59 protein-coding genes and 1 tRNA gene (2 of these 60 only partly in view) are annotated in these 54,167 nt (G+C 67.8%); 29 read left to right on the top strand and 31 right to left on the bottom strand.

The genetic code is table 11. The features are described 5' to 3' along the window. Positions 1-2,496, bottom strand: the 5' portion of a protein-coding gene (locus tag DEQ92_RS05360; protein ID WP_004972896.1) for a DNA topoisomerase I. 27 nt of this gene lie to the left of the window's left edge; only the first 2,496 of its 2,523 coding nucleotides appear in the window; its start codon is at positions 2,494-2,496; the stop codon falls past the left edge of the window. 187 nt (positions 2,497-2,683) lie between these two features. Between DEQ92_RS05360 and DEQ92_RS05355 the strand changes: the two genes are divergently transcribed. Beyond that, the gene (locus DEQ92_RS05355; protein ID WP_004972894.1) at positions 2,684-4,111 is read left to right on the top strand and encodes an MATE family efflux transporter; all 1,428 of its coding nucleotides are present in this window, start codon (positions 2,684-2,686) and stop codon (positions 4,109-4,111) included. A gap of 75 nt (positions 4,112-4,186) precedes the next feature. Next, positions 4,187-4,879 carry a hypothetical protein gene (locus DEQ92_RS05350; protein WP_115804588.1) on the top strand — a complete coding sequence of 231 codons (693 nt, stop codon included), beginning with the start codon at positions 4,187-4,189 and terminating at the stop codon, positions 4,877-4,879. Positions 4,880-4,944: 65 nt separating this feature from the next. Here DEQ92_RS05350 and gatB read toward each other — a convergent pair whose 3' ends face one another. Beyond that, positions 4,945-6,435 (bottom strand): Asp-tRNA(Asn)/Glu-tRNA(Gln) amidotransferase subunit GatB, encoded by a 1,491-nt coding sequence (gene gatB / locus DEQ92_RS05345; protein WP_004972890.1) that lies wholly within the window; start codon positions 6,433-6,435, stop codon positions 4,945-4,947. A 108-nt stretch (positions 6,436-6,543) separates the two neighbouring features. On the opposite strand from gatB, the gene DEQ92_RS05340 reads away from it, so the two are divergent. The 5 genes from DEQ92_RS05340 to DEQ92_RS05320 all read left to right on the top strand — a co-directional run bounded on the left by DEQ92_RS05340 (position 6,544) and on the right by DEQ92_RS05320 (position 13,727). After that, positions 6,544-7,866: an amidohydrolase gene (locus DEQ92_RS05340; protein WP_115804589.1), complete on the top strand. Its 1,323-nt coding sequence runs from the start codon at positions 6,544-6,546 to the stop codon at positions 7,864-7,866. 104 nt (positions 7,867-7,970) lie between these two features. Then, positions 7,971-8,279 carry a chromosome segregation protein SMC gene (locus DEQ92_RS05335; protein WP_115804590.1) on the top strand — a complete coding sequence of 103 codons (309 nt, stop codon included), beginning with the start codon at positions 7,971-7,973 and terminating at the stop codon, positions 8,277-8,279. Positions 8,280-8,363: 84 nt separating this feature from the next. Continuing rightward, positions 8,364-12,074, top strand: a complete 3,711-nt coding sequence (smc, locus tag DEQ92_RS05330; protein ID WP_004972885.1) for a chromosome segregation protein SMC — start codon at positions 8,364-8,366, stop codon at positions 12,072-12,074. After that, positions 12,067-13,218, top strand: coding sequence for a ScpA family protein (locus DEQ92_RS05325; RefSeq protein WP_049905013.1), 1,152 nt, complete (start codon positions 12,067-12,069; stop codon positions 13,216-13,218). Before smc ends, DEQ92_RS05325 begins: the two co-directional genes overlap by 8 nt. A 32-nt stretch (positions 13,219-13,250) precedes the next feature. Next, complete coding sequence (locus tag DEQ92_RS05320; protein WP_049904951.1) at positions 13,251-13,727, top strand: hypothetical protein; 477 nt, start codon at positions 13,251-13,253, stop codon at positions 13,725-13,727. A 9-nt stretch (positions 13,728-13,736) separates the two neighbouring features. Here DEQ92_RS05320 and mtnP read toward each other — a convergent pair whose 3' ends face one another. After that, the gene (gene mtnP, locus DEQ92_RS05315) at positions 13,737-14,597 is read right to left on the bottom strand and encodes an S-methyl-5'-thioadenosine phosphorylase (protein WP_115804592.1); all 861 of its coding nucleotides are present in this window, start codon (positions 14,595-14,597) and stop codon (positions 13,737-13,739) included. Between the two features lie 45 nt (positions 14,598-14,642). After that, complete coding sequence (locus DEQ92_RS05310; protein ID WP_115820502.1) at positions 14,643-15,638, bottom strand: AEC family transporter; 996 nt, start codon at positions 15,636-15,638, stop codon at positions 14,643-14,645. 335 nt (positions 15,639-15,973) lie between these two features. On the opposite strand from DEQ92_RS05310, the gene DEQ92_RS05305 reads away from it, so the two are divergent. After that, the gene (locus tag DEQ92_RS05305; RefSeq protein ID WP_231608298.1) at positions 15,974-16,414 is read left to right on the top strand and encodes a nuclear transport factor 2 family protein; all 441 of its coding nucleotides are present in this window, start codon (positions 15,974-15,976) and stop codon (positions 16,412-16,414) included. Positions 16,415-16,544: 130 nt separating this feature from the next. Here the strand turns inward: DEQ92_RS05305 and DEQ92_RS05300 are convergent, their stop codons facing one another. Further along, entirely contained in the window at positions 16,545-17,258 is a 714-nt protein-coding gene (locus DEQ92_RS05300; RefSeq protein WP_004972873.1) for a phosphoribosyltransferase, read from the bottom strand. A 210-nt stretch (positions 17,259-17,468) separates the two neighbouring features. Here DEQ92_RS05300 and DEQ92_RS23770 point away from each other — a divergent pair, with 210 nt between their 5' ends. Further along, positions 17,469-17,639: a hypothetical protein gene (locus tag DEQ92_RS23770; RefSeq protein ID WP_004044240.1), complete on the top strand. Its 171-nt coding sequence runs from the start codon at positions 17,469-17,471 to the stop codon at positions 17,637-17,639. Between the two features lie 108 nt (positions 17,640-17,747). Then, positions 17,748-18,647, top strand: a complete 900-nt coding sequence (locus tag DEQ92_RS05295; RefSeq protein WP_004972869.1) for a PhzF family phenazine biosynthesis protein — start codon at positions 17,748-17,750, stop codon at positions 18,645-18,647. 43 nt (positions 18,648-18,690) lie between these two features. Here the strand turns inward: DEQ92_RS05295 and DEQ92_RS05290 are convergent, their stop codons facing one another. Genes DEQ92_RS05290 through DEQ92_RS05270 form a run of 5 tightly spaced genes read right to left on the bottom strand, consistent with a single transcriptional unit; the run spans position 18,691 to position 20,998 of the window. Then, entirely contained in the window at positions 18,691-19,458 is a 768-nt protein-coding gene (locus DEQ92_RS05290) for a proteasome assembly chaperone family protein (protein WP_004972867.1), read from the bottom strand. A 51-nt stretch (positions 19,459-19,509) separates the two neighbouring features. Continuing rightward, entirely contained in the window at positions 19,510-19,695 is a 186-nt protein-coding gene (locus DEQ92_RS05285; RefSeq protein ID WP_004972865.1) for an RNA-protein complex protein Nop10, read from the bottom strand. Between the two features lie 4 nt (positions 19,696-19,699). After that, positions 19,700-20,500 (bottom strand): translation initiation factor IF-2 subunit alpha, encoded by an 801-nt coding sequence (locus DEQ92_RS05280; protein WP_004972863.1) that lies wholly within the window; start codon positions 20,498-20,500, stop codon positions 19,700-19,702. Between the two features lie 18 nt (positions 20,501-20,518). Next, on the bottom strand, positions 20,519-20,713 hold the full coding sequence (locus DEQ92_RS05275) for a 30S ribosomal protein S27e (RefSeq protein ID WP_004044235.1): 195 nt from the start codon (positions 20,711-20,713) through the stop codon (positions 20,519-20,521). Between the two features lie 3 nt (positions 20,714-20,716). Beyond that, the gene (locus DEQ92_RS05270) at positions 20,717-20,998 is read right to left on the bottom strand and encodes a 50S ribosomal protein L44e (protein WP_004972860.1); all 282 of its coding nucleotides are present in this window, start codon (positions 20,996-20,998) and stop codon (positions 20,717-20,719) included. Positions 20,999-21,199: 201 nt separating this feature from the next. On the opposite strand from DEQ92_RS05270, the gene DEQ92_RS05265 reads away from it, so the two are divergent. Continuing rightward, positions 21,200-21,460, top strand: a complete 261-nt coding sequence (locus DEQ92_RS05265; protein ID WP_004972858.1) for an HAH_0734 family protein — start codon at positions 21,200-21,202, stop codon at positions 21,458-21,460. Here the strand turns inward: DEQ92_RS05265 and DEQ92_RS05260 are convergent. After that, positions 21,457-23,820, bottom strand: a complete 2,364-nt coding sequence (locus DEQ92_RS05260; protein ID WP_049904950.1) for a DUF2298 domain-containing protein — start codon at positions 23,818-23,820, stop codon at positions 21,457-21,459. The two genes, DEQ92_RS05265 and DEQ92_RS05260, sit on opposite strands and share 4 nt — an antisense overlap. Before the next feature lie 96 nt (positions 23,821-23,916). Here DEQ92_RS05260 and DEQ92_RS05255 point away from each other — a divergent pair, with 96 nt between their 5' ends. From DEQ92_RS05255 to DEQ92_RS05235, 5 genes are all read left to right on the top strand, one after another. Continuing rightward, positions 23,917-24,702, top strand: a complete 786-nt coding sequence (locus DEQ92_RS05255) for a glycosyltransferase (protein ID WP_049904949.1) — start codon at positions 23,917-23,919, stop codon at positions 24,700-24,702. Further along, entirely contained in the window at positions 24,695-25,162 is a 468-nt protein-coding gene (locus tag DEQ92_RS05250; protein ID WP_004972853.1) for a GtrA family protein, read from the top strand. The genes DEQ92_RS05255 and DEQ92_RS05250 overlap by 8 nt, the downstream gene beginning before the upstream one ends. A 60-nt stretch (positions 25,163-25,222) precedes the next feature. Then, positions 25,223-25,297: transfer RNA gene (locus DEQ92_RS05245), tRNA-Met, on the top strand. Positions 25,298-25,656: 359 nt separating this feature from the next. Next, the gene (locus tag DEQ92_RS05240) at positions 25,657-25,866 is read left to right on the top strand and encodes a hypothetical protein (protein ID WP_004972851.1); all 210 of its coding nucleotides are present in this window, start codon (positions 25,657-25,659) and stop codon (positions 25,864-25,866) included. Between the two features lie 80 nt (positions 25,867-25,946). After that, positions 25,947-26,372 (top strand): Rieske 2Fe-2S domain-containing protein, encoded by a 426-nt coding sequence (locus tag DEQ92_RS05235; protein ID WP_004972848.1) that lies wholly within the window; start codon positions 25,947-25,949, stop codon positions 26,370-26,372. Positions 26,373-26,393: 21 nt separating this feature from the next. Here the strand turns inward: DEQ92_RS05235 and DEQ92_RS05230 are convergent, their stop codons facing one another. The 5 genes from DEQ92_RS05230 to DEQ92_RS05210 form a co-directional block, all read right to left on the bottom strand. Beyond that, positions 26,394-27,323: an aminotransferase class IV gene (locus tag DEQ92_RS05230; RefSeq protein WP_115820501.1), complete on the bottom strand. Its 930-nt coding sequence runs from the start codon at positions 27,321-27,323 to the stop codon at positions 26,394-26,396. Further along, a complete protein-coding gene (locus DEQ92_RS05225) occupies positions 27,320-28,021 on the bottom strand; it encodes an aminodeoxychorismate/anthranilate synthase component II (RefSeq protein WP_115820500.1) in 702 nt (233 codons plus the stop codon). The genes DEQ92_RS05230 and DEQ92_RS05225 overlap by 4 nt, the downstream gene beginning before the upstream one ends. Continuing rightward, positions 28,018-29,532, bottom strand: coding sequence for an aminodeoxychorismate synthase, component I (pabB, locus tag DEQ92_RS05220; protein WP_115820499.1), 1,515 nt, complete (start codon positions 29,530-29,532; stop codon positions 28,018-28,020). Before pabB ends, DEQ92_RS05225 begins: the two co-directional genes overlap by 4 nt. Positions 29,533-29,642: 110 nt before the next feature. Then, entirely contained in the window at positions 29,643-30,392 is a 750-nt protein-coding gene (locus DEQ92_RS05215) for a helix-hairpin-helix domain-containing protein (protein ID WP_115820498.1), read from the bottom strand. A 44-nt stretch (positions 30,393-30,436) separates the two neighbouring features. Next, a complete protein-coding gene (locus tag DEQ92_RS05210; RefSeq protein WP_115820497.1) occupies positions 30,437-31,246 on the bottom strand; it encodes a shikimate dehydrogenase in 810 nt (269 codons plus the stop codon). 171 nt (positions 31,247-31,417) lie between these two features. Between DEQ92_RS05210 and DEQ92_RS05205 the strand changes: the two genes are divergently transcribed. From DEQ92_RS05205 to DEQ92_RS05180, 6 genes are all read left to right on the top strand, one after another. Then, positions 31,418-32,389 (top strand): calcium/sodium antiporter, encoded by a 972-nt coding sequence (locus DEQ92_RS05205; protein ID WP_004972832.1) that lies wholly within the window; start codon positions 31,418-31,420, stop codon positions 32,387-32,389. 130 nt (positions 32,390-32,519) lie between these two features. After that, the gene (locus tag DEQ92_RS05200; RefSeq protein ID WP_115820679.1) at positions 32,520-33,836 is read left to right on the top strand and encodes a sodium:calcium antiporter; all 1,317 of its coding nucleotides are present in this window, start codon (positions 32,520-32,522) and stop codon (positions 33,834-33,836) included. Between the two features lie 57 nt (positions 33,837-33,893). Further along, complete coding sequence (locus DEQ92_RS05195) at positions 33,894-35,213, top strand: D-aminoacyl-tRNA deacylase (protein ID WP_115820496.1); 1,320 nt, start codon at positions 33,894-33,896, stop codon at positions 35,211-35,213. A 157-nt stretch (positions 35,214-35,370) separates the two neighbouring features. Beyond that, entirely contained in the window at positions 35,371-36,510 is a 1,140-nt protein-coding gene (gene ftsZ, locus DEQ92_RS05190) for a cell division protein FtsZ (RefSeq protein WP_004972824.1), read from the top strand. A 196-nt stretch (positions 36,511-36,706) separates the two neighbouring features. Beyond that, positions 36,707-36,880 carry a protein translocase SEC61 complex subunit gamma gene (locus tag DEQ92_RS05185; RefSeq protein ID WP_004044219.1) on the top strand — a complete coding sequence of 58 codons (174 nt, stop codon included), beginning with the start codon at positions 36,707-36,709 and terminating at the stop codon, positions 36,878-36,880. 1 nt (position 36,881) lies between these two features. Next, positions 36,882-37,334: a transcription elongation factor Spt5 gene (locus tag DEQ92_RS05180; RefSeq protein ID WP_004972823.1), complete on the top strand. Its 453-nt coding sequence runs from the start codon at positions 36,882-36,884 to the stop codon at positions 37,332-37,334. Between the two features lie 179 nt (positions 37,335-37,513). Here the strand turns inward: DEQ92_RS05180 and DEQ92_RS05175 are convergent, their stop codons facing one another. Continuing rightward, positions 37,514-37,816, bottom strand: coding sequence for a hypothetical protein (locus DEQ92_RS05175; RefSeq protein ID WP_049905009.1), 303 nt, complete (start codon positions 37,814-37,816; stop codon positions 37,514-37,516). Between the two features lie 98 nt (positions 37,817-37,914). Between DEQ92_RS05175 and DEQ92_RS05170 the strand changes: the two genes are divergently transcribed. Then, positions 37,915-38,679: a PHP-associated domain-containing protein gene (locus DEQ92_RS05170; protein WP_193493019.1), complete on the top strand. Its 765-nt coding sequence runs from the start codon at positions 37,915-37,917 to the stop codon at positions 38,677-38,679. A gap of 77 nt (positions 38,680-38,756) precedes the next feature. Here DEQ92_RS05170 and DEQ92_RS05165 read toward each other — a convergent pair whose 3' ends face one another. Together DEQ92_RS05165 and DEQ92_RS05160 are read right to left on the bottom strand one after the other, a co-directional pair. Next, positions 38,757-39,281 (bottom strand): metal-dependent hydrolase, encoded by a 525-nt coding sequence (locus tag DEQ92_RS05165; RefSeq protein WP_050458722.1) that lies wholly within the window; start codon positions 39,279-39,281, stop codon positions 38,757-38,759. Between the two features lie 70 nt (positions 39,282-39,351). Further along, positions 39,352-39,876, bottom strand: a complete 525-nt coding sequence (locus tag DEQ92_RS05160) for a CinA family protein (RefSeq protein WP_115804604.1) — start codon at positions 39,874-39,876, stop codon at positions 39,352-39,354. Between the two features lie 150 nt (positions 39,877-40,026). Here DEQ92_RS05160 and DEQ92_RS05155 point away from each other — a divergent pair, with 150 nt between their 5' ends. After that, a complete protein-coding gene (locus DEQ92_RS05155; RefSeq protein ID WP_004972813.1) occupies positions 40,027-41,247 on the top strand; it encodes an ArsA family ATPase in 1,221 nt (406 codons plus the stop codon). A gap of 37 nt (positions 41,248-41,284) precedes the next feature. Here the strand turns inward: DEQ92_RS05155 and DEQ92_RS05150 are convergent, their stop codons facing one another. The 4 genes from DEQ92_RS05150 to DEQ92_RS05135 form a co-directional block, all read right to left on the bottom strand. After that, positions 41,285-42,130: an SDR family oxidoreductase gene (locus DEQ92_RS05150; protein WP_004972811.1), complete on the bottom strand. Its 846-nt coding sequence runs from the start codon at positions 42,128-42,130 to the stop codon at positions 41,285-41,287. 66 nt (positions 42,131-42,196) lie between these two features. Further along, on the bottom strand, positions 42,197-43,024 hold the full coding sequence (locus DEQ92_RS05145) for an endonuclease V (protein ID WP_115804605.1): 828 nt from the start codon (positions 43,022-43,024) through the stop codon (positions 42,197-42,199). Position 43,025: 1 nt separating this feature from the next. Continuing rightward, on the bottom strand, positions 43,026-43,925 hold the full coding sequence (locus DEQ92_RS05140; protein WP_115804606.1) for a rhomboid family intramembrane serine protease: 900 nt from the start codon (positions 43,923-43,925) through the stop codon (positions 43,026-43,028). 518 nt (positions 43,926-44,443) lie between these two features. After that, a complete protein-coding gene (locus DEQ92_RS05135; RefSeq protein WP_004972805.1) occupies positions 44,444-44,977 on the bottom strand; it encodes an inorganic diphosphatase in 534 nt (177 codons plus the stop codon). Positions 44,978-45,312: 335 nt separating this feature from the next. Between DEQ92_RS05135 and DEQ92_RS05130 the strand changes: the two genes are divergently transcribed. Next, entirely contained in the window at positions 45,313-45,672 is a 360-nt protein-coding gene (locus DEQ92_RS05130; protein ID WP_004972802.1) for a PadR family transcriptional regulator, read from the top strand. A gap of 35 nt (positions 45,673-45,707) precedes the next feature. Here DEQ92_RS05130 and DEQ92_RS05125 read toward each other — a convergent pair whose 3' ends face one another. Further along, positions 45,708-46,268 (bottom strand): hypothetical protein, encoded by a 561-nt coding sequence (locus DEQ92_RS05125; protein ID WP_004972801.1) that lies wholly within the window; start codon positions 46,266-46,268, stop codon positions 45,708-45,710. After that, a complete protein-coding gene (gene rnhA, locus DEQ92_RS05120) occupies positions 46,261-46,854 on the bottom strand; it encodes a ribonuclease HI (RefSeq protein WP_004972799.1) in 594 nt (197 codons plus the stop codon). The genes DEQ92_RS05125 and rnhA overlap by 8 nt, the downstream gene beginning before the upstream one ends. A gap of 118 nt (positions 46,855-46,972) precedes the next feature. Between rnhA and DEQ92_RS05115 the strand changes: the two genes are divergently transcribed. The 3 genes from DEQ92_RS05115 (at position 46,973) to DEQ92_RS23765 (ending at position 49,510) form a co-directional block, all read left to right on the top strand. Beyond that, on the top strand, positions 46,973-47,953 hold the full coding sequence (locus tag DEQ92_RS05115; RefSeq protein WP_042663705.1) for a transcription initiation factor IIB family protein: 981 nt from the start codon (positions 46,973-46,975) through the stop codon (positions 47,951-47,953). An 84-nt stretch (positions 47,954-48,037) separates the two neighbouring features. After that, the gene (nreA, locus tag DEQ92_RS05110; RefSeq protein WP_004972796.1) at positions 48,038-49,300 is read left to right on the top strand and encodes a DNA repair protein NreA; all 1,263 of its coding nucleotides are present in this window, start codon (positions 48,038-48,040) and stop codon (positions 49,298-49,300) included. Between the two features lie 36 nt (positions 49,301-49,336). Further along, positions 49,337-49,510: a hypothetical protein gene (locus DEQ92_RS23765; protein ID WP_004972794.1), complete on the top strand. Its 174-nt coding sequence runs from the start codon at positions 49,337-49,339 to the stop codon at positions 49,508-49,510. Between the two features lie 33 nt (positions 49,511-49,543). Here the strand turns inward: DEQ92_RS23765 and DEQ92_RS05105 are convergent, their stop codons facing one another. The 4 genes from DEQ92_RS05105 to DEQ92_RS05090 are packed head-to-tail and all read right to left on the bottom strand — an operon-like array spanning position 49,544 to position 51,613. After that, on the bottom strand, positions 49,544-49,999 hold the full coding sequence (locus DEQ92_RS05105) for a DUF302 domain-containing protein (protein WP_004972792.1): 456 nt from the start codon (positions 49,997-49,999) through the stop codon (positions 49,544-49,546). Positions 50,000-50,049: 50 nt separating this feature from the next. Continuing rightward, the gene (locus tag DEQ92_RS05100; RefSeq protein WP_115820495.1) at positions 50,050-50,661 is read right to left on the bottom strand and encodes a GrpB family protein; all 612 of its coding nucleotides are present in this window, start codon (positions 50,659-50,661) and stop codon (positions 50,050-50,052) included. Then, the gene (locus DEQ92_RS05095; protein WP_049904948.1) at positions 50,658-51,329 is read right to left on the bottom strand and encodes a type II CAAX prenyl endopeptidase Rce1 family protein; all 672 of its coding nucleotides are present in this window, start codon (positions 51,327-51,329) and stop codon (positions 50,658-50,660) included. Before DEQ92_RS05095 ends, DEQ92_RS05100 begins: the two co-directional genes overlap by 4 nt. Before the next feature lie 2 nt (positions 51,330-51,331). Further along, positions 51,332-51,613 (bottom strand): DUF5789 family protein, encoded by a 282-nt coding sequence (locus DEQ92_RS05090; RefSeq protein ID WP_004972783.1) that lies wholly within the window; start codon positions 51,611-51,613, stop codon positions 51,332-51,334. A 172-nt stretch (positions 51,614-51,785) separates the two neighbouring features. On the opposite strand from DEQ92_RS05090, the gene DEQ92_RS05085 reads away from it, so the two are divergent. After that, complete coding sequence (locus DEQ92_RS05085; protein ID WP_115820494.1) at positions 51,786-52,784, top strand: ribonuclease BN; 999 nt, start codon at positions 51,786-51,788, stop codon at positions 52,782-52,784. A 39-nt stretch (positions 52,785-52,823) separates the two neighbouring features. Here the strand turns inward: DEQ92_RS05085 and DEQ92_RS05080 are convergent, their stop codons facing one another. After that, entirely contained in the window at positions 52,824-53,387 is a 564-nt protein-coding gene (locus DEQ92_RS05080) for a Mut7-C RNAse domain-containing protein (RefSeq protein WP_115820493.1), read from the bottom strand. Continuing rightward, positions 53,384-54,167, bottom strand: the final stretch of a protein-coding gene (gene polX, locus DEQ92_RS05075; protein ID WP_115820492.1) for a DNA polymerase/3'-5' exonuclease PolX. Its footprint extends 965 nt past the window's final position; the window shows 784 of its 1,749 coding nt (coding positions 966-1,749); its start codon lies beyond the right edge, outside the window; its stop codon occupies positions 53,384-53,386. The genes DEQ92_RS05080 and polX overlap by 4 nt, the downstream gene beginning before the upstream one ends.

Here is a 54,167-nt window from a genome sequence, read left to right as displayed (position 1 = left end):
AACCGTATCCGCGCCCACGCCCTCGACTTTCGCCGCGATGTCGTCGGGTTCGGACGCCTTCAGCGTCTTCACGTCCTCGATGCCGGCGTCTTTCAGTTTCTCGGCGGTCTTCGCGCCGATACCGCTGATGCTCTCTAGGTCGGAGCCGCCCTCGCCGTTCTGCTGGGCCTGATACTCTCGGTAGTTGCAGATGGGACAGCCGAGCTCCCACGGTTCGCGGTCGCCTTCGTACGTAATCCGGAGCTCTGGCAGGTCGTGTTCCTCGCAGGACTCGTCCGTCACCTCGATGTCGCCGCGACGGGGCAGCGGCAGCGAGTAGTCGCAGTCGGGATAGCGGGTACAGCCGACGAGCCGGGAGCCAGACCGGAGGCGCTTGATGGCGAGGTCGCCGTCGTGTTCGTCTCCACATTCGGGACACGTCCCGATGACGAGGTCGTCTTCCTCGTCGGCCTCCTCGGCCTTACAGAGCGGGCAGCCGTGGACGAACGTCTTGCGCCCGGCGAGCATCTTGATGTGGTGGAGGTCGTGTTCCTCGCAGGACTCCTCCATGATGAGCGGCTTGCCCGTGGAGGGAAGCGGGAGCGTGTAGGTGCAGTCGGGATAGGAGTCACAGCCGATGAAGTACGAGCCGCGGCGGCTCTTTCTGACGACGAGGTCGCCGCCGCACTCGGGACAGGTGCCGACCGTCTTGTCGGCTTTCAGCGAGTCTTGGAGCTGTTTTCCGAGCTCCTCGCGGGACTCCATCAGCCCCTCGAACACGTCCTGGAGCATCTCTTTGGACTCTTCGGTCACGTCTTCGAGGGTGGCCTCGCCGCGGGCGATGGCCAGCATGTCGGATTCGAGCTGCGAGGTCATCTCCTCGCTGACGATGAGTTTCGCGAAGTCCTCGGAGGCCTCCACGACCGCCCGCGCGAGCCGGGTCGGTCGCGGCGGGTCGCTCTCGATGTAGCCGCGGTCGTAGAGCTTCTGAATCACGTCGTGGCGGGTCGCCTTCGTCCCGATGCCCATCTGTTCCATCGTCTCGATGAGCCGCGACTGGCCGTAGCGCCGCGGGGGCTGGGTCTGCTTGGCGTCGAGGTGCGTGTCGGACAGCACGAGCGACTCGCCTTCCTCGACGTCCGGCACGAACGACTCGGTAGAGTTGAAGTACGGGTAGACGTCGTGGTAGCCCGCTTCGAGCAGGCGCTTGCCGTTGGCCTTCAGCGAGAGCCCCTCGACCTCGGCGACGACGCGGAGGTGCTCCCAGACGGCGTCCTCGGCGACGGTGGCGAAGAAGCGTCGGACGACGAGTTCGTAGACGTCCCACTCGTCTTCGGTGAGGTCGGACGCCGAGGGGAGTTCGCCGGTCGGGTGAATCGGCGGGTGGTCTGTCGTCTCGTTGTCGCCCTCGGTGGGCTCGATTTCCTCCTGTTCGAGGAGGGATTCGGCGTCCTCCTTGAACCGGCGGTCGCCCTCGAACGCGCCGAGCAGTTCGCGCGGGTCGAGGTCGTCGGGGTACACCGTGTTGTCGGTCCGCGGGTAGGTGATGTAACCGGCCGTGTAGAGGTCCTCGGCGATGCTCATCGCCCGCTGGGCGGAGTAGCCGATGGAGCCGGCGGCGCGGATGAACTGCGTGGTGTTGAACGGCGCGGGCGGCGTGTCGGTCCGCGTGCGGCGGTTGACCGACGCGACTTCCGCGGACTCGACGCCGAGAAGCGTCTGGTAGGCCGACTCCGCGGACTCCTCGTCCCAGATGCGCTCGGCTTCGGTGCCGTCGTCGTCGAGGTAGAAGTACTGCGCCTCGAAGGACTCGGCGTCGCCGTCGGCGTCCTTCGTCAGCTTGGAGAACAGCTCCCAGTAGTCCTCGGGGTCGAACGCCTCGATTTCGCGCTCGCGGTCGACGATGAGCTTCAGCGTCGGTCCCTGCACGCGACCGACCGAGATGAAGTCGTTGCCGAGCTGGCGGGCCGAAAGCGAGAGGAAGCGCGTGAGCGCGGCCCCCCAGACGAGGTCGATAATCTGTCGGGCCTCGCCCGCCGCGGCGAGGTTGAAGTCGAGGTCGTCGGGGTTCTCGAACGCCTCCGTCACCTCGCGCTTCGTGATGGAGGAAAACCGCACGCGGTCGACGGGCACGTCCTCGTTCACGTCGCGGACGAGTTCGTACGCCTCTTTCCCGATGAGTTCACCCTCGCGGTCGTAGTCGGTCGCGATGGTGACCGTCCCCGCGCGGCGGGCGAGCCGGCGGAGCGCGGCGACGATGTTCTCCTGCGTGGGGTGTTTCTCGACGGGCGCGCCGATGAGTTCGACCGGCTCCACGTCGCGCCAGTCGTTGTACTCCGGCGGGAAGTCCACGCCGACGACGTGGCCCGACAGCCCGATGCAGCGCTTGCCGCCCCACTTGTAGACGTTCACGCCGTTCATTCGCTCCGCGGAGGCGGTCTCGCCGCTCAGGATGTCGGCGATGCGCCTCGCGGCGTTGTCCTTCTCGGTGATGATGAGTTCCGGACCCCTACTCATTGAGCGGCGATATGTCGGGGGTTGTCCTAAACCTTTCGTGCCGAATTCGGGGTGTAGACGCCTCAACGCGCGCGGATACGGGCGTGCGGGTGAGCGCGCTTCGCGCGCGAAGGTGTGTGTTCGCCGATGCGGCCGCGACGCCGCGTGACACCAGAAGCGATAACCTCCGCCCGCCGAACCTGAGACCGTGTCGGGTGACTCGCGAGTCGACATGACCGAGGGGGCGATAGCGCCCAAACTGCTCTCGCTCTCGTGGCCGCTCGTCGCGGGAAACCTCCTCCAGACGCTGTACAACCTCGCGGACGTGTTCTGGGTCGGCCGCGTCGGTGCGGACGCCGTCGCCGCCGTCTCGCTCATGTTCCCGACGAGTTGGATGTTCGTCTCGACCGCGATGGGAATCACCGCGGCGACCATCGCCCTCGTCTCGCAGCACGTCGGCGCGGGCGAGGACCGCGAGGCCGACCGCGTCGTCGGCCAGACGGTGCTTCTCACCCTCGCCGTGTCGGTCGTCCTCGCCGTCGCCGGCTTCGCGTTCAGACATCCGCTTTTAGAACTCATCGGCGCGGAGGGAGCCGTCTTCACCGAGGCGCTCGCCTACATCGAGGTCATCTTCCTCTCGCTCCCGCTCACGTTCCTGTTTTTCGCGTTCCGGGCGGCGCTACAGGGCGCGGGCGACACGAAGACCGCAATGTGGCTCATGGTCGCCTCCGCCGGCCTCAACGTCGTCCTCGACCCGATTCTCATCATCGGCTGGGGCCCAATCGCGGGGATGGGGACCCGCGGCGCGGCGATTGCGACGCTCGTCGCCCGACTGTTCGCGACGGCCGCCGGCGTCTACATCCTCCTGCGCGGCGACTGGGGAGTCAGACTCCGCCCCACCGACCTCCGACCCGACCCCGAGCGCCTCAGAAAGCTGGTCGATATCGGCTATCCCGCGACGCTCGACGGCTGGGCGCGGAGCTTCTCCGCGGTCGTGATGGCGGCGTTCGTCGCTCGGTTCGGACCGACGCCGACCGCGGCCTACGGCATCGGCGTCCGCCTCATGTCCGTCTCGTGGACTGTCTCCGGCGCGGTCGGACAGGCGACGGCGACCGGCGTCGGCCAGAACCTCGGCGCGCGGACGCCCGACCGGGCCGCCTCGGTCGCGTGGACCGCGATGGCGGGGACGATGGGGCTGCTCTTCGCCGCCGCGGGTCTCGTGGTGGCCTTCCCGGCCGAGGCGATGCGTCTCTTTATCGACGAACAGCCGGTCATCGACGCGGGCGTGACGTTCCTCCGCATCGTCGCCCCGTCGTGGGCGTTCTTCGGCGGCGTGATGGTGATTCAGGGGGCGTTCCGCGGCGCGGGCGTCACGAAGGCCGCGATGGCGCTGTCGTTCCTCTCGCGGTGGATTTTCCGCGTTCCGGTCGCCCTCGCGGTCGCGTTCACGTGGACCGTCTCCCTCCCGGTCGTCGGCACCGTCTCGGGGCTCGCGCGGGGCGTCGAAGGCCTCTGGTGGGCGTACGTCGTCGGTGCCGTCACCTCCTTCGCCGTCGCCGTCGCGTGGTTCCGGCTCGGCACGTGGCGCGAGGGCGTCCTCGACCGCGGGGCGACGCCGGCGGCGGGTGACGACTAGTCTCGGCCACCATCGCCCTCCACCGGCTGACCTGACAGCAGAACGACTTTCCTCGACGGGTCGGAAGGGAGCGCCATGCGACAGCCCTCCACCGAACACCTCCGTCTCGGCCTCGCGGTCCTCCTGATTCTCACGCCGCTTTGGGGCCCGACGCTCGGGCTCACCGGACCGACGTACACCTACGAGTCAGCCGAAATCGGGGTCGAGGACGACCGACTCGTCGTGCCCGACCGTGATGCGCGCTCCGACCTGTGGCACGGCATCGACGGCTTCGCCTGCTCGGTCGGGTCGTCGGTGACTCGCTACTGCGCGCTGGAGGCCGCGACCCTGAACGGGTCGCTCGCGGTGGACCACCCCGACGTGAAATCCGGCTCCGGGCACCTCGACGCCGACGAACTGTATCTCGTCTACTACGACGGCCGGGTCTTCGAGCGCGAATCGACGTGGGAGGACGGCCGGTACGTCCTCTCGACGGCCCGCGTCTCGGCCGCGGCGGCGCTGGACCATCTCGCTCGCCCCCCGGACCGATACCCGACCGCGTGGGCGGCTATCGAAGACGGGTCGGCGACGGCGGACCACGAACTCTGGTCGGCGAGCGCGGGCGCACGAGTGTTCGAACTCGACGGCGACTACTTCCTCGTCTACCGGACCGGCGTGGACCGCCCGCTTCCGGCGTCGCCGGCGGCCGAGGAGGCCCTGACGTGGTTCGCGGTCGTCCTCGGGTCGGCGATGCTGTTCGGGCGCGACGATGACGACGACTGGTCGTAGTCACGCTCGCCGGCCTGACAGGAAACGGCCGCTCGTCGCGGAGAAGAGAAACCGAAGACGGTCGGTTATTCGTCCAGTCGCTCGCGGAGCAACTGGTTCACCGTGCCGGGGTCGGCGCTCCCCTTGGACTTCTGCATGACCTGCCCGACGAGGAAGTTCAGCGCGCCGCCCTCGCCGTCGTGGTAGTCCTCGACGGCGTCGGGGTTCTCGTCGATGGCTTCCTGCACGAAGCCGCCGATTTCGTCGTCGTCGGCCTTGCCGAGCCCTTCTTCGTCGACGATGGTGTCGGGGTCCTTGCCCTCGTCGAGCATCTCGCGGAGGACGATTTCCTCGGCGTTCTTCGTCGTCACCTCGTCGGCGTCGACGAGTTCGACCAGCCGCGTGAACTCGTCGAGGCGGTCCGACACGTCCGTGATATGCATGTCGCGGTAGTTGAGTTCGCCGAGCAGGTTGTCGGCGACCCACGTCGCGGCGAGGTCGGCGTCGAACTCGGCGGCCACGTCCTCGAAGAAGTCGGCGACCTCCTTGGTCGAGGTGAGCTTCGAGGCGGACTCCTCGTCGATGCCGTACTCGGTGTGGAAGCGCTCGCGGCGGGCGTCGGGGAGTTCCGGAATCGGAATCTCCTCCTTCCAGTGGGCGACCTGCAGCGGCGGGAGGTCGGCCTCGCGGAAGTAGCGGTAGTCCTTTTCTTCTTCCTTCGAGCGCATCGAGACGGTGATGCCGCGGGACTCGTCCCAGTGGCGCGTCTCCTGTTCGACGGCGCGGCCGCGCTTGATGGCGTTCTTCTGGCGGGTGACCTCGTAGGCCAGCGCCTTCTCTGCGCCCTTGTGGCTGGAGATGTTCTTGACCTCGGTTCGGTTGGCCGCTTCGAGCGCCTCGTCGGAAATCGAGCCGTCGTCGTCGACCTCGTCGGCGGGGACGAGCGAGATGTTGGCGTCGATGCGGAGCGAGCCGTCGCGGGTGGCGTCGAACACGCCGAGGTATTCGAGCACCTCTTCGAGCTTCGCGAGGAACGCGCGGGTCTCCTGGGGGCTCCGGAAGTCGGGCTCGGTGACGATTTCGACCAGCGGCGTGCCGGCGCGGTTGTAGTTGACGAGCGTGTAGTCCGCCGTGTCGATGCTGCCGCCTTTGTGCTGGAGGCTGCCGGGGTCCTCTTCGAGGTGGGCGCGCGTGATGCCGATGTCCCGGCGGGTGCCCTCGACGGACACCTCCAGCGTCCCGTCGGCGCAGATGGGCGCGTCGTACTGGGTGATTTGGAAGTTCTTGGGCAGGTCGGGGTAGTAGTAGTTCTTCCGGTGGAAGCGGGTGTCCTCGGCGATATCGGCGTTCAGCGCCTTGCCGATTTTGACCGCCGACTCCACCGCCGCCTCGTTGAGCACCGGGAGCGCGCCCGGCAGCCCGAGACAGACGGGGCACACGCGGGTGTTCGGCTCCTCGTCCTCGGCAGGCTCGGTCGAACAGCTACAGAAAATCTTCGTGGCCGTCTCGAGTTGAACGTGGACCTCCAACCCGATGACGACCGCGAGTTCGCGCTGTTCGAGCGCTTGCGCAGTCATTGGGCGCGCTTCGACGGCGGTGGGCTAAAGACTAACGGGACCGGCCGCGGCTACGCCCCTTGGCGGCGTCACTTATCACCTCCCGCCCCGTCTCGACACGCGACTCAGATGACTGCAGACCTCAAAACCCGCGTCTGCGACGCTATCGACGACCGCGCCGACGAAATCACCGCCTTCGCGAAGGACGTGCAAGCCGAACCGGAACTCGGCTACAAGGAGGTCAAGACGACCGAGAAGGTCGTCTCTCTCTTCGAGGACCTCGACCTCGACGTGGAGACGGAACTGGCGATTACCGGCGCGCGCGCCAGAGCCGGCGAGGGCGACTTCGTCGCGGCCGTCCTCGGTGAACTCGACGCGCTCGTCAACCCGGACCACCCGATGGCGGACCCCGAGACCGGCGCGGTCCACGCCTGCGGCCACAACGCCCAGCTCGCGCACCTCGTCGGGACCGCCTTCGGCCTCGTCGAAAGCGGCGTCGTCGACGACCTCGACGGTGCGGTCGAGTTCGTCGCCGTCCCGGCCGAGGAGTATCTCGACCTCGACTACCGCCGCGACCTGCTCGAAGCGGGCGACATCGAGTTCTTCGGCGGCAAACAGGAGCTCATCCGCCGCGGCTACGTCGACGACTGGGACGCCGCCGCGATGATGCACGCCGGCAGCGACACGCCCGAGCGGACGATTACGAGCGACTTCTCGACGAACGGGTTCGTCGGCAAGTTCGTCACCTACCGCGGGGCCGAGGCGCACGCCGGCGCGGCCCCCGAAGAGGGCGTCAACGCGCTCAACGCCGCGATGCTCGGGATGAACGCGGTCCACGCCCAGCGCGAGCGCTTCCGCGACGAGGACCACGTCCGCGTCCACCCCATCATCACCCGCGGCGGCGACGGCGTCAACGTCGTCCCCGCAGAGGTGACGATGGAGTCGTACGTCCGCGCGGCCTCCGTCGAGGCCGTCTCCGAGGCGAACGAGTCGGTCAACCGGGCGCTCGCCTCCGGCGCGATGGGCGTCGGCGGCGACGTGGAAATCGAGGACTACCCCGGTTACATGCCGCTTCGGACCGACGAGACGATGGTCGCGTTCTACGACGAAAACGCCCGCGACGTCGTCGGCCCCGACGCCGTCGACGAGGGCCACGCCCACCTCTCGGGCTCGACGGACATGGGCGACATCACGCAGCTCGTCCCCGGAATCCACCCGTGGACCGGCGGCTTCGAGGGCGCGATTCACGCCCGGGACTTCCGGGTCGTCGACGAGGAGATGGCGTACGTCATCCCGGCGAAACTCACCGCCTGCACGCTGGTCGACCTGCTCACGAGCCCCGAGGCGATGGCCGAGGTCCGCGCGGCGAAAGCAGAAAAGCGCAGTCGGGAAGCGTACCTCGAGGCGGTCCGCTCGCTCCGGCAGACAACGACCGAGTCGTACCGGGACTGAGGCGGCGGCGGCGAGCGTGCGAAGGCGGGTCGCCCGCACACGTATCACATTTTCGGTGATTGTCTGACGCACATTTATGTCTCACGCGAGGGGCTATGTTACCCATGAGTAACCGGGTGGAGGAACTCGAATCCAAAGTCGCAGAACTGCAGGCCGCCGTGAACGGGCTCACCGAGGAACTCGTCGAGACCAAAGAACGGCTTCGCCAGCTCGAAGACGCCAACGACGTGGACGTCCCCTCGCGGGCCGCGACCCGCCGCGGCGACTGGGAGACCGAAGCCGAGTCCGCCGCGGAGCCCGCCGAGGCCGACGAGGCGGAGCCGGCCGACGGCGATGAGACTAAACCGGACGAGACCGACGAGACTGACGAAGGCGACGGCGAGACCCCCGACGACGACATCATCGTCGCGTAATCGGGCGCGCCGTCCGACGCGAGCGCGCCCCGTGTTCATGCGGCGCGCTCCACCTGCGGGCGTCGCCCGCGTGAACACCAACCCATGCACATCAAAGAGCTCGTCCTTGACGGTTTCAAGAGCTTCGGGCGGCCGACTCGCATCCCGTTCTACGAGGATTTCACGGTCGTTACGGGCCCGAACGGTTCCGGCAAATCGAACATCATCGACGGCGTCCTCTTCGCGCTCGGTCTCGCCCGCACCCGCGGGATTCGCGCCGAGAAGCTGACGGACCTCATCTACAATCCCGGTCACGCCGACGGGAGCGACGAGGCCGCGAAACAGCCCAAGGAGGCCAGCGTCACGGTCGTCCTCGACAACTCCGAGGGGACGCTCGACCGGTCGCAGGTCGTCAACGCCGCCGGCACCGACAAGGTCGGCGACGTCGAGGAGATAACCATCAAGCGCCGCGTCAAGGAGACGCCGGACAACTACTACTCGTACTACTACCTCAACGAGCGCTCCGTCAACCTCTCGGACATCAAGGACCTGCTCGCCCAGGCGGGCATCACCCCCGAGGGCTACAACGTCGTCATGCAGGGCGACGTGACCGAGATAATCAACATGACGCCCTACCAGCGGCGGGGCATCATCGACGAAATCGCGGGCGTCGCCGAGTTCGACGAGAAGAAAGACGCCGCCTTCGAGGAGTTGGAGGCGGTCGAAGAGCGCGTCGACGAGGCGGACCTCCGCATCGAGGAAAAGGAGACGCGCCTCGACCAACTCGCCGACGAGCGCGAGACCGCGCTCACCTACAAGGGACTCCGCGAGGAGAAAGAAGAGTACGAGGGCTACCTGAAGGCCGCGGAGCTCGAAGACAAGCGCGACGACCTCTCGCGGACCGAATCGCGCATCGAGTCCACGGAGGCCGACCTCGAAGACCTACAGGCCGAACTCGACGAGCGACAGGGCAAGGTCACCCGTCTCGAAGAGGACCTCGAAGACCTCACCCGCGAAATCGAGCGCAAGGGCGAGGACGAACAGCTCCGCATCAAGTCGGAGATGGAGGAGATAAAAGGCGACATCTCCCGGCTCGAAAACGCCATCGAGGCCGCCGAGGAAAAGCGCGACGACGCCGAGGCCGAGCGCCGGAAGGCGTTCGTCGACATCGACCGCAAGCAAGAACAGATCGACGACCTCGAAGACGACATCCGCGAGGTCAAAGTCGAGAAGGCGTCGGTCAAAAGCGACATCCAGTCCAAGCGGGTCGAACTCTCCGAGGTGCAGGCCGAAATCGACTCGGTCGACACCGAGTTCGACGAACTGAAGTCCGAACTCGCGGCGAGAAAGGAGACGCTCGACGAGCTCAAAGACGAGAAGAACGACCGCCAGCGCGCCAAGGACCGCCTGCTCGACGACGCGCGCCGCCGCTCGAACCAGATCTCGGAGACGCGGGACGAACTCGAACGCGCCCGCGAGCGCATCCCCGAACTGAAGGCGACGGTCTCCGACCTGCACAGCGAACTCGACACCGCCGAGAAGAACAAGGCGAAGATAGACGGCGTCATCGAGGACCTGCAGGCCGAGAAGGCCGAACTGAACGACGAACTCTCGGAGGTCACGGACGAACTCCAGACCAAGCAGTCCGAGTACGCCCGCCTCGAAGCCCGCGCCGGGAAGGACGGCGACAACTCCTGGCCCCGAGCCGTCACGACCATCCTCAACGCCGGCATCTCCGGCGTTCACGGCGCGGTCGGCCAACTCGGCTCCGTCGACGGCGAGTACGCCAAGGCGTGTGAGACGGCCGCCGGCGGCCGCCTCGCCAACGTCGTCGTCGACGACGACGGCGTGGGGTCGTCCTGTATCGACCACCTGAAGTCCCGCAACGCGGGCCGCGCGACGTTCCTGCCCATCACGAAGATGGACAACCGGAGCCTGCCGCGCAAGCCCAACAACCCCGGCGTCGTCGACTTCGCGCGCAACCTCGTCGACTACGACAGCCAGTACGAGTCCGTCTTCTCGTACGTCCTCGGCTCGACGCTCGTCGTCGAGGACATGGAGACCGCCCGCGACCTGATGGGCGACTACCGCATGGTCACCCTCGACGGCGACCTCGTCGAGCGCTCCGGCGCGATGACCGGCGGCTCCGGCGGCGGCTCTCGCTACTCCTTTTCGAAGTCCGGCGAGGGCAAACTCGAACGCCTCGCGAAGGAAATCACGAAGCTCGAAGACCGCCGTCGCTCGCTCAACGGCGAGATTCGGGACATCGACGACGACCTCGACGACGCCCGCGGCCGGGCCTCCGACGCCGCCGACCGCGTCCGGACCATCGAGCGCGAAATCGAGGACGCCGAGGAGGACATCGAGGACGCCGAAGCCGAAATCGACCGCCTCGACGACCGCCTCGACGAACTCCAGTCCGAACGCGAGTCGGTGGACGAACAGATGTCCGACCTCGACGACGAAATCGCCGACCTCGACGACGAAATCGAGACGGTCGAGGCCGCAATCGAGGACATCGAGACCGAACTCGCGGACTCCGAGATTCCGGAACTCACCGCCCGCGCCGACGACATTCGCGCGGACATCGACGACCTCGAAGACCGGATGTCCACGCTCGACGGCCGGCTCAACGAGATTCAGCTCGAAAAGCAGTACGCGGAAGACGCGGTCGACGACCTCCACGACACGGTCGAGGCCGCCCAGAACCGCAAAGCTGAGGCCCGGAAGTCCATCTCCGAGGCGGAGTCGAAAATCGAGGAGCGCGAGGGCGACCTCGAAGCAAAGCGCGAGGCGGTCGCCGAACTCGAGGAGGAACTGGTCGACCTCAAGGAGGACCGCACGGAGCTCCAGGGCGACCTCCGGGAGGCTCGGAGCGCCCGCGACGAGAAGAAAGACCGGGTGAACGCGGTCGAATCGAAGCTCGAAAGCATGCGCTCGGCCGCGGAGCGCCTCGAGTGGGAAATCGACGAACTCGAGTCGCAGGTCGGCGACTACGACCCCGACGAGATTCCCGACCACGATACGGTCGAGTCCGAAATCGAGCGGCTCACCGAGGAGATGGAGGAACTCGAACCGGTCAACATGCTCGCCATCGACGAGTACGACGACGTGAAGGCCGACCTCGAATCCCTCCAGGAGCGCCGCGACGTGCTGGTCGAAGAGCGAGACGCCATCGCCGACCGCATCGACCAGTACGAGTCCCAGAAGAAGGCGACGTTCATGGAGTCGTTCGACGCCATCGCCGAGAACTTCACCGACATCTTCGAGCGCCTGTCGAACGGGACGGGCCACCTCCAGTTGGAGAACCCGGAAGACCCATTCGAGGAGGGGCTGACGATGAAGGCCCAGCCGGGCGACAAGCCCATCCAGCGCCTCGACGCCATGTCCGGCGGCGAGAAGTCGCTGACGGCGCTCGCGTTCATCTTCGCAATCCAGCGGCACAACCCCGCGCCGTTCTACGCGCTCGACGAGGTGGACGCCTTCCTCGACGCCGCGAACGCCGAGCGCGTCGGCCAGATGGTCGACGACCTCGCGGGCGACGCCCAGTTCGTCGTCGTCTCGCACCGCTCCGCGCTGCTCGAACGCGCCGAGCGCGCCATCGGCGTGACGATGCAGGGCGACAACGTCAGCGCCGTCACGGGTATCCAGTTCGGCGGCGACGACGGCCCCGGAAGCGATGGAGGCGACGGAGGCGACGCGGACGGATTCGACGGCGACGACAGCGGAAGCGACGACGACGGCGACGACGCCGACGGTGGTGACGGCGGCGGAGCCGACGCGGACGTGGAAGCGGAGGTTCCGGCGGATGACTGACGACATCCCCGAACTGAACCTCTCTCGCGGGCGTGGCGAGCGCGATGCGAGCGACGAGGATGACGATGACGACGCGGTCTTCTCGTTCGGCGGCGACGACGCCGAGTCGGGTTCCGCGGCCGACACCACTCCGGACGCCGCCGACTCCGCCGGCCCCACCGAACCCGACGCGATGGACGAGGTTCTCCCGGAAGACGTCTCGGAGACCGACGACGACGAGGTCGAACCGGTCGAACTCCTCGTCCAACTCGCGAAGGAGGGCACCATCGACCCGTGGGATATCGACATCGTGGAGGTCACAGACGCCTTCCTGAACCGCCTCGACGCGATGGACCTCCGGACGACCGGGCGGGCGCTGTTCTACGCGAGCGTCCTCCTGCGCATGAAGTCCGACGAACTCCTCGCGCCGGACGAACCCGACGAGGAGGAACTCGAACCGTGGGAACTCGCCTTACAGGGCGGCGGCGACGAAGGTCACCCCGGCGACGACGACGGCGGTCCGCCCGGTTTCGACCCCATCGACGCGCTGGAAGACGAGATGGACCGCCGACTCGAACGCAAGCAGGCCCGCGGGTCGCCCGAAACGCTGGACGAACTCGTCCGCGAACTCCGGGAGGTCGAACGCGGGTCGTGGTGGAAGCGCCGCCGCGAGTACGACACCTCGGAATCGCCGCGCGGCTTCTCCCGGGGGACGCAGACGCTCGACTACCACACGCCCGGCGAGATGCGCGGCGCGGGCGAACCCACGGAGGACGACGTGACCGGGACCGCCCACAACGAGGATATCGAGGCGGTCGTCGAAGCCGTCGGCGACGTGCTCGCGACGCACTACCAGAAGGGCCGCGACGAGGTGCTGTTCGCCGAGGTCCGCGACGTGGCCGACACGGTGATGACGACCTATCTCGCGCTCCTGTTTCTGTCCCACCGGAGCACGGTCTACCTCAAGCAGGACGACCTGTTCGGCGACCTCTGGATTCGGAACCCCGAGGTGTTCGACGCCGACCCCGGCGCGGGGTCGGAGGTCGACCCGGACGCCGACGGAACTGACGCGTCGGAAGCCGAGACGGCCGTCGACGGCTCCGACGATACCGATGACGACGCCGACGACCCCGAACTCGAAGCCGAGGCCATCGCGGACGACTAGCTATTTTATCGGACCCGCCGTCACTCTCGGACGTGTCCCATCCGACCCTGCTCTCCAGCACGCTCCGGCGGTTGACGGTCGCGGTTTCGCTCGTCACGTCGACGCTGTTCGCGGCGCTCGCGGCGGCGATTCTGTTTCCCCAGTCTGCCATCTGGACGTGGGCGCTCCTGTTTTTCTTGCCCATCTTCTGGTTGCACTGCTACTTCCCCGGCTACGTCTCGTACAGTCCGACCTCGTTCGGCCGCGTCCGCGAGGTGGTCACGTCGCCGCGGGCGGTCCGCGAGTGCGTCGTCTGCGGCGAGTCGGACGACAGCGGCGTCGCTCGGGAGTTCAGCACGCAACTCGTCGCGGCCGGCATCCCGCTCGCGACGACTGACCGCGGGGAAAACGAGTACTGCGAACGCTGTCACGCGGTCGAGTTCTCGCCGGACGACGAGGTGGCGCGCGGTGAACGCGAGGTCCCGGTGCCGGAGGACGGTTCGGAAGAATCCGCAGAACTGAACGACTGAAGCGCCGGCTCAGTCGACGTACTTGTCGATGAGCGGCGCGAGCTTTTCTTTCGTCTCGGCGGGGATGGCCTCGTCGGGCGTGTTGATGGTCCCTTCGAGCGCGGCGTGGCTGTCGGTCTCGTGGCCGTCGGGTATCTTGCGGATGGCGGCCTCGACGGTCTCCTTGATTGCCTCCTCGTTGGCGGCGGCGTTCTTCAGCACCTCGTCGAGGGTGACTTCGCTGTCTTCCTTCCAGACGTCGTAGTCGGTGACGCCGGTGATGGTCGCGTAGGCCATCTCGGCCTCCCGGGCGAGTTTGGCCTCGGGGATGGTCGTCATGCCGATGACGTCCCAGCCCTGCGCGCGGTAGTGCTCGCTTTCGGCCTTCGTGGAGTACGAGGGACCCTCGATGCAGACGTAGGTGCCGCCCGCTTGGACCCGCGCGTCGGTCGCCTCCTCGGCGGCCTCGGCGAGGATGGAGACGAGTTCCTCGTCGTACGGCATCGCGAAGGGCTGGTGGACGACGATGCCCTCGTCGAAGAACGTAAGCGGGCGGTGTTTCGTGCGGTCGTAAATCTGGTCGGGGACGACGAGCGTCTGCGGCGGCAGGTCCTCTTTGAGACTGCCGACGGCGTTGCTGGCGAGGACGTGGGTGACGCCGAGTTGCTTCAGCGCGAAGATGTTCGCGCGGTAGGGGAGCGTCGTCGGCGAGTGCTGGTGGTCGGGGCCGTGTCGCGGGAGGAAGACGACCTCGCGGCCGGTGTCGCCGAACTCGCCGACGACGGGCGTCGTCGAGGGCTCGCCGAAGGGCGTCTCGACGGGTTCCTCGCGGGTGTTCTCCAGCGGGAGCGCCTCGTAGATACCGCTGCCACCGATGAATCCGATCTTCATACTCGGAGGTGGGAGAGAGCGCACAAAATCGTGGCGAAACGGGGCCTACACCACGAAGCCGTGGTTCAAGAGGTAGATGAGCACCGAGAGCGCGGGCACGCTGAGGAGGGTCGTCGCGAAGACGGCCGCGGAGACGAACTCGGCGAGCGAGGTGGCCGAGCCGGTTCCGGTGGCGTCGCCGAACTCCGCGACGAGGATGAGCGGCGTGACCGCGGCGGGCATCGCGGATTCGAGGACGAACGTCCGCGCGACCGTCGGGTCGCCGAAACCGGCGACGAGCGCGACGCCGACGGCGACCGCGGGCGCGACGACTATCTTGAGCGCGGCGACGACGCCGACCTCCGAGAGCGTCGAGCCGAGGTCGGCCCCCGCGAGTTGGATGCCGAGGATGAGGAGCATCATCGGAATCGACGAGTCGCCGACGAGCCTGAGCGTCTCCATCGCGGGGACGCCCGTCGGCGGGACGACACCGAGCCAGCGAGCCGCGAGCGCGGCGACGACGGCGTAGACGAGCGGGATGCGGACGATGCGTTCGAGGCCGACGCGCCATCCCGGCGCGCCGTCGTCGCGGTCGGTCCCTCGTCCGGCGATGTACACGCCCAGCGTGTAGATGAGGACGCTCTGGACGGCGAGGTAGACGACGGCCGTCGAGCGGCCGGTGTCGCCGAAGGCGAACGAACTGACGGGGATGCCGTAGTTCCCTGAGTTCGGAAAGGCGGCGACGAGGACGAGCGCGCCGAGAAGCGGTTCGGAGACGCCCGCGAGTCGGGCGACGCCGCCCGCGACGAGGAGCATGGCGACGTGGTAGACGACGACGCCGGCGGTGATGGTCGCCAGCGTCTCGCCGGCGAGTTCGGTCGTCGCGAGGCTGTAGAACACGAGGACCGGCGCGAGGACGTACACCGTGACCGTGTTGAGCGGCTCGGGGTCCACGTCGCGGACGCGGCCGAGGGCGAACCCCACCGCGCCGATGGCGAGAATCGGCAGGAGCGCGGTGACGAAGATAGAAAACAGCGACATGCGCGTGCCGAGGTCCGTCACGCAAACGAACGTTTCGCTTCGGACGAGTCCGGGCGGCGGTCGAGTGTGAGCGGTCGGAGGGGCGTTGAAGCCGACGGTCGAAGCAGTCGGACACGCGGCTCTGTTGAAATCCCCGGCTGGTGACAGTTTGTCGAGACCGTGCTGAATACGGGGTGTGAGTCTCGCATCCAGCGTCGGTTCGGGCAGTCCGCTACCGACGTGTACAGCCACTCTCTCACTCCGGTCGAAACGAGGAGTCGGGCTCCTCCCGGCGAAACGTCCTAAATAGATGACCGTACGAAATATCATAGATTTAGTATATATCCTCTGGAGCCGTCGTTATCTTGAGGTTTGTAATGTCTACAAAACGCGTAGCAGCCGAAGCCGGCGTCCGAGCCGCATCCGACCAGTTCTACGGGGCGCTGGAAGCGATGGCGAACGGGAATGCCGACTCCATGGCGGACATCTGGTCACACGAGGACGACGTGACGACCATGCACCCAATCGGTGGACGGGAAGAGGGTTGGGAGGCCGTCTCTGGGTCCTTCGCCGGAGTCGCATCGGCGAGTGCGGATGGCACGGTCATCCGAGCGGACCAGGTCATCCGCGTCATCGGCGACGCTGCGTACGAACTCTGCACCGAGTCGGTGTCGTGGACTTTTGCGGGTGAACCCATGTCCCTGGAGGGCCGGACGACCAACGTCTACCGGCAGGAGAAGGGCGAGTGGAAAATCGTCCATCACCACGCCGACCTCCACGCCGAGTTCGCCGAGAAAGTGGCGAATATGGGTGCCTGAGCGACCGACCGCCGGACGCCCGTCCGATTCGATGGTCGTTCACCCGACTAATCGGTTCTATCAAACTCAGGTGGATTCAACAGCGTCGAAGCAGTCGAACGAAACCGGGTCGAACCGAACGCGGCCGCGCTCAGGCCCCGACGCCGTCGTTTTCGAGGAGTCGCCACGCGCCGTCGCCGGTGGACTCGACGTAGCCGCGGCGCTCCATCTCGGACATGACTTCCGGCATCCGGTCGGGTTGGGCGATTTCCATCTCGATGCGGTCCACGTCGTGGAACTCCGCGAGGTAGTGGCGGACGTCTTCGAGTTCGAAGGTGTCGTCGTCGGCCTTCGCCATGACGCCCGAGGTGAGGTCTATCATGTCCTCGATGAAGTTCCACGGGTAGACGACCCACGCCCACTCTTCGAGGCGCTCGCCGACGTAGTCGGGTTCGAACTCGCTGGTCTGGAGGAGTTGGAGCGTCGCGGTCCGGACCTCGCCCGCGTTGCGCTCGTTGACGTACTCGTGTGCGCGCTTGATGGAGCCGCCGGTGTCGGCGATGTCGTCGATGATGAGCACGTCCTTACCCTCGACGCTGCCTTCCGGCATCGGGTAGCGCACCTCCGGCTCGTTCGATTTCTGGGCCGTCCCGACGTAGTGTTCCATCTTCAGGCTCGTCAGGTCGTCCAACCCGAGGAAGTCACAGATGCAGCGGCCGGCGAACCAGCCGCCGCGGGCCAACGCGACGATGACGTCGGGTTCGAACTCGGATGTCTTGACCTCGTCCGAAACGTCGCGGCAGAGGCCGTAGATGTACTCCCAGTTCGTGATAGTACAGTTAAACTCGTCGGGGAGGTCGCCCATATCTTCCGTTCACCGTGCGTACTGCCGCGCCTGACGCCCTTTAATCTGTACGACTCGCTCCGCCCGTGTGTCGCCGTATCAAAACCGCTCGAACCGACGTTATTCGGTGACTAACCGGGGAACCCGTCGTTCAGGCGGACACTAACGTATGTTAACAAGGGGCATAGTTATGTCGAGTGCCGGAGTATGCGGATTTGTAGGTGAAACAGAATGCACACGTGTGGTAACTGTGGTGAGTTCGTCTCCCGCGACTTCGTCCGCGTCTTCGGCAACGACATGGACGAGGTCGTCGGGTGCCCAGCCTGTATGAACATGCGCGAAGTGATGCAGGGCGACGGCGCAGCTCAAACGAGCGGCCGCGTCCGGTGGACCCGCGCGTGAATCGGCCGACACCGACCGACCCGCGCTCGTATCGCGCTCTTCCCTTCTCTCTCGTGACGTGACCGCCGACCCACTGGTTTGATACATCGCCGTGTAGTGCGCCTTTCCATGGATAGCCGACGCGCCCTCCTCGTCGACGCCTTCACGACCGAACCGCTGTCCGGTAACGCGGCCGGGGTCGTCCCCGACGCCGACGGACTCGACGCGGAACAGATGCGCGCCGTCGCCGCCGAACTCGGCGCGAGCGAGACGGCGTTCGTCTGCTCGTCGGCCGCCGCGGACCGCCGCATCCGCTACTTCACGCCGAAGCAGGAAGTCGACCTCTGCGGACACGCGACTATCGCGGCCCACGCTCACCTCGCGGCCGAGCGCGAACTCGAACCGGGTACCCACACGCTGGAGACGAACGTCGGCACCCTCGACATCGAACTCGGCGACCTCGGGGAGGTGTGGATGACGCAGAACGCGCCGACGGTGCGTCCCCTGGAAGTCGACTACGACCGCCTCGCGGCGGCGCTCGGCGTCGACGACGCCGCCCTCCGCGACGTGGGTGCGGACCTCCCCGTCGCGGTCGCCTCCACGGGGCTTCCCTTCCTCGTCGTCCCGGTCAACTTCCTCGAACACCTCTCGGGTGCGGACCCCGACGACGCCGCCATCGCCGACCTCGCCGCCGAACACGACGCGGCGGGCGTCTACGCCTTCACCTTCGACGCCATCGACGGCGACTCCACGCTCCACGCGCGGTGTTTCGCGCCCGGCATCGGCATCTCCGAGGACCCCGCGACCGGCACCGCCGCGGGTGCGTGCGGCGCGTACCTCCGGCAAGTGGGCGCGTTCGACTCCATGCCGGACGAACTCCGCTTCGAACAGGGCCACTTCGTGGACCGGCCGGGCACCGTCCGCGTGCGGGTCGGCGCGGAGATACGCGTCGGCGGTCGCGCGGTGCAGTCGCTCGACGGCGAGGTCGTCGTCCCGGAGTTCGCAGACGACGACATCATCGAAGCCTAAACTCCGTTCGAAAACGAGTCGGGCCGCGCCGGTCGACGCGACCTCAGCCGATGTACCGGAGGTCGTCGTCGCTGGCGATGCCGCCCTGCTGCTGCTGTTGCATCTCCTGAATCTTCGCGGCGACCTCCTTCATCTCCTCGGCGCGCTCTTCGAGCGATTCGAAGTCGACGCTGAACTCGAGGAGGTCCTGCAGGACCTCGATGACGACCTGCGCGCTCTGGGGGTCGACGAGGTAGCCGCTCGTCTCGCCCATCAGGCACGTCGCGTCGAGGCCGCGGCGACTTCCGAGGCCGAGAAGCAGTCCCGAGACGCCGACGACGCCGCCGGCGGGTTCGTCCTCTCGGAACTCGATGCCCGCCGCTTCGAGTTCGTCGAGGCGGGACTCGTCGGCGACGGCCCCGAGAACCGACGGCTCGTCGACGAGCTCGCCGGTCGGGACACCGCCCAGCGCGAACAGTCGCTCGACGCCGAACTCCTCGGCCACGTCGAGGAAGGCGTCGGTGAGGTGGTAGTGACCCTCGTTGGACTGCGCCTGGTGGTCGCCCGTCAGGAGGAGCAGGTCCGGTCCCTCGCCGGGCGTCTCGACGGCGTGAATCGCGGCGTGGGTCAGCTCGGCGACGCCCTCGTCGATGCTCACCTGCGGCGGGAACACGTCGGCGTAGACGCGGCGGACCAGCGTGGCCTCCTCGAACTCCTCCAGCAGGTGCTCGACGGCGAGTTTGCCGACGTTCCCGACGCCCGGCAGTCCCTCGATGAGGACCGGGTCGGTGAGGTCGACCTCCTCGACAGCCTCGATTTCGATGTCGTCCATGCACGTAGTGGCGGACGCGCCGGTTAAGAGAGCGTCGGTAGCCGAAGACGGCTATTCCTCGGCGAGCCGGCGCTTCCGAGCGCGGCGGTACTCGCCGTAGGGGTCTTCTGGGTTGTACGGTGCGGGCGCGCTGTTCTCTGTGGTTGCGCCACACTCCGGACAGGTCTCAGAAAGTGAGTACACCGGGCGGTCGTGGCGGTCGCGCCACGCGCTGCACACCCGGATGTCAGACTTCATGCGATTACTCTTCGTCGCCGCTGCGTTCGCGGTGGTACTCCGCGGTTCCGCCCGCGGCCTCGATGACCTCGCGGGCCCGAGCGACGCTCGATTCGAGCTCCGTCTCGGCGGTCTTGTAGTCGGGCGCTTTGACCTTCACGCGGTACTCGGGCGCGCCGACGTACGTGACCGACAGTTCGATTTCGTCGCCGATTTCGTCGTCGCCCTCGGCGGCTTTGAGGGCCTCCTTCACGTCGTCGACGCCGTCGCCCGCGGGCGAGCGCAGGTCGACGTAGCCGGTGACGTTGACGAAGGGGACCGACACGTTCTGGCGCGCGGTCTCGACGATGGCTTCGAGCTCGTCGTCGTCGAGTTCGACGTCTTCGAGCGCCTCGAGACCGTGAATCGCGGCCTGCTCGAAGCCGTCGTAGAGCGATTCGAACTCGGCGAGCAGGGCGTTGGCGATGGACTGGTAGCGGTCGTCGGCGATGTCCTCGCCGAACGCCAGCGCCATCCACTTGTCGGCCTTCTGCTCGTTTTTCCACTCCTGAATCTTCTCTTTGCGCTGGTGCTCGTTGACGTCCTTTATCGAGAGGTCGATCTGCTGGGAACTCTCGTTGACTTCGAGCACTTTAGCGACGACTGTCTGTCCCTCGCGGACGTGGTCGCGAACGTTCTTAATCCATCCGCTGGCGACCTCGCTGATGTGGCAGAGGCCGCGTTTGTCTTCGTACTCTTCGAGGTCGACGAAGACGCCGAAGTCCGCGATGTCGTCTACCTTTCCGACGACGAGTTCGCCGGGGTCAGGCCATCCGCTGTACTTCATACGAGGTCCTCCAGGGAGTTACGCCTCAAGTTCGTCGCTGTCGCGACGCTCGACCGTCTCGACGACCTCGCCGTGGAATTCGGCGTTGCCGCCGGTCGGCGTGGCGAGGGTCGTCCCGCAGACGGCGCAGTTGACGACCGAGGAGGCTTTTCCGAAGACGACCTGTTCGTTCTCGCAGTCGCTGCACGCGACCTTGTAGAAGTTTCCTGCCATGATTTACTCCTGGAACTCCAGGCGACCGGCGCGCCAGCCCTCGCGCATGTGGGCCTTGCCACAGTCGGAGCAGATGTACTTCAGGTGGGTCTTCTTCGTCGGCTTGTCGCCACCGGGAACCTTGGAGAACTTACCGGCGTTACCGATCGTGGCCTTGCCGCGTCGCGTCTGACGGGCGTTCCACTTCATGCCGGTCGGGCGTCCCTTCCGGACCTTCTCCACTTCGTGTTCGTGGTGACCCTTGCAGTTCGGGCAGTACGTGTTGAAACGGCGTGGCATCTGCATAGATATCGACCTTGTGCTGGGTTTTGGTGTGGCCCGTTAAAACCCGTTTGGTTCGACGCGGCCCCTGAACTCGCCGCGACCGGGCGTTCGCCGTGTCACGTGTGGGCAGCCCACGGTGACTGCACCGTCCGTGATTCCCCCGCCGCGCGCCGCACGCCCGAAGCCGAAGCGATTAAGCGGTGACTGTGCCAATCCCGGCACATGAAGAAGCTCATCATCCACGGCGACCCCGGCGTCCGCCGCGACGGCGTCATCGAGTACGACGGCGAGGAGTACGTCCTCTTTTCGGTCGACCGACAGGGCGACTGGCACGGTCCCGACCGCGTCCAGCTGTGGTGCACCGTCGGCACCGAAGACGAGCGCGAGGCGTTCGAAAAGCGCGAGTTCGTCCCGCACTGGCTCGAAACCGAGGGCGTCGACGCCGAGGCCGTCGAAGTCGTCCGCGAGCGCGGCGCGGCCTAAGGTAGTCTCGCTTCTTCTACCTCGTAGACCGTGACCGACCCTGACCGGTGGACCGGCGTCAGCCACGCCACGTCCGTCTCTATCTCCCCGTAGCGGGCGCGCTCGCCCGGTCCGACCCACACGTACCGAACCTCGTACTGCTCGACGAGCCGCGCCCGCGTCGACTCGTTGCCGACGTACATCGCGTCCACGTCGCGCACGCGGTCGTAGTACGCGTCGGGGCCGCGGTAGCCGACCTCGTGCGCCCAGCCGGCGACCGTCGGCACGCCGGTCAGGCTCGATTCGGGATTCCCGCGCCAGCCGTACATGACGGTCTCGCGCTCGTCGCTCACGGTCGCCGACCACGTCGTCCCCGGCGCGGTGAGCATCGTCGGGTTGCCCTCGACGTTCTCGTCGAGCCACGTGATTGCGGTCGATTCGTTTTCGTGCCACCACTCCGCGAAGGCCGTCGCGTCCAGCGTCTCCTCCTGCCGGGGGGTGTCCGCGTGGGCGGCGACGGCCAGTCCGCCGTACACCGACGTGGACGCGACGAGGAGGACGACGAACGCGACCCCGACGACGCTGACCGCCCCCCCGCGGACGCTGAGGTCGACCCTCGGAAGCGACACGTCGCTCGCGGCGACCGCGTCGCCGACGAAGCCGGCCAGCACGGCACCCATCGCACTCCCCCAGAGCACCCAGACCTGCATGTACGTCTTGAACACCGTGTTCATCCGACCGGGGCCGGCCTGCTCGTTCACGTAGATGAGCTCGACGAGCGTCACGAGGCCCGCGCCGGCGACGACGAGCACCGTCTCGAACCGCGGGTCGTCGGCGAACCGGAGGAGCACCCAACCGACGGCGACGAGGGGTGCGACGAGCGCGAGCGCGGCGAACGAGTGGACGGCGGCGACGACGGTCAGCACCGCGAAGCTCCCGAGGAGCGCGGCCCACTCGCGGCCGCCGAGGCCGTCCTGCGCCCCGAGGCGACGGACGTAGTAGCCCGCGAACGCCGCGAGGAACGCCCCGTGGACGAGCGCCAGCGCGCCGAACCCGCTCCGCTGGTCGGGCGCGAGAATCTCGACCGTCCGGGCGCTTCCACCGCCCGCGACCGCGCCGAGGAGGAACGGACTCGCGAGCACGGCGGCGACGACGCCGGCGAGTCCGACCGCCGCGACCGTCCCAACGAGTCGCGCTACTTCACCGGCAACTGGGTCGTCGCCGACGACCGAGCGAACGCGCTCCCGACCGGGAAACAGCGTCCACGGCCGTGCGGGCGCGAAGACCATCCCGAGGAACAGCACGCCGAACACCGACGGGAAACTCCACGTGTCGACGACGACCTGGAGCGCGCCGACGAGCGTCGTCGCGGCGACGAGGAGTCGGCGCTCGCCGACCGCCTCCTCCGGCGTCCGGAAGTACGCGAAGGCGAGGCCGGCCGCGAGGAGCAGAAACGGCGTGCCCATCATGTGGGCGTGGAGGTCGCCGTTGAGCCACGCGAAAAGCGGGAACTCGTTGATGGTACCCGGAATCACGCGGCTCGCGCTCCAGTACGAGAAGTTCGAGGTTCCGGCGATCACCTGCTCGACGGTGTACTGCGAGCGCTCGGCGACGGCTCGCGCGAGGGGTCGCCGGAGCCCCTCGGGGAGCGCGGCGAGGGCGAACCGCCCCGCGGTGACGAGGTTGCTGGCGAAGCCGACGAAGAACGCCGAGAGCAGGCCGCCGATTCGACCGTTCGCCCCCGAGGCGGCGGCGACCCCGCGCCCGAGTTCGAACGCCGCGGTGACGAGGAAGCCGAAGAAGCCGGCGAGCGCGAGGTTGTAGGCGAACGACGGGTCGGTGGCGGTGAGCCGCGCGAGGAGAATCGAGACGAGGTGGCCGCCGTAGTAGTAGCGGACCGGCTCGCCGGCGAACCACATGTCCTCCGGCGGGAGGACCGACGCGCGGGCGAGCGACTGGAGGAGGCCGAAGTCGAGGAACTTCTCGCCGCCGCCGGCGTGGACCGACGGGTCGAGCGCCCGGAGCGAGACCGCGAACAGGAAGGCGACGAGAAACACCGCGGCCGCGTCGGCGACGGCGCGCCGGTCGATGTCGAGGTCGGACGCGAGTCGGAGGTCGCCGCGGCGGAGCGCGCCGAGGTCGAGGCCCGCGACCGCGGACGCGACGAGGAGCGTCCCGACGCCGGCGACGAGGGCCACGGGGCCGAACGAGAGGTGGCCGACGTAGTAGGCGGGAAGGGTCAAGACGACGAGCGAGACGGGGAGGGCGAGTCCGGCACCGCGACCGGGAAGGCGTCGGAACAGGCGGGTCGCGAGGGGAAGGCCGACCGCCCAGAGGGCCGCGAACAGCAGCAACCACCGGACAACGAGGGCGTACTCCATCTGTCCGATGACTGCGCCGCGGATGCAATACGTTTTGTGATGGCCGGTGCGAAACAGAGCGGTTCGCTTTTTACCCCGTTGAGTGAATGGTCGTGCATGTCGCAGTCTGTCGGGGTGGTGGTCCCCGCCTATCGACCCGACCCAGAGCGTCTGGTCCCCTACGTCCACGCTCTCGTCGAGGAACTGGACCCCGAGGTGGTCCGGGTCGAACTCGACGCGCCGCGGCCCGAGACGCTCGACGCCCTCGACGCCCTCCCCGCCGTCGCTCACGTGAACCCGGTCGACGCCCGTCGCGGCAAGGGCGCGGCCATCACCGCCGGGTTCGAGTCGCTCCGCACGGACATCCTCTCGTTCGCCGACGCCGACGGGAGCACCCCGGCCGCGTCGATGGCGAACGTCGTCGCCGCCGTCCGCGAGGGGTCCGACCTCGCCGTGGGGTCGCGCCGTCACCCGAACGCGACCGTCGCCTCTCACCAGACGGTCGCTCGGCGCTACCTCGGCGACGGCTTCGCGTGGCTGGCCCGCCACCTGACCGAAGTCCCGCTGTACGACTACCAGTGCGGCGCGAAGGCCATCACCGCCGCGGCGTGGGCCGACGTTCGGACCCACCTGTACGAACCCGGATTCGCGTGGGACATCGAACTCATCGCCGTCTCGGGCGCGTTCGGCCACCGCGTGGCCGAGGTGCCGGTCGTCTGGGAGGACCAGCCGAACTCGACGGTCTCGCCGGTCGACACGACGCTCAAGATGGCCCGCGGGCTCCTTCGGTCGCGCCACCGCGCCCGGACGATTCGCGAGGACCGCCTCCACGAACTCATCGACGCTCGGAACGACGAGCGGACCCTCGTCGAGCAGTTCTCGGCGGAGGTCACGGATGACTGACCGGCTCTCAGCGCTCGTCTCCGGCACCCGATTCGGCAAGTTCGCCTCCGTCGGCGCGGTCGGCGCGGTGTTCGACCTCTCGTTGAGCAGTCTCCTCATCGTCTTTTTCGGCGTCGCCAACGAACTCGCGAAGCTCGCCGGCGCGGAGCTCGCAATCATCATCATGTTCGTCATTAACGACCGCTGGACGTTCGCGGGGGCCGGCTCGGACCTGCTCACCGCGAAGGTCCGGCGCTTCGTGAAGTCGAACCTCGTGAGGAGCGGCGGCCTCCTCGTGCAGGTGCTCGTCGTTCGGGCGCTCGGCGAGGTTCCGCTGTCGATTCCGGTCGCCGGCATCGACCTCTGGGAACTCATCCCGCTACCCCTCGCTATCGGCGCGTCGATGCTCCTGAACTACGTCGCAGAAAGCCTGTTCACGTGGCGCATCGCGACCCGTTCGAGTCAGCGCGACTCACGGTGAAAATTGACACACAGCGGCCGAAACAGAAGTCTTAACAATAGCAGACTCGTTTGTTGATTCAGCGGGATGGGATAGCCAGGAGATTCCGCCGGGCTCATAACCCGGAGATCGGTAGTTCAAATCTACCTCCCGCTATTCTCCTGAAAACTACACCCCAAGCAGCGCGTTTTATCGCGCTGCGGCGGCCCGTCTTCTGTGGTAATCGCAACAGGTAGTTTGAACCAGAGAATCGAGCGAAGCGAGATTCGCGTCGTTCAAATCTACCTCCCGCTATGGTTTTGCCGACCTCAACTCCTAAGCGCCGAGTCTTGGCTCGGCGCGACCCACGAGGGCGGCCTCATAGCTCAGTAGAGTTGAACCGGGGAGCGCCGCGAACCGGTGCGAATGAGGTCTACGTCTACGTTCTCGAACTCGCGACAGCGTGAGACCCGAACCCTCAGTCATTTCAAATCTGTAACACATATTGATAATCACTCCGCGAGTAGGGACCGAGTATGCCCTCTACAGATTCGGGAACAGAGTTTTGGTCTGCGATTCAGCGAACGATACTCGGCGGACTCCTCGCCATCGTCGCGATACTCGGGTTCGGCTGGACACGCCAACTGGGAACCGGAAATCTCCTCGTGGGTAGCTTCGGACTCCTCCTGTTCGTGGGTGCTGGCTACTGGATACTCTCCCTCTTTCGGATGGCCCTCGACGAGTGAGCGCGAGGCGAGGCTTCGCGCCGTCGCCCCAATCGACCGCTTCCGAAGGAGATTTTCGACCCCGACCCAACGAGAGCACAATGAGCGACCTCGAACGAATCTGCGCGGTCGGCGACGTGCCCGACGACACGACCTTTCTCTTTCGCGTCCGCGCGGCCGACGAAGACGACGCCGAGGAGCGCGAGGCCATCCTCGTGCGCACCGACGACGGCATCCAAGGGTGGCTGAACTACTGCATGCACCTGACGCACATCAAACTCGACAAGGGCTCCGGCGCGCCGATGCGCAACGGCGAGGTCATCTGCCAGAACCACGGCGCGTACTTCGAGGCCGACACGGGCTACTGCAACTACGGGCCCTGCGAGGGCGCGGTGCTCGACGACCTCGAAATCACGGTCGACGGCGACCACGTCTTCCTCTCGGACGAGGCGTTCGACTACGTCGGAGCAGGCGAAATCGAGACCGACCCCGCCGACCGGAGTTCGAGTTCGAACGTCGAGTTCTGAGGGTGAGCGCGGCGGGGTGACTCAGTTCTCGTCGTCGCCATCGTTGTCGCCGTCGCCGCCGTAGTGGCGTCGCTCCACGTAGTCGTCGTAGAGCCGCGAGATGAGTTTCGTCACTGGTCCGTCGCCCACTCGGATACCGTCGACCGTCTCCACGGGTCGGAGTTCCCACGTCGAGTTCGTGAGGAACGCCTCGTTCGCGCCGCGCACGTCGTCGGGCGTGAAGCGCCGCTCCCGAATCGGGACGCCCTCCTGTCGGGCGAGGTCGAGGACGACGCGGCGGGTGATGCCCGGGAGGACCGGGCCGTCGAGACTCGGCGTGCAGAGCGCGTCGTCGTCGACGAAAAAGAGGTTGCTCGTCGCGCCCTCGGTGACGTAGCCGTCGGCGTCGAGCATGAGCGCCTCGTCAGCGCCGGTGACGCGGAGTTCGACGCGGGCGAGGATGCCGTTGAGGTAGTTGTGCGTCTTCGCCCGCGAGGGGAGCGACCGGTCGGGGATGCGCCGGGTCTTGACGGTCTGGACCGACGCCGGACCGTCCCACACGGGGTCGGAGCCGCGGCCGCCGCGGGAGAGCGGTTCCACGATGACGACGACGCGGGGGTCGACCTCCTCGGCCGGCGTGAGGCGGCCGCCCTGACTGCCGCGAGTGACGGAGAGCCTGACGTACGCCTCGTCGAGGTCGTTCGCCGCGAGCGTCTCGTCGATTCGCGCGCGCAGGTCGTCGTCGGACAGGCCGTGGTCCATCCCGAGCGCGTCGCACGTCTCGGCCAGTCGGTCGGCGTGGGCCTCCCAGTGGAACACTTCGCCGCCGTAGGCGCGGAGCGTCTCGAAGGCGGCGTCGCCGTAGAGGAAGCCGCGGTCCGTGACCGGAATCGACGCCGACTCGGCGGGGACGAGGTCGCCGTCGACGTGGTAACGAAGCGAACGCCCATCGGCGTCGTCGTCGCCGCTCATCGCTCCGCCTCCCACGCGTCGGCCGCCGGGCCGTCGCCGGCCGCGAGCGCGACGAAGTTGCGGACGATGTCCTTCCCCGAGTCGGTGAGGATGCTCTCGGGGTGGAACTGCACGCCGACGTGTGGCTTCTCGCGGTGGCGAACGCCCATCACGACCGACGGTTCGTCGGCCTCTTCAGCGTCTGAGCCGCCGTTTTCTGACTCCGCTGCGACGGTGTGGGCGGTCACCGCCAACTCGGAGGGCACGTCGTCGTGTTCGACCGCGAGCGAGTGGTAGCGGCCGACTTCGATTCGGTCGGGCAGCCCCGAGAAGACGCCCGCGCCGTCGTGTTCGACGAGCGAGGGCTTCCCGTGGACGACGTGGGGCGCGTGGCCGACGCGGCTTCCGAGCGCGGCACAGAGCGACTGGTGGCCGAGACAGACGCCGAGCGTCGGGTAGTCGAGGTCGCGGAAGACCGAGACCGAGACGCCGGCGTCCGCGGGGGTGCCGGGGCCGGGCGAGACGACGATGCCGTCCGGGTCGATGTCGCGGATGTCGTCGGCCGAGAGCGCGTCGTTGCGGTAGACGAGCACGTCGTCCGAAGCGTCTCCGCTTTCATCCCCGCTTTCGCCCTGCGCCTCCGCGACCGCCTCGCCGACGTACTGCACGAGGTTGTAGGCGAACGAGTCGTAGTTGTCGACGACGAGGATACGCGTCATCGTTCGGCCCCCACGGTCATGTCCGCGCGCTCGCCGAGCGCCTCGTCGATGGCGGTGATGAGCGCCCGCGCCTTCGCCAGCGTCTCGTCGTACTCGCTGTCGGGGTCGGAGTCGTGGACGATGCCCGCACCCACGCGGAGGTGGTACTCGTCTCCGAAGCGGACGAGCGTCCGGATGACGATGTTCAGCACCGCGCGGTCGTCGAAGCCGACGGCGAACATGCTCCCGGTGTAGGGGCCGCGCCGGGTGGCTTCGAGTTCGTCGATAATCTCCATCGTCCGGGGCTTCGGCGCGCCCGTGATGGTCCCGCCGGGGAACACCGCGGCGACGGCGTCGGCGAGGCTGGTCCCCTCGCGTCGGGTCCCCTCGACCAGCGAGACGAGGTGCATCACCTCCGAGTAGCGGTCCACCCGGCGGTACTCCGTCACCTCGACCGACCCGTACTCCGAGACCTTCCCGAGGTCGTTGCGTTCGAGGTCGACGAGCATCGCGTGTTCGGCGCGCTCCTTCTCGTCGGTCGTCAGGTCGAGTTCCAGCGCGTCGTCCTCCTCGGGCGTCGCCCCCCGCGGGCGGGTGCCGGCGATGGGTTCGGTGACGAGGCGGTCGCCCTCGACGCGCAAGAGGAGTTCCGGGCTGGCGCTCACGAGGTCGACGCCGGGGAGTTCGAGCAGCCCCGAGTACGGCGCGGGGTTGACCTGTCGGAGCGCCGCGTAGGCGTCCACCGGGTGGACCGCCGCGGGCGCGACGAGCCGCTGCGAGAGGTTCGCCTGAAACGTGTCGCCGTCGCGGATGTACCGCTTCGCGGCGCGGACGCGGTCGGCGAACGCCTCGCGGCCGCAGGCGCTCTCGAACGTCGCCTCGTCGGATTCGACGGGCGCGGAGACGGGCTCTGGTTCGCCCTCGACCGCCTCGACGGCGAGGTCGGTCGCCCGCGTTCGCGCCTCGTCGTAGACGGCGTCGAGGTCGGCGTCGTCGTCGACGACGGGACAGCAGGTGACCCGGAGCGTCGTCTCGCCGTCGTCAGGACGGGGTTCCTCCCACGACGCCACGAGGTCGTAGAGGCCGAGTTGGAGGTGGGGGAGCCCCCGGTCGTCGGTCGTGTGCTCGGGGAGCGATTCGAGTTCGCGGGCCGCGTCGTACGAGAGCCACCCGAACAGGCCGCAGGGGTACGGCACGTCGCAGTCGCCGCGGACGAGCGTCTCTGAGTCGGCGAGCGATTCGAGCGCGGCGAGGCTCGGCGCGGTGTCGACGCCGGGCTCGCCCCAGTCGTCGTCGGTCGGGTCGTCGACGGTCAGGCGCTCCGCGGGGGAGACGCCGAAGGCACCCCAGCCGGGTTGCCCGCCGGTCGTCTCGTAGAAGAAGCCGCCGGCGTTCCGGCGGGCGCGTCGATAGGCGTCGAAGGGGTCCGAGACGGCGATGCGGGCCTCGACGGGGACGCGCGCGCCGGCGGGTGCGACCGCGGCGGTCGCGCGAAAGTCGTCGCGGTCGGTGACGACGGTCGGTGCGGTCATTACCCACACCAGTCCGCCCGTCGGGTAAACGGTTTCGCGACGTGTCTGCGAGGGAGCGTGAGCGGCCGGCGGGTGAAAAAATAGTCTCGGTCGGCCGGAACGCGCGTCGGTTACGCGTCGCCGGCGCGGTCTATCCAGCGCTGGACGCGCTTCGGCGACACGTCGATTTCGTCGCCGACCTCGTCGGCGTCGGCTGCGGCGAGGTCCGCGACGGTCTCGATGCCGATTTCGGAGAGTCGCTCGGCGTACGCCGGGCCGATGCCGCGAATCGTGTCCACGGTCGGCGCGTCGGGGTCGGCGGCCGACGAGTCGGCCGGTTCGTCGTCTGCAGTTTCCTCGTCGTCTGCTTCGTCTTCGGCCTCCGCTTCTTCGTCACCTTCGTCGACCGCTTCTTCGTCCGATTCCTCGGTGTCGGCTTCGTCGGAGTCGGCGGATTCAGACCCGTCCTCATCTTCGAGTTCGGGTTCGCCGTCGGCTTCGACCTCGGATTCGGACTCGGACTCAGGCTCCGCTTCGGCGTCTTCGTCCTTCGGTTCGGCCTCCTCAATGGCGTCGGCCGCGACCTCCGCGTCGTCGCGGGCGTCTTCGGCGGCTTCGTCGTCGGCCTCAGACGCCGCGTCGGCCTCGTCTTCGACCGCTGATTCGACCGCGTCGTCGGTCTCTTCGTCGCTCGGGTCCGTCTCTTCGACCGGTTCCTTCACCGCGGCCTCGGTCTCGACGTTCGCTTCCTCGCGTTCGGTTCTGGTGTCGCGTTCGACCGTAACGGTCGCCGTGTCGTCACGTCCCTCCTTCGAGGAAGACGACGAGTCGCCACCAACGAGGGATTTCCAGAGCGACGAAATAGTGTCAAGCAAGCCCATGTTACCTTCTCCTATGCAATCCCGTTATTTAAAAACCAGCGGCCTCAGTCGCTCTCGAGGTGGCTCCGGAGCGCGGCGTTCATCGCGTCGACCGGCGCGTCGCGCCCGGTCCACCGCTCGAAGGCCTCGACGCCCTGCAGGAGGAGCATCCACGCGCCGTCGATGGTGACCGCACCTGCCGCGGCCGCATCGCGGATGAGTTGGGTCTCGAGCGGGGTGTAGACCGCGTCGAGCACCGCGAGGTCCCCGTGGAGGTACTCTGCGGGAACGGGCGTCTCGTCGGGCGACTCCATCCCGACGCTCGTCGCGTTGACGAGGACGTCCGCCTCTCGAATCCGGTCGAGCGTGTCCAGTCCGCCGCCGGTCGCGCCGGGGACGGCCTCGGCGAGTTCGACCGCGGTCTCGGCGGTTCGGTTGGCGACGTGGACCGACGCGCCCGCGTCGGCGAGGGCGAACGCGGCGGCCCGCCCCGCGCCGCCGGCACCGACGACCACGGCCGCGTTCCCGTCGAGGCCGACGCCGTGGCGCTCGAACGACCGGGTGACGCCCGCCGCGTCGGTGTTGTACCCCTGCGGCGTCTCCCCGCCGAAATCGATCGTGTTGACCGCGCCGATTCGCTCGGCGAGCGGGTCGGGGTCGACCAGTTCGAGCACGTCCTGTTTGAACGGGATGGTGACGTTCAGCCCCGAGACGCCGAGGGCGTCCGCGCCCTCGACGGCCGCCGCGATGTCGTCGCGGTCGGGTTCGAACGTGACGTACCGGGCGTCGAGGCCGGTTTCCTCGTAGGCCGCCTCGTGCATCGGCGGCGACAGCGAGTGGCCGACCGGGTTGCCGACGAGACCGTAGACTTGCATGGGCGGGTGGTGTCCTGCCGACGATATAACTCGCCCGCCCGCGTCGGATTCCGCCGGGACCCGACGGCCCCCACAGGTCGGATTTCCACCCGTTCGCTCTCCCGTGATAGATTGTCGCGGATCCGCGGTGTACCGGCGCGCTTTTAGTCCCCCGTTGGTCTACTCCCGCGTATGTCGGCACTCGCAACCCTGCTTTCCTTCGATACCGCGCTCCTCGTGGCGGGTATCGTCGCGCTCTATCTCGGGGCCGAGGCGCTCGTCGAGGGCGCGTCTCGACTCGCCATCGGCCTCGGTCTCCGGGCGGCCATCGTCGGTGTGACCATCGTCGCGTTCGCGACGACCACCCCCGAACTCTTCGTCGCGGTCCTGAGCGGCCTGGGCTACAGCTCCGACCTCGGACTCGGCGCTATCGTCGGCTCGAACATCGCCAACATCGGTCTCGTCCTCGGAATCTCGGCGCTCATCCAGCCGATGGGCGTCTCGACCGCGACGCTCCGTCGGCACGTCCCGTTCATGATTGCCGCGGCGGTCGCGCTCGTCGCCCTCGGGATGGACGGGAACCTCAGCGCCGTCGACGGCGGCGTCCTCCTGCTCATCCTCGTCGCGTTCACGGGCTACCTGCTCTACCGCGCCCGGTCGGCGACGGCGGACGCCATCGGCGCGGACGAAATCGACATCGAGGACGAAGACGAGGTCTCCGCGCAGTTCAAGGACGTGGTCTATCTCGGGCTCGGCCTGCTCCTCCTGTTCGTCGGCTCGAACTGGCTCATTCAGGGCGGACAGGGACTGCTCGAATCCTTCGGGTTCGGTCCGCGGTTCATCGGGCTGACCGTCCTCGCGTTCGGCACGTCGCTGCCGGAACTCGCGGCCTCCGTCATCAGCGCGGTCCGCGGCGAATCGGAGTTCAGCATCGGCAACGTCGTCGGTTCCAACATCTACAACGTCGTCGCCGTCCTCGGCATCCTCGCCATCATGGTTCCCGTGAACGTCCCCCCGAGCACCATCTCGCTGGACTTCCCGGCGCTCCTCGTGTTCACCTTCGGAGTCATCGCGCTGATGCTCCGCAACCGCGACGTGTCCCGCCTCGACGGCGGCATCCTCGTCGTCGGCTACCTCGTGTTCTTCTGGCTCATCCTTCCCTGACATCCCTGCCGGACGACTTCGGCCGTCCGTCACACCCGTTTCGGGCCGATTTTGAAACACAAAAGCTACCGGCTTCGGCTTCGCTCTTGTAGCCACGATGGTACGGCAACTCAGCCATCCGCTGACCGCGGTGTTCGGAGCCGCACTCCTGACGGTCCCGTGGCTGGGCCTCCACACGGTGTTCGGCGTTGACCTCGCGACCGGCGTCACCGTCGGCCTCAGCGGTATCGCCGTCCTCGGGGCCTCGTTCCTCCTCGCGTGGGGCGCGGAGACCGCCGAGGCCGACGTGCCGCGGGCGTTCGCCCTCGCCATCCTCGCGGTGCTCGCGGTCGCCCCCGAATACGCCGTCGACGCCCTCTACGCGTGGGAAGCCGGCATCAATCCCGGCTCCCCCGAATCGGCCGAGGCCGCGAGCCTCGCCGTCGCCAACATGACCGGCGCGAACCGCATCCTCATCGGCATCGGCTGGTCCGCAATCGCCCTCTTCACCGTCTACCGCGCCCGCGACACCGGCGACGAGGCGGTCGAGTCTCGTCCCGGCTTCCTCGCGGACGTGGTCCGACTCGACCACGGCATCGCGACCGAGATTCTGTTCCTCTTCGCCGCGACCGTGTTCGCCTTCTTCGTCCCGCTCGGGGCGGGCATCGGCGCGGTCGACATGTTCGTCCTCGTCGGCCTCTACGTCGCGTACATCTTCGTGGCGATGAACTCGCCGCACGAGGACGAAGCGCAGATCGGCGTGCCCGCGTACCTCCAGTCGTACCGGAAACCCAAGCGCATCGCCACGACCCTCACGCTGTTCGTCTTCTCGGGCATCGTCATCCTCGTCGCCGTCGAGCCGTTCGCTCACGGCCTCGAAGCCCTCGGGAAGTCGGTCGGCATCCCGTCGTTCTTGATGATTCAGTGGGTCGCGCCGCTGGCGAGCGAGAGCCCCGAACTCATCGTCGTGGCCTACCTCGTCAACAAGGCGCGGTCGACCGCCGGCTTCAACGCGCTCATCTCCTCGAAGCTCAACCAGTGGACGCTCCTCATCGGGACGCTCGTGCTCGTCTACAGCCTGTCGCTCGGCTACTACGGCCCGCTCCCGCTCGACACCCACCAGATGGGCGAACTCTGGCTGACGGCCGCCCAGAGCTACTTCGCCATCGCCATCCTCATCACGTTCTCCATCAGCCTCCGCGAGGCGGTCGCCCTGCTCGGGCTCTTCTTGACACAGTTCGTCTACTCCGTCACCGGACTGGCGCTCACGCTCCCGATTCCGGGACTCGGCGCGGTCACCTTCGACGGCGCAACCTCGCTCATCGGCTTCTCCGTCGTCTATCTGGTCGTCGGAACGGCGCTTTTCGTCCGGCGACGCAAGCAACTTGCGGCGGTCGCCAAGCTCTCGATTCGACGCGTCCGCGGCGACTACGGCGCGAACGAGGTTCCGGCCGCGGTGGAAGACTGACCCGCTCCCCTCGCCGCTTCCGACGCCCTTTTCGCCGGCCTCGGCGACCCTCGTATCGTGATTGGAATCGTCGTCAGCCGCGCCGACAGCGCATCGGTTCACATCGGCGAGCACCTGCTCGAACTCGCCGACTGGGACGAACGGACCGACGGGGACCGACCCGACGCCGACGGCGGCGGCACCGTCTTCTCCCGCGACGGCTTCGAACTCCGCGAGTTCGACGACCGACACATCGACCTCGACGACCCCGCCGAGGCGTTCGACGCCGACCTCGACCTCCTCGTCGTCGTCTCGCGGCACGCCGGCGAGACCGGCGCGCTCCTGACCGCGCACTTCACCGGGAACTTCGGCCCCGCCGACTACGGCGGCGAGCCGGGTCGATTCGCCCGCGCGTGCCCCAACGCCCAGCGCGCCGTCGTCGAGGCGCTCCGCGAGCGCGCGCCGGACGACTACGAAGTCGGCATCGAGGCGACCCACCACGGCCCGACCGAGCCCACGGTCCCCTCGATGTTCGTCGAACTCGGGAGCGGCGAAGCGCAGTGGGGAGACCCCGAGGGGGCCCGCGCGGTCGCGGCGGCCGTCCTCGACATCGAGGGCGTCGCGCCCGACGCGGACCGCCAACTCGTCGGCTTCGGCGGCGGCCACTACGCCCCGCGGTTCGAGCGCGTCCTCCGCGAGACCGACTGGCGCGTCGGCCACATCGCCGCCGACTGGCAGCTCAAGGCGATGGGCGCGCCCGAGAACAACCGCGACGTGCTCCGCCGGGCGTTCGAGGCCTCCGCGGCCGACCTCGCGCTCGTCGACGGCGACCGCGACGACCTCGCGGCCGCCCTCGAAGCCGAGGGGTTCCGGGTCGTCTCCGAGACGTGGGTCCGCGAGACCGCGGGCGTCGCCCTCGACCGCGTCTCGGCCCTCGAAGCCGACGTCACGACCGTCGAGGAGGGCCTCCGGTTCGGCGCGCGAATCGACGCCGACGACTACGAGGTCGTCTCGCTCCCCGACGGCCTGCTCGGCGAGGCGCAGGGCATCGACCTCGACGCCGCGCTCGACGCCGTCCGCGAGACCACCGTCGCCTTCCACACGACCGAGGGCGGCGCGCGCGCGGTTGGTCGCGCCGCCGTCGCGGGCGACGGCTACGACGAACTCGTGTCGCGGCTCTGCGACGTGCTGCGCGAGAAATACGACAGCGTCGTCCGCGACGACGGGGCGGTCACGGCGACGGTTCGGGCGTTCGACCCCGCCGCGGCACGCGAGTTCGGCGTCCCCGAGGGACCGGCGTTCGGCAAGCTCTCGGCCGGCCAGCCGGTCGAGGTCGACGGCGAGACCGTCGCGCCCGAAGACGTATCGAAAGAACGACTCATCGAGTTCGTCGTGTGACCCCCGGCGGAGCGCGGCCGGCCGATTCGCCCCGTGAACCGACCTGTGCCGCGGGCTCTCATGTCACGTTTCGGCACGAATCGGCGGCTCGTCGGACAGATGTCTGACGGAAGGGGGAAAGATAATTAGTCGTCCTCCGTAAACCGTCTCCATAAATATGGACTCTATCGTCGGCGACGCAATTGACGAGGCCGAGGCCGAGGACATGGGGGATGAGTCGGTTCAGGTCGACGACTCGACCAACATCAACCGGTCCGGGACGATGACTGACGACGAACTGAAAGCGGTTCTCAAAGACCTCCAGACCAACATCACGGTGGTCGGGTGCGGCGGTGCCGGCGGGAACACCGTCAACCGGATGCACGAGGAGGGAATCAAGGGGGCGAAGCTCGTCGCCGCCAACACCGACGTGCAGCACCTCGTGGAAATCGGGGCCGACACGAAGATTCTCATGGGCGAACAGAAGACCCAGGGTCGCGGCGCGGGCTCGCTCCCGCAGGTCGGCGAGGAGGCCGCCCTCGAATCCCAAGAGGAGATTTACGACGCCATCGAGGGCTCCGACATGGTGTTCGTCACCGCCGGCCTCGGCGGCGGCACCGGCACCGGCTCGGCCCCCGTGGTCGCCAAGGCGGCCCGCGAGTCGGGCGCGCTCACCATCGCCATCGTCACGACGCCGTTCACGGCCGAAGGCGAGGTGCGACGAACGAACGCCGAAGCCGGTCTCGAACGACTCCGCGACGTTTCGGACACGGTCATCGTCGTCCCGAACGACCGCCTGCTCGACGCCGTGGGGAAGCTCCCGGTCCGCCAGGCGTTCAAGGTATCCGACGAGGTGCTGATGCGCTCGGTCAAGGGCATCACCGAACTCATCACCAAGCCCGGTCTCGTCAACCTCGACTTCGCCGACGTGAAGACGGTCATGGAGCGCGGCGGCGTCGCCATGATCGGTCTCGGCGAGTCCGACTCCGAGTCCAAGGCCCAAGAGTCCGTCAAGTCCGCCCTCCGCTCGCCGCTTCTCGACGTGGACATCTCCGGCGCGAACTCCGCGCTCGTCAACGTCACCGGCGGCTCCGACATGAGCATCGAGGAGGCCGAGGGCGTCGTCGAGGAGATTTACGACCGCATCGACCCCGACGCGCGCATCATCTGGGGGACCTCGGTCGACGACGAACTCGAAGGCATGATGCGGACGATGATCGTCGTCACCGGCGTCGAGTCGCCCCAAATCTACGGCCGCAACGGCGAGGTGCAGGCGCAGGCCGAAGGCCGTCTCGAGGACATCGACTACGTCGAGTAGTCGCCGTCGTCGGCGACGCGGCCGGGAACGCGTCCACCGCGCTCGCGGTCCGGATGCCCTCCGTTTTCCTCCCCTCGCGTTCCGCGTAGCGGCGTCACTCCGCCGGATTCGACGTTCTCGCTCGCCTTCGAGACCGAATTCGGCTCGACGGTGCATCAATAGATAGAAAAAGCCCGACGCCTTAGGCCCCAGCAACATGGACGTTAAGTACGACCTGAACAGCTACGTTCGCGTGTTGAAACTCGCGAGCACCCCGTCCTGGCAGGAGTTCTCCCAGATCTCCAAAATCGCCGGCGCGGGTATCTTCCTCGTCGGACTGCTCGGTTTCATCATCTTCGCGGTCATGAGCTTCCTCCCCGGAGGGGTCTGAGATGCCCATCTTCGCCGTAAAGACCACCGCTCGCCAGGAGCGAACGGTTGCAGACATGATCGCGACGAAGGACTTCGCCGAGATTCACGCCGTCCTCGCGCCCGACTCGCTCACGAGTTACGTGATGGTCGAGGCCGACGACGACGGTATCGTCACGCGCGTCCTCGAGGAGATTCCGCACGCCCGCGGCCTCGTCGAGAGCGGCGGCGCGGTCGGCACCTCCAGCATGGCCGAAGTCGAACACTTCCTCTCGCCGACGCCGGACGTGGAGGGTATCGCGGAGGGCGACATCGTCGAACTCATCGCCGGCCCGTTCAAAGGCGAGAAGGCGCGCGTCCAGCGCATCGACGAGACGAAAGACCAGGTCACCGTCGAACTGTACGAGGCGACGGTCCCGATTCCGGTCACCGTCCGCGGGGACCAGATTCGCGTCCTCGACTCCGAAGAGCGGTAAGCGTCCGCCCCGACGAGGGCTCTCTTCTCTCTCAGTTTCGGCTCGACTCACCGCGCGCGACGAGCGCCGTGTCCCCCGGCGACCCACCCTCCCGGCGACTCCCATGTCCCCCGACAGTCCCCGGCGAGGCCGTCTCGCGCGACCGTGTCGCGTCCCACCGCGACTTCCGGCTGTTCCGTCTACAGCGCGCCCTGCTCGCGGAGCGTCTCGACGACGCTGTTGAGGTCCGCGTCCGCCTCGACGGCGTCTTTCACGTCCTCGCGGATGCGGACCGCGGAGGAGTCGGCGTCGTACGCGCGGACGAACTCGGCGCGGGTGTGCTCGTCGAAGGCGTGTCGAATCGCGAAGTAGCCCTCGGGGACGATGGTCCCGCACACCTTGCACTCGTGGCGCTCGTGTTCCACCGTCTGGTGGATGACCGCGCTTTCCGCGTCTTCGAACCGACCGTCACACCCTTCGATTCCGCACTTCCACCGGGACATGTTCCCACCGACGGACGTGAGCGACAAAACCGTTTCTTCGACCGCCCGGCGTTCGACAAATAGCAACCACTAACTGGTGGCTGACCCGACCGTATCGTGTGAGCGCGACCACGACGACGCGGGTCGATATGCACGTGAAGATTCTCGACGAGCGGGTCGTCTCGCGCGCGAAAGCCCGCGGTATCGACGTGCTCGTCTACGCGCCGCACTTCGTTCGCCTGCCAGATATCCGCGCCCGTGCGGCGCGCTTTTCGGACGACGACCTGCTCGTCGTCCCCGCCCGCGAGGTGTTCACGGGGTCGTGGCGCGACCGGAAACACGTCCTCGCGGTCGGCCTCTCGGACCCCGTGCCCGACTTCATCACCCTCGACGGGGCCTTCGCGGAGTTCGACCGGCAGGACGCGGCGACGCTCGTCCCGCACCCCGAGTTCCTGACGGTGAGCCTCACCGCCGAGGACGTGGCCGCCCGCCGCGACGACATCGACGCCGTCGAGACGTACAACACGAAGACCCTGCCGCGGGACAACCGCCGCGGGCGCGACATCGCCCGCGAGACGGGGCTGCCGGGGTTCGCGTCGTCCTACGCGCACCTCCACGGCACCGTCGGCGAGGCGTGGACCGAGTTCGACCGCGACATCGGCTCCGAGGCCGACCTCGTCGCCGCGCTCCGCGAGGGGGCGGAACGCCGGGTCGTCCGCCGCACAGGAGTCTCCCACGCGCTCCGCGGCGTGGCCGAGTTCGCCCACCTCGGCTACGAGAACTCGTGGGGGAAAGTCGACCGACTCCTGCTTTCGGGGATGGAGCCAACGCATCCGAGCCACATCGCCTACGACGGTCGGTTCGACGACGTGAGCGTCTACTGAGTGTTACCGAACAGCCGTTCGTTCGACCGCGCCCGCGCCCGAACGCGCCAGCACCCAGCACCGCGGCCGCCAACCGCTCAGAGCACCGCGGTGAACGACGCCGCGGCGTCCGCGAGGGACACGTCGAGCGAAAAGAGGTAGTAGTGGACGCCGGCGAGGACGCCGAGTTCGGCGACCGTGACGACGACGGTCACCGCGTCGGCGTGTTTCGAACTCGTCGCCACGCCGGTCGGCAGGTCGTACTCCTGCGGCGAAAGCGGGTAGAACAGCGCGATGCCGCGCTTCGAGCCGACCATGTCGAGGACGTAGTGGGTGGCGACGCCGATCCAGACGAAGTGGAGGTTGCCGAAGACGAGCGGGAACGCGAGGAATATCGCCAGCACCGGGAGGTTGTGGAGCGTCTTGCGGTGCTTGCCGAAGGCGGTGTCCACGTCGGGGAACAGCGCCCCGAGGACGACGGGCAGCGACAACTGGCCGATTTTCTGGGCGAGGAGGAACGCCGAGTCGACCGTCGGTTCGAACGACCGCGGGTCCACGGTGAGGATGACGCCGAGCCCGAGCGCCAACAGGATGGCGTTGAGCACGTGTCCCTTCTTGTTCATGGATGCAGACTGGTCCGGCGGGATACAAAGCTTTCCCACGGAACCGACCGACGGCGGCCGTGCGACCGGCTCAGCCGGTCGTGACGGATTCGATTTCTTCGCGGAGGAGCGCCAGCGCCCCGCGCGCAATCTGTTCTTTCACCTGCGTCCGCGACCCGTCGTACTCGAAGCGCTCGACGCGGGCGTACGAGTCGCCGGAGCCCCACGGCGCGGCGAAGGCGACGCCGACGAAGACGGTCCCGACCGGCTTGCCGGGGAGTCCGCCCTCCGGCCCGGCGATACCCGTCGTGGCGAGCCCCCATGTCGCGTCGGCCACGTCGCGGACGCCGGCGGCCATCTCGCGGGCGACGAGCTCGGAGACGGCGCCGTGTTCGTCGAGCGACTCCCGCGAGACCGCCAGTTCGTGGCGCTTGGCGTCGTAGGAGTAGGTGACGAGCGAGCGGTCGAAGTAGTCGCTGGAGCCGGGCACGTCGGTCAGGAGCGACCCGACGAGGCCGCCCGTACAGGACTCCGCGACCGCGACGGTGTGGTCCGCCTCGCGGAGGGCGTCGCCGACGCGGACCTCCTCGGGCGGGTCGGATGCGAACTCGCGCATACGACCGACGACGGGCGGTCGGGACAAAAAGCGGTCGGGGAGGCCACCGGCGGCGTTGGCGTCGCGGTCGGCACCGATGCGGCGGGACAAAAGTCCACCGGCGGTTCCGAGACCGAGAAGTACACAAAGCCCCGCGGTGTCGGGTCCGACATGGACATCGACGTTGAGCCGACGGAGCGACCCGACGCCGACGAAGACGACGACGCCGGCGACGACGGGCCGGCCGAAATCGAGGTGGAAGTCACCGAGCCCGACGAGGTCACGTCGACCGACACCGAGGACCTCCCCGAGGGAATCGACGCCCCGGATTACGTCCTCTACGGCGGCAAGGGCGGCGTCGGGAAGACCACGATGGCCGCGGCGACGGCGCTCGCCAGCGCGGCCGACGGCACCGCGACGCTCGTCGTCTCCACGGACCCCGCGCACTCTCTTTCCGACACGCTCGGCGTGCCGGTCCCCGACAAGCCGACTCGGATTCGCGAGGAGATTCCCCTCTACGCGGCCGAAATCGACCCCGACGCGGTCATGGAAGGGCCGTTCGCCGGCGGCGACGGCTCGGGCGAGGACTTCGACGACGAGACCGACTTCGAGACCGGAGACTACGACGACGACAACCCCTTCGCCGGCGGCGACTCGGACTCCCCGTTCGGTGGGATGGGCGGCGGAATGGGCGGCTTCGAGGACCTCCTCGGCGGCGACGGGCCGATGGGGATGGGCGGGCCGATGCCCGGCGCGGACGAGGCCGCGGCGATGCAGCAGCTCCTCGAATACATGGACGACCCGCGGTTCGACCGCGTCGTCGTCGACACCGCGCCCACGGGCCACACGCTCCGCCTGCTCGAACTCCCCGAACTGATGGATTCCATGCTCGGCCGCATCGCCCGCATGCGCCAGCGCTTCTCCGGCATGATGGACAACCTCAAAGGGATGTTCGGCGGCGGCCCCGACGACCCGCAGGCCGGGATGGCGGACCTCGACGACCTCCGCGAGCGCATCGAGCGCCTGCGCGCGGTCCTCCGCGACCCGACGCGGACCGACTTCCGGGTCGTCATGATTCCCGAGGAGATGAGCGTCGTGGAGTCCAAGCGCCTCGTCTCGCGGCTCGACGAGTTCGGCATCCCCGTCCAGACGCTCGTCGTCAACCGCGTGATGGAGTCCGTCGAGGACGTGGCCGACGTCGACCCCAAGTGGATAGAGTCGCCCGACCTGGAGAACTGCGGCTTCTGTCAGCGCCGCTGGCAGGTCCAACAGGACGCGCTCCGCTCGGCGACGAACCTCTTCCGCGGCCGCGACGTGAAGCGGGTGCCGCTGCTCGCAGAACAAGTACAGGGCGAAGACGCCCTCCGGGTCGTCGCGACCTGTCTGAAGTAACGCCGAGACGGCGGTTCGCGGGCCGACCGCGACGAATTCAGGGCAGCTTGCGAGCGAAGCCGTAGAGCGCGTCGCGCCACGCGTCGGGCAGGAAGCGCGCGAGGACGCCGACGCGGGCGACGGTTCCGGGCTGGTAGCGCGCCCGCGGCTTGGTCGAACTCGCGGCGTTGACGATGTCTTCTGCGACGCGCTCGGGCGGAATCGCGCCGGGACCGCCGCCGCCGAGCGCCTGCGAGTCGTCGAACAGCTTGTAGAGCTTCTCGTACGCGCCGGAGCGGTCGAGGCCGTCGGCGTCCTCGCCGTTGCCGTTGACCTCGTCGTCCACGCGGTTCGAAAACTGCGTCTCGACCGGACCGGGTTCGATGAGGACGGCGTCGATACCGTACTCCTCGACCTCGGTGCGGAGCGCGTCGGTCATCGCCTCGATGGCGAACTTCGAGCCGGCGTAGACGCCGGTGCCGGGGAAGGCGACGCGGCCGACGACGCTGGAGACGTTGACGATGGTGCCGTCGCCCTGCGAGCGCATGTGGGGCAACACGGCGCGCATGAGTCGGTGGGGGCCGTAGACGTTCACGTCGAACTGGTCGTGGACCTTCTCGGTCGGCACGTCCTCGACGGGGCCCATCTGACCGTAGCCGGCGTTGTTGACGAGGCAGTCGATTCGGCCCTGCTCGTCGGCGATGCGGTCGACCACGCGGTCGACGTCCCCCTGGTCGGTCACGTCGAGCGTCGCGATGTTCGCGCCGCGTTCCCCCAGCGTCTCGATGTCGGCCGGGTTCCGGGCGGTGGCGTAAACCTCCCACTCCTCGTCGAGGAAGTCGAGCGCCGTCGCGCGCCCGATTCCCGAGGAGCAACCGGTGATGAGGACCGTCTTTTGATGCACGTCGGTAGGTCGAACCGCGCGCTGTTAAGTGTACGCGGTTCGCCACGATTGGGCCGCGGTCGCGTCTCAGTCTTCGTACTGCGCCTTCGCCTCGTCGGCGTACGCGTCGGCCAACCGGGTCGGTTCGGGGAGCTTGTACTGCCCCGAGAGCCGGGAGACGAGGTCGACGGTCGTGGCCGCAGAGAGGCGGTGGCCGGGGCTGACGTACAGCGGGTTCACGATGGGCCGCGAGTCGTACTGCCGCGACTGGAAGGCGTAGCCGATGGTCGTCTCGGGGCTGGCGGGGTGGCCGCCGACCGGGTCGACCGAGTCGTCGGCGCGAATCGGCGTTCGCCAGCCCTCCGGCCGGCCGTCCACGTCCTCGTCCGGCGTCCCGCAGAGGAGGGACTTGGCGACGCCGATGCTCGGCGCGTCGCAGACGACGCCGAGGTGGGTGGCGAGGCCGGCCTGCCGGAAGTGGATGCGGCCGGAGCCGTCGAAGACGAGCAGGTCGGGGTCGCAGTCGAGTTCGGCGAGTGCGTCGAGGATGGGACCGCCCTCGCGGAACGAGAGCAGGCCGGGGATGTAGGGTAACTCGAGGTCGGAGACGGCGTGGACGCGCTCGACGACCTCGCCGCCGCGGAGGACGACGACGGCGCTCAGCGCGCGGTCGTCCAGAAACGACTGGTCGATGCCGGCGACGAGCGGCGGTGGCGAGTCGGCGTCACCGCCGGGTGCTATCGCGTCCGTGAGCGTCTCGTTTTCCGTCTCCGAGGAGTCGAGCGAGACGCGCGTCGGGTCGAACGGGAGGTCGTCCTCGAAGACGGCGGCCTCGGCGACGCGGCGCTGGAGCGACTCCATCTCGTCGCGCGAGAGGCCGGGGCGCGGCGCGAGTTCGGGGCGGGCCGGACGCATCTCAGAACCGGCCGCGACCGGGGCCGCCGGGACCGCCGGGACCGCGCCCGCCGAGCGAGAGCTGCGAGGGGACCTTCCGCTGACCCTTCACCCGCTGGCCGTAGGCGAGGCCGATGACGAGGCCGATGAGGTGCGCGAAGTGGGCGATGCCGTCGGCGCTCTGGCTGACGAAGAAGAACACCGAGATGCCGGCGAACCCGAGCGTGAACAGCCACAGCGGGACGGGAATGATGAAGTACAGGTAGATTCGAAGCCCCGGATTCAGGACCGTCAGGACGCCGAGGACGGCCATGATGGCGCCGCTCGCGCCGACGACGGCGCTCACACTTCCCGGCGACAGGAGCATCGACGAGCCGACCTGCGCGAGTCCGGCGAGCATCCCGCTGACGAGGAACAGCGCCGCGAACTTCCGCGAGCCGACGTAGCGCTCCACCAGCGGGCCGAAGAAGAACAGCACGATGGAGTTGCCGACGATGTGGTAGAAGCCGCCGTGGGCGAATATCGAGGTGACCCACGTCCAGACGTACTCGGGGTGAATGCTCGTGAGGTAGAAGGCGCTAATCGAGAGGGAGGTGAGGCCGAGGAACTGCTCCAAGACGAGTTGGGCGAAGAACGTGAGCCACATCAGCGCGAGAAACAGGTACGTGACGTTCCCGCGGAAGTAGCCGAGCACGCCGCCTGCGCCCGTGAGCGAACTGAGCAGTCCGCCGCCGCGGCCGCCCTGATTGTTCACCGAATCGTCGAAGGAACTGTCGAAGACGCCGGCGGGGTCGTCCCAGTCGGAGAGCCCCGCGCAGTCGTGGTTCTCGGGGAGGCGGTGTTCGGAACAGAACGTCCCGCCACACCGTGAACAGCGGTACGGCAGACTCTCGTCCTTGCCGCACACGTCGCAGATAGGCATTACCAACGCCTTACAGCGGCGAGATAAAAAGGGGTTCCCTCATGGATGTGGGGTGTGAACATACAGCGAACGAGCGGTAGATTCAGGTGTTTCGTCGCTTCGGTCGGTGGGACGCCCCATCTGTCAGAGGCGGCCGCGTGGCTGTCGGCGGCGTAGACATCGTGTCGCGCTCGGCGGTCGTCGCGCGAGAAATTCGGGGTTACGCGTCTTCGGAGGACGCTTCCTCGGCGTCTTCGTCCGCCTCGTCGGCGGGCGTGAAGTTCGTGGGGACGACGGTCGGGTGCTGAAGCCCGAGACGGGGTTGTTTGGCTGCCATGCTCGTCTCGACGTACCCGACACAGGGACTAAAGATTACCCATGCGCATAATTTATCGGTCGATGCGGCGGCGATAACTGTCGGGTATCCGCGTCGCCGACGCTGGTCGGTTTCCGTCGGACGCGTCTCGGGAGTCGACGGCGAGGTCGGCGGCGACGCTCCGACTCGAAGGCGACGTCGAAAAAGCGCGCGGCGGAGTCGCTTACGCGAAGTTCTCTTCGTAGAGGTCCATCGCGTGTTCGATGGCGTCCTTGGCGGCCTGCTTGTCCTCCCAGCCCAGCGTCTCGACTTCCTTGCCGGCCTCGAGGTTCTTGTAGGTCGCGAAGAACTCGTCAATCTCGTCGAGCGTCTGCTGCGGGATGTCTTCGAGGTCCTCGATGTGGTCGTAGCGGGGGTCCTCGATGGGGACGGCGATGACCTTGTCGTCTTGCTCCCCGTCGTCGTCCATCTTCATGAGCGCGACCGGGCGGGCCTCGATGACGCAGCCGGGGAACGTCTGGTCCTCGACGAGGACGAGCACGTCGAAGGGGTCTTCGTCGTCGTAGTACGTCTGCGGGATGAAGCCGTAGTCCGACGGGTAGTGGACGTTGGAGTGGAGCACGCGGTCGAGGACGACGCCGGGGATGTCCTTGTCGTACTCGTACTTGTTGCGCTCGCCTTTGAGACACTCGACAACTGCGTAGATTTCGTCCGGCGCGTCGGGGCCGGTCTCCATGTCTTCCCAGAGGTTCACCATACCGAACCCATCCTCGATGCGGGCAAAAGTCCTTTCGGGATTGGTCTCGTACCGCTGTCATCCGGGTCCCGTCGGCCGCTTCGAACCCCTCTATATCTGGAGGTATTCCCCACAGAATCCCACGACGCTACTCCTATGCGTCTGAGATATTCCCCGGGTATGCCCGCTCGGCGACGCTGCGTCGTCTTCCCTTTGTCGCCGTGACTCGACTCTGTGCAATACCCGGCACTCGTGTGCGCTCTGCCCCAATTTCTTTGAATAATGGGCCTCCGTACGACGGCGAAACAGACTGCTCGTTGACAAAGTTTAAATAGGAAGGTGACATTTCCATATGCATGTCAGAGGCACAAACAATTGGCAACAAATCCGGTGCGGCTCGGGACCTCACCGCGTTCCAACAGAACATCCTCGTCATTCTCGCCGAGGAACCGATGTACGGCCTGGCTATCAAGCGTCACCTCGAATCGTACTACGACACCGAGGTCAACCACGGGCGTCTGTACCCCAACCTCGACGACCTCGTCGAGATGGGGCTGGTCGAAAAGAGCGAACTCGACAAGCGGACGAACCAGTACGAACTGACCGACGACGGCCTCCAGGCGGTCCTCGACCGCTTCGACTGGATGCTCTCGAAGTTCGTCACCGACGACGAGCGCGCCGAGATGGTCTCGGAGCTCGTCGAAGCCAAGCTGTAATCGGCTGCACACACCGCACGAACCGCGGGGTTCGCTCAGTTGTATTCGGGCACTTCGGCGTCTGCGGCGTCGAAGAGCAACTCGAGCGACTCCGGCAACAACGACCGCTGTTCCGCGGTCGGCCACGCGTTGCGTGGATAATATTCTTCGACGAACTCGCGCACTTCGGGAGCGCCAGCCATCTCGACTCGCCGGACGTAGTGGTTCCCGAGGAAGTCCGCGAACGCCCGCGCGTTCGCCGCGTGGTCCGCGCCGTGTTCCTCGGCGACGGTCTCGACGTACGCCGCGTTGTGCTCTTCGACCGCGCCCCACTCGTGGTCCTCTCCGGCCCCCGATAGGGGGCGTTCGATTCCGCGGTCGACGTCGTCGATTTCCGTGGGGTCGACGACCCCGTCGTCGTCGACCCACTCGTCGGGGTGGAGCACCAACACGTCGTCCTCTTCGCGGTGTCGCGCGCGGAACTCGTACTCGCTCACGAGGTCGTCGCGGACGGACCGGTACGTCGCCGCCTCGTCGGGGTCCACGGCGTCGCGGGCCAGCCGCGTCAGCCGTTCGGCCTCGGAGAGCACGTCTTCGGGAAGTTCTGGCTCAGGCATGGTCGAGGGCCTCGTTGGCTAAGGAGTCGGCGCGGTCGTTTATCTCTCGCGGTACGTGCTCCAGCGACCAGCGGTCGAACGCCGACAGCAGCTCTCGGGCCTTCACGCGGCGCTCTTTGAGACCGGGGTCGTTCGTGTTCCACTCGCCGCGGACCTGCTTGACGACCAGTTGGGAGTCGCCGCGCACGTCGATCTCGTCGTACCCGTACTCCTCGGCGACCGACAGCGCCTCCACGAGCGCCTCGTACTCCGCGCGGTTGTTGGTCGTCTCGCCGATTCGCTTCGAGCCCTCGGCGACGATACCGTTGCTGGTCACGATAGCCCACCCGATGGCCGCGGGGCCGGGGTTCCCGCGGCTCGCGCCGTCGAAGTAGACGTGCGCGCGGCCGCCTTTCGGCTGGATGAGCGCGAGCAGGTCGGTCGGCCTCGACCCCTGTACGACGACTTTCCCGTCGTAGGCGACCGCGCTGGCGTCGCCGCGTTCGGCGCGCCACCGCTCGTGGTCGGTGTTTCCGGGCGAGACGGACACGCCCGCGGCTTCGAGTCGTCCTCGGGCTTCGTCGGGGTCGCACTCGACGGTCGGCATACCGTCACCTCACCGGTGATCCGGTAAAGGCGCTCCGTTCGTCGCTGCGGGCACGACGACACGTCGACGAACCCCGCCAAAGGTTGAAGTGCAAGGAAATAGACAATATATAAATGCGATGAAACGGCCTACCCGCCAGCGGGAGCGTGAGCACGACCGGACTCGATGGGGAGACGAGTCACAGGACGACGAGACATCAGAAGAGGAGTTGGACCTCGACGACCTCGACCCCGAGGAGGTCGTTCGGACCGGCGACGGCGAGTTGATTCACGAAGAGACCGGCATCATCATCGAAGAAGAGCGCATCGACCCCGGCCCGGAGTGGCGGGCGTTCAACCACTCCGAGCGGCAGTCGAAGTCTCGCGTGGGCGCGCCGACCACGCAGACGATGCACGACAAGGGGCTGACGACGACCATCGACTGGAAGGACAAAGACGCCTACGGCCGCTCTATCTCCTCGAAGAAGCGGTCGCAGATGCACCGCCTGCGCAAGTGGCAAGAGCGCATCCGCACGAAGGACGCCGGCGAGCGTAACCTCCAGTTCGCGCTCAGCGAAATCGACCGCATGGCCTCGGCGCTCGGCGTCCCGCGGTCGGTCCGCGAGGTCGCCTCGGTCATCTACCGCCGCGCGCTCAGCGAGGATCTGATTCGGGGGCGCTCCATCGAGGGCGTCGCCACCTCGGCGCTCTACGCCGCCTGTCGCAAGGAGGGCATTCCTCGTTCCCTCGAAGAGATTTCCGAGGTGTCTCGCGTCGAGCGCAAGGAAATCGGTCGCACGTACCGCTACATCTCCCAGGAGCTCGGCTTGGAGATGCGGCCGGTGGACCCGAAGAAGTACGTCCCGCGGTTTTCGTCCGAACTCGACCTCTCGAAGGAGGTCCAGTCGAAGGCGAACGAGATTATCGAGACGACCGCGGAACAGGGGCTTCTCTCCGGGAAGTCGCCGACCGGCTTCGCGGCCGCCGCAATCTACGCCGCGTCGCTTCTCTGCAACGAGAAGAAGACCCAGCGCGAGGTCGCCGAGGTCGCGCAGGTGACGGAAGTCACCATCCGGAACCGCTACCAAGAACAGATCGAAGCGATGGGCATCCACACCTGAGCCCCACCCGCGCGAGTCGCATCCCCTTCTGACCCCGGACGCGTCGCCGAAGGTTCATACCCGCGGGCGACCCACGTCCGGTGAATGCGGCTCGACGAGTACATGGACATCGAGCGGGACGAGCGCGCCGAGCGGCGGCGACTCGCCGAGGAGAAGTCCTACGGCATCCTCGACCACCTCGAGACGTTCCAAGACCGGTTCGAGGAGACGGTGCAGGGAGACTCGCTGTACGGCGGCGTCTCCCCGTCTATCTTCGTCGGGCGGTCGAACTACCCGAACGTCTCGACGGGCATCCTCTCGCCGGTCGGCCACGACGAGGACGCGGCGTCGTTCGAGACGAGCGCCGCGTGGTACGACGAGGGCGTGAGCATCGACGACGTGTTCCAGCGGCGCACCTCGCTTCTGAACTCAAATCGCGGGACGAAGGTGACGAACGTCGCCGACTCGTGGGACGGCTTCCTCGGGACGCAACGCGAGGTCGCCATCGCCGACCGCCCCGTGACGGTCGAAATCGGTCTCGACGGGAAGCCGTCGCTCGACCTCGACGCCAGCGCCGACGACGTGGCGACCCCCGTCGGCCCGCGGGCCCGCGCCCGCTCCGCCGACCTCGCGGAGAACCCGCACGTCCCCAAACTGGTGAAAAAGACGCTCGAAGACGACGACTGGAACGCCGAGGGCGCGATGACGTACCTCTACCGCCGCGGCTTCGACGTGTACGACATCAACACCATCCTCTCTGCGGGCGCGCTCGGCCAGACCGAACAGCGCCGACTCGTCCCGACGCGGTGGTCCATCACCGCCGTCGACGACACGCTCGGCCAGTACCTCCGCGGACAGGTCAAACACGCTGACAGCGTCGACGGCGTCGAAATCTACCGCAACGAGTTCATCGGCAACGCCTTCTGGGTCATCCTCGCGCCGGGGCGCTGGGAGTTCGAACTGATAGAGCTGAAAGCGCCGGGGAGCGTCTGGAACCCCGACCCCGAGGCGGGGATGTACCTCGCGGCCGACCGCGAGGGCTACGAGGGCCGGACCGGCTACGTGAACGAGACGGCCGGCGCGTACCACGCCTCCCGACTCGGCGTCCTCGAACACCTCCAGGAGCGCGGCCGACAGGCGAAGGCGCTCGTCATCAGACACGTCTCCGACGACTACTGGGGCCCCGTCGGCGTCTGGCAGATACGCGAGTCCATCCGCCACGCCTTCGAAGGCGAGACGGCCGACGCCGAGACGTTCGGCGACGCCGTCCGCGACGTGACGGAGTACCTCCCCGTCTCGCTCGCGGACCTCCGGCGGAAGTCCACGATGGCCGCCGGCCTCCAGACCGACATCTTCGACTTCACGTGAGCAACGTATTTTGACAGTCGGATAATACGTTCCCGCATGGTCCCGTTACAGGTACCCGGCGGTCCCGAACTGCTCATCATCATCCTCATCTACGGCATCTTCGCGCTCCTCCCCGTGGTCGCGGCGCTCGTCGCGCTCTACCTGCTGTACAAGATTCGGGGCGACGTCAAGCGCATCGCGGACGCGGTGGACGCGCGAGACGGGTTGTAAGTCGAGACGGTTGCGTCCGCTCGGTGACCTCGATTATGCCTCGGCCGCGTCGAGGTTGGCGAGCGCCTGTTCGACGAGTTCGCCCGTGTCGGCGATGATGTCGGCCATCTCGTCGTTGTCGGGCGCGATACCGATGAGCCGGGCGACGCGCATGATGCTCAGGTGGTAGACGACCTGCTTGCCCGGTTCCTCCTCCCAGATGACCACGTTGCACGGGAAGAGCCCGCCCATCTTCTTGTCGGTGGCGTCGAGCGCGCGGTCCGCCATGTTCGGGTTACACGCGCCGAGGACGTAGTAGGGGTCGCGGCCGGCGTCGACCTTCTCGTTGAGCATCTCGGAGGGCGAAAATTCGGTGGCGACACCGAACCCGGCGTCGGTGAACGCCTCGCGGACGCGCTCGATTGCCGCCTCGTGTTCCATCTCGAGGACGACGCGTTCCTCGCCGATGTCTTCCGGTTTGATGGCGCTGGGGTCGATTGGGAGTGCCATGACCCACCCTTGACACCCCGGCGGGGAAAAGCTATGGTAGTGTGCTCGACCTACACGAGCGAGTCGTCGACTTCCCACGACGCGGCGTCGTCGAGCACGGATTCGACGAACGACGCCTTCGCGTTCGTGTACCGACTCCGGTCGTCGGGGTGCGCCTCGGCAAGTTTGCGCTTGTGTCGCTCGTACTCGGCCGCGAGGTCGTCGTCTGCGTGGAGCGCGTCGCGGAAGGTGACCTGCTCGCGGTGGCAGTCGCTCCCGACTTCGGTCACGGAGAGATAGTGCGTCCGCTGCTCGGGCGGGCCGCGGACGAAAAATCGGCGGTCGGGAACGTCGTCGTCGGGGCGCTCCTCGTAGCCCGCGGCTTCGAGCGCCCGCGCGACGCCCTCGGCATCGTCGAGGTCGGAGACGAGGACGAGCAGGTCGACGATGGGTTTCGCGGCCAGCCCCGGAACCGCGGTGCTCCCGACGTGTTCGAATCGGACGCTGTCGCCGCCTCCTGCGCCACCGAGTCGCGGTCGCAGGCGCTCGACCTCGCGCTCGTACGCCTCGCGCCAGCGCGGGTCGTGCGCGGCGAGTTCGACGGTGCCGCGGGCGAGGCCGAGCGACGGATATGGGTCGTCGGCCGCAGACCGGTCCTTGCGGTCGCCGCCACCGTCGCTCATAGCGGAATCGGGAGCCACTGGAGCGCCGCGGCGACCCGCTCGGGGGGGAACAGCGGCGGGTGGAGCACGAGCCAGTCCAAGAGGATGAGCCCCCCGCCGTGGGCGACGATGGAGGGCAGAATCGAGTCGCTCTCGTAGTCGACGAGGCCGAAGAGCACGTCCGTCGGTGCCGACAGGAGAATCTCTATCGGGGGCTTGCCGACGTGGTGAAACGCGTAGAGCACCGGGCTGATGAGCGCGCTCTTCCGGCCGATTTCGCGGACGCCGACGCAGAGCAGGCCGCGGTAGTACGTCTCGGCCGCGACGACGACGAGCAACTGCTGGGCCGCGTGCGGGAGGAAGTCGGCGAGGGCGGTCGAGGTGTGCCACATCGGGTAGTACGCCCGAATCGACGGCAGGCTCGACCCGACGAGGTAAAACGGGAGAACGAACAGCGCGAGGAGAACCGTGTTGCGGAGCGCCGCCCGGTCGACGTTCCAGCCGAGGTTGCGACCGTGGGCGAGCGCGAGCGCTCCGGGTACGAGGATGAACAGGAGGGCGTCGTGGACCGCGCGGTAGGTGAGGTCGCCGGCGGGAAGCGGCCAGAGACTCCACGCGGCCCCGACGACGCCCCCGACGATGAGGGCGCGGTAGAGCCACGGGAGGCGGGCGAGCCGGCGGCGCAACACCGTTATTCCGTCTGGACGGGGTCGCGGCCGACGATGTCGAGCACGTCGTCGACGAAGGTCTGTCGCGTCTCGAAGTAGGTCTCGTCGGCCTCGGCGAGCACGTCTTCGAGGCTCTGGGGACCGTCGGGCGTGCGGATGACCGCGTCGCCTTCTTTGTTCAGGATGCTGCTCTTTTCTTGCGGCCACGTCAGTCGGGAGGCGACGCGCGCGAGGGGCGCACCTTCGACGGACGCGCCCGTACCGAGTTCGACGGCGGGTGCCTCGTCTGCTTCCTCGTCAGCCATGCGCGAGGGTTAGCCACCGCGCATGATAATCCCTTCGAGATTCGCATGCGACGATGACGGGCCGGCGACGCGTCCGGCGGGCCGACGCGCGGATATCGACAGCCCGCGACGTGTCGAGAAACAGATAATCGTCTGACGCATCGTTTTAGGGGCTGCTTTCGTAGTCGGGGCCATGACCAGTCTTTCGGAGGCGTACCACGGCGGCCGGGGCGGGCCGAGTCTCCGACGGCTGTCCCTGGGCTTCGGGGGGTTCCTCCTCGGCGTGTTGCTCGTCGTCGCGGGCATCGTCGTCGCGACGACCGACGTGTACACGTCCGGCGGGGCGACCCTCGGCGAAGCGCGCGAACTCGGGGGCATCCTCGGAGGCATCGGCGTCCCCGCCGTCTTCCTCGGCGTCCTCGCTGTCCTCCCCGCGAGCCGTCGAACCCGCGCCGCGTCGCTCATCGGAGCGAGCATCGCCGTTCTCGGCGTCGCGCTCTTCTCGCACGCCTACCCGTGTCAGTGGACCGGCGCGACCTGCGGGGCCGGCCTTCCCGACCTCACCCTCGAAACCGTCGCCGTCTACTTCTTCGGCACGCTCACGACGTTCTGGTGTCTGTTCGTCGGCGTCGCCAACTTCAAGACGCGGAACGACCCCGGCGGCACGGCCACGGTCCAAGTGACGAAGAAGGGCGAGACCCGCGTCGTCGAAGTCGAGAAGTCCGGCGGCGGCCTCGGCGGCATCGGTTTCCTCGGCGGCACGCCCGACGGCGACGTTCAGACGCAGACGAACCAGTCGACCGCCGGTGCCGACCCGACCGCCGGCGCGACCGACGGCGGCGCGTCGACGCAGGACATCACCCCGCTCGACGTCGAACCCTCGGCTTCGTCCTCAGCCCCGGCCTCGACGTCGTCGGACGGGTCGAACGCCCCCGACGCCTCGGCGACGGGGCAGTCCGGCGTCGATACCGTCCAGTCGGCGGAATCGGAGCGCTCGCCGGCCGGCGCGGCCGACCACCCCGCCGCGGACCGCCCGGCGAACGCCACGGTCGGCGACCGCTACTGCGGCAACTGCACGTACTTCGAGTACGTCCGCACCTCCGACGGGCTCAAGCCCTACTGCGCGGCCCACGACGAGATGATGCGGGACATGGAAGCCTGCGACGAGTGGTTCCCGCGCCGCCGCGAGTAGTCCCGCCGCCGACCCGAACGACCGACGACCGCGTTCCGCTTACTGTTCTCCGCCGTCCAATCTCGCTTCCACGTCGCGCCAGTGGCTCCCGCGCCAGAACACCTGCCCGCAGTCGCGACACCGCCACAGCGCCGTCTCCTTCGGGTCGGGCGCGTAGTCGGGGACCGGTTCGTCGCGGCCGACGGCCTCCACGCGGCCATTACAGACGCCGCACCGCGACGGCACCTCGTCCAGCGAGACCGCGAAGCCGACCGATTCGAGTTCGTGGAGTTGCGCGATTGGCTCCCGCTCGGCGAGGAGAACGCTCCGCGGGGCTCGCTCGGCCAGTCGCACGTCGCGGGTGAGGAGGACGCGGTCCTCGGCGTCCGCCCGCGCGAGCAGGCTGTCGTCGCCGGGGTCGGTTCGGTGCTCGGGGGTGTCTTCGGAATCCTCCGCCTCGCCGCCGCCGTCGAGGGCGTAGGCGGCGTCGTAGCCGCACATCCGAAGGTACGTGGCGAGCTTGCCGAGCATCACGTCCAAGAGGAGCGCGGTGTCGCCGGGTGCCGCCCTCTCGACCCCCGAGGCGACCGTACCGGGGTGGTCTGACCCGATGTCGTCGGTCACGCGAGGAAGTCGGACAGTTCCTCGACCGACCGCGCGTTCAACACGTCCGCGGTCTCGACCCAGCCGCGGCGGGCCGTGTGGACCCCGTAGCGGGCGTGGTCGAGTTCGCTCGGTCGGTGGGCGTCGGTGTCGATGACGACCGTTGCACCCGCCTCGACGGCGATTTTGAGCGCCTCGCCGTTCAGGTCGAGGCGGTACGGGCTGGCGTTGAGTTCGAGCGCGACCCCGTGTTCGACGGCGGCCTCGGCGAGTCGCTCGTAGTCGAGGGGCAGGCCGGGGCGCTGATTGATGAGCCGGCCGGTCGGGTGGCCGAGGATGTTCACCGCGGGGTGTTCCATCGCGGTGACGAGTCGCTCGGTGGCCGTCTCGCGGTCCTGGTCGAGCGCGCTGTGGGGCGAGGCGACCACCACGTCGAGTCGGTCGAGCACGTCGTCGGCGACGGAGATGCCGCCCTCGGCGTCGATGTTGGCCTCGACGCCGGTGAACACCGCGATGTCGGCGTCGTCGGCGGCGGCGCGGACCTCGGCAATCTGGTCGAGTAGGTCGTCGTCCTCGACGCCGACGCCGCCGACCATGCCGGGGCCGGTGGCGTGGTCGGTGACGGCGTGGTAGTCGTAGCCGCGTTCCTCGGCGGCCGCGACCATCTCGGCAACCGTGTTGTCGCCGTCAGACCAGTCGGTGTGGGTGTGGAGGTCGCCGCGGAGGTCGCCCTCCGCGACGAGGTCGGGCAGGTCGCCGTCGGCGGCGCGCTCGATTTCGCCGGTGTCCTCGCGCAGCTCC

This window comes from Haloferax sp. Atlit-6N (genome assembly GCF_003383195.1).
Classification (GTDB): domain Archaea; phylum Halobacteriota; class Halobacteria; order Halobacteriales; family Haloferacaceae; genus Haloferax; species Haloferax gibbonsii.
The sequence above is the reverse complement of the archived record's forward strand: the minus strand, read 5'-3'. Positions and strand labels throughout refer to the sequence as shown.

Bases quoted from the DNA above. Each gene is read 5' to 3' on its own strand.
- DEQ92_RS05350 (WP_115804588.1), top strand. From the start codon at position 4,187: ATGCGACAGCCCTCCACCGAACACCTCCGTCTCGGCCTCGCGGTCCTC.
- gatB (WP_004972890.1), bottom strand. From the start codon at position 6,435: ATGACTGCGCAAGCGCTCGAACAGCGCGAACTCGCGGTCGTCATCGGG.
- DEQ92_RS05340 (WP_115804589.1), top strand. From the start codon at position 6,544: ATGACTGCAGACCTCAAAACCCGCGTCTGCGACGCTATCGACGACCGC.
- DEQ92_RS05335 (WP_115804590.1), top strand. From the start codon at position 7,971: ATGAGTAACCGGGTGGAGGAACTCGAATCCAAAGTCGCAGAACTGCAG.
- smc (WP_004972885.1), top strand. From the start codon at position 8,364: ATGCACATCAAAGAGCTCGTCCTTGACGGTTTCAAGAGCTTCGGGCGG.
- DEQ92_RS05325 (WP_049905013.1), top strand. From the start codon at position 12,067: ATGACTGACGACATCCCCGAACTGAACCTCTCTCGCGGGCGTGGCGAG.
- mtnP (WP_115804592.1), bottom strand. From the start codon at position 14,597: ATGAAGATCGGATTCATCGGTGGCAGCGGTATCTACGAGGCGCTCCCG.
- DEQ92_RS05305 (WP_231608298.1), top strand. From the start codon at position 15,974: ATGTCTACAAAACGCGTAGCAGCCGAAGCCGGCGTCCGAGCCGCATCC.
- DEQ92_RS05300 (WP_004972873.1), bottom strand. From the start codon at position 17,258: ATGGGCGACCTCCCCGACGAGTTTAACTGTACTATCACGAACTGGGAG.
- DEQ92_RS23770 (WP_004044240.1), top strand. From the start codon at position 17,469: ATGCACACGTGTGGTAACTGTGGTGAGTTCGTCTCCCGCGACTTCGTC.
- DEQ92_RS05295 (WP_004972869.1), top strand. From the start codon at position 17,748: ATGGATAGCCGACGCGCCCTCCTCGTCGACGCCTTCACGACCGAACCG.
- DEQ92_RS05290 (WP_004972867.1), bottom strand. From the start codon at position 19,458: ATGGACGACATCGAAATCGAGGCTGTCGAGGAGGTCGACCTCACCGAC.
- DEQ92_RS05285 (WP_004972865.1), bottom strand. From the start codon at position 19,695: ATGAAGTCTGACATCCGGGTGTGCAGCGCGTGGCGCGACCGCCACGAC.
- DEQ92_RS05280 (WP_004972863.1), bottom strand. From the start codon at position 20,500: ATGAAGTACAGCGGATGGCCTGACCCCGGCGAACTCGTCGTCGGAAAG.
- DEQ92_RS05275 (WP_004044235.1), bottom strand. From the start codon at position 20,713: ATGGCAGGAAACTTCTACAAGGTCGCGTGCAGCGACTGCGAGAACGAA.
- DEQ92_RS05270 (WP_004972860.1), bottom strand. From the start codon at position 20,998: ATGCAGATGCCACGCCGTTTCAACACGTACTGCCCGAACTGCAAGGGT.
- DEQ92_RS05265 (WP_004972858.1), top strand. From the start codon at position 21,200: ATGAAGAAGCTCATCATCCACGGCGACCCCGGCGTCCGCCGCGACGGC.
- DEQ92_RS05260 (WP_049904950.1), bottom strand. From the start codon at position 23,820: ATGGAGTACGCCCTCGTTGTCCGGTGGTTGCTGCTGTTCGCGGCCCTC.
- DEQ92_RS05255 (WP_049904949.1), top strand. From the start codon at position 23,917: ATGTCGCAGTCTGTCGGGGTGGTGGTCCCCGCCTATCGACCCGACCCA.
- DEQ92_RS05250 (WP_004972853.1), top strand. From the start codon at position 24,695: ATGACTGACCGGCTCTCAGCGCTCGTCTCCGGCACCCGATTCGGCAAG.
- DEQ92_RS05240 (WP_004972851.1), top strand. From the start codon at position 25,657: ATGCCCTCTACAGATTCGGGAACAGAGTTTTGGTCTGCGATTCAGCGA.
- DEQ92_RS05235 (WP_004972848.1), top strand. From the start codon at position 25,947: ATGAGCGACCTCGAACGAATCTGCGCGGTCGGCGACGTGCCCGACGAC.
- DEQ92_RS05230 (WP_115820501.1), bottom strand. From the start codon at position 27,323: ATGAGCGGCGACGACGACGCCGATGGGCGTTCGCTTCGTTACCACGTC.
- DEQ92_RS05225 (WP_115820500.1), bottom strand. From the start codon at position 28,021: ATGACGCGTATCCTCGTCGTCGACAACTACGACTCGTTCGCCTACAAC.
- pabB (WP_115820499.1), bottom strand. From the start codon at position 29,532: ATGACCGCACCGACCGTCGTCACCGACCGCGACGACTTTCGCGCGACC.
- DEQ92_RS05215 (WP_115820498.1), bottom strand. From the start codon at position 30,392: ATGGGCTTGCTTGACACTATTTCGTCGCTCTGGAAATCCCTCGTTGGT.
- DEQ92_RS05210 (WP_115820497.1), bottom strand. From the start codon at position 31,246: ATGCAAGTCTACGGTCTCGTCGGCAACCCGGTCGGCCACTCGCTGTCG.
- DEQ92_RS05205 (WP_004972832.1), top strand. From the start codon at position 31,418: ATGTCGGCACTCGCAACCCTGCTTTCCTTCGATACCGCGCTCCTCGTG.
- ftsZ (WP_004972824.1), top strand. From the start codon at position 35,371: ATGGACTCTATCGTCGGCGACGCAATTGACGAGGCCGAGGCCGAGGAC.
- DEQ92_RS05185 (WP_004044219.1), top strand. From the start codon at position 36,707: ATGGACGTTAAGTACGACCTGAACAGCTACGTTCGCGTGTTGAAACTC.
- DEQ92_RS05180 (WP_004972823.1), top strand. From the start codon at position 36,882: ATGCCCATCTTCGCCGTAAAGACCACCGCTCGCCAGGAGCGAACGGTT.
- DEQ92_RS05175 (WP_049905009.1), bottom strand. From the start codon at position 37,816: ATGTCCCGGTGGAAGTGCGGAATCGAAGGGTGTGACGGTCGGTTCGAA.
- DEQ92_RS05165 (WP_050458722.1), bottom strand. From the start codon at position 39,281: ATGAACAAGAAGGGACACGTGCTCAACGCCATCCTGTTGGCGCTCGGG.
- DEQ92_RS05160 (WP_115804604.1), bottom strand. From the start codon at position 39,876: ATGCGCGAGTTCGCATCCGACCCGCCCGAGGAGGTCCGCGTCGGCGAC.
- DEQ92_RS05155 (WP_004972813.1), top strand. From the start codon at position 40,027: ATGGACATCGACGTTGAGCCGACGGAGCGACCCGACGCCGACGAAGAC.
- DEQ92_RS05145 (WP_115804605.1), bottom strand. From the start codon at position 43,024: ATGCGTCCGGCCCGCCCCGAACTCGCGCCGCGCCCCGGCCTCTCGCGC.
- DEQ92_RS05140 (WP_115804606.1), bottom strand. From the start codon at position 43,925: ATGCCTATCTGCGACGTGTGCGGCAAGGACGAGAGTCTGCCGTACCGC.
- DEQ92_RS05135 (WP_004972805.1), bottom strand. From the start codon at position 44,977: ATGGTGAACCTCTGGGAAGACATGGAGACCGGCCCCGACGCGCCGGAC.
- DEQ92_RS05130 (WP_004972802.1), top strand. From the start codon at position 45,313: ATGTCAGAGGCACAAACAATTGGCAACAAATCCGGTGCGGCTCGGGAC.
- DEQ92_RS05125 (WP_004972801.1), bottom strand. From the start codon at position 46,268: ATGCCTGAGCCAGAACTTCCCGAAGACGTGCTCTCCGAGGCCGAACGG.
- rnhA (WP_004972799.1), bottom strand. From the start codon at position 46,854: ATGCCGACCGTCGAGTGCGACCCCGACGAAGCCCGAGGACGACTCGAA.
- DEQ92_RS05115 (WP_042663705.1), top strand. From the start codon at position 46,973: ATGAAACGGCCTACCCGCCAGCGGGAGCGTGAGCACGACCGGACTCGA.
- nreA (WP_004972796.1), top strand. From the start codon at position 48,038: ATGCGGCTCGACGAGTACATGGACATCGAGCGGGACGAGCGCGCCGAG.
- DEQ92_RS23765 (WP_004972794.1), top strand. From the start codon at position 49,337: ATGGTCCCGTTACAGGTACCCGGCGGTCCCGAACTGCTCATCATCATC.
- DEQ92_RS05105 (WP_004972792.1), bottom strand. From the start codon at position 49,999: ATGGCACTCCCAATCGACCCCAGCGCCATCAAACCGGAAGACATCGGC.
- DEQ92_RS05100 (WP_115820495.1), bottom strand. From the start codon at position 50,661: ATGAGCGACGGTGGCGGCGACCGCAAGGACCGGTCTGCGGCCGACGAC.
- DEQ92_RS05090 (WP_004972783.1), bottom strand. From the start codon at position 51,613: ATGGCTGACGAGGAAGCAGACGAGGCACCCGCCGTCGAACTCGGTACG.
- DEQ92_RS05085 (WP_115820494.1), top strand. From the start codon at position 51,786: ATGACCAGTCTTTCGGAGGCGTACCACGGCGGCCGGGGCGGGCCGAGT.